We start from the raw sequence: 48206 nt of genomic DNA, 5'->3' as shown, positions 1-48206 counted from the left end.
CGATTGAGAACAACAACTCAAGTACAGGCACCTTTGATGCAGTAGTTCGTAATGTAGTATCACCGACTGGCTTGAAAGAAGTTTTAATTCCATCATGGAGTGTAGCAGGAGGTCAGGATGATTTAATCTGGCATAAGGCCACTCGTCAAGCTGATGGTTCCTATCGAGCAACGATCAAGGCAAGTGACCACAAGAACTCAGTTGGACAGTACCAAGTTCACGTTCATTATATTGATCAAGAAAATAAGCGCCGTTATGTTACAGAGACTGTTGTAGAAGTTCGTCAATCTAAGCCGCAAGGGATGCTTTCGATTGAGAACAACAACTCAAGTACAGGCACCTTTGATGCAGTAGTTCGTAATGTAGTATCACCGACTGGCTTGAAAGAAGTTTTAATTCCATCATGGAGTGTAGCAGGAGGTCAGGATGATTTAATCTGGCATAAGGCCACTCGTCAAGCTGATGGTTCCTATCGAGCAACGATCAAGGCAAGTGACCACAAGAACTCAGTTGGACAGTACCAAGTTCACGTTCATTATATTGATCAAGAAAACAAGCGCCGTTATGTTACAGAGACTGTTGTAGAAGTTCAGAAATCAACTCCGACTGCTACGATTACGATTCAAAATAATAACAAGGATAATGGCACTTTCGATGTCATTATCAGTAATGTCTATAGTCCTAAAGGTGTACGTACTGTTCAAGTACCAACTTGGTCTGAGGTAAATGGTCAGGATGATTTGACTTGGTATGAAGCGACTCGTCAATCCGATGGGACTTACAAGGTAAGCGTGAAGGCTTCTGACCATAAGTTTTCGACAGGTACTTACCATGTCCATTTGTACTATATCCAGGGTGATGGTAGTCAGGTTGGTGTTGGTGGCACGACGGTGCAGGTAGAGAACCGGAACTTTGTAACTAGAAATCAGCTCTATCTGAAGCATATTTCTGCAAAAGATGCAGATGGTCAGTTAGGTCGAGTTCTAAAGGCGGCATCAAGCTTGATTGGCGTTGAGACTGGATCTCCAGAGCACCTTAAATTGGTCAGAGATTACAATAGTGTTCATCCGTTGCCAGTAGGTTATCCTGTGAAAAATACAGATGATTGGTGCGATGTGTTTGTCACAACTGTCTTCCAACGCGAAGGGCTTAGTCATTTGATTGGTCGTGAGTGTGGGGTGGAACGCCATATCCAAATCTTTAAACATCTAGGTATTTGGAATGAGAATGGGGCTTCTACACCGAAGTCAGGTGATATCATTACCTTTAACTGGGACCAAGACTCTCAACCGAATAATGGATTTGCGGATCATATTGGAATTGTTGAATACGTTGAAAATGGACTGATTCATACAATTGAAGGAAATTCCGGTTATGTTGGAACCGTAAAACGCAATGTTTACCGTATCGGACACGGGAATATCCGAGGCTTTGCTACACCACGTTATAGATAACAAGCAAGTATCTCGGCATTTTTGCCTAAGTACTTTTCTATAATAGAAAGATAACCAGCTCTGAAAGAGGGCTGGTTTTTTGTATTCTTTGCGGACTTGACAAGAGTGCTAAGTACTGGTATCCCCATCTCCTTGATTAGCTTGGTATTAGCCTTTGTACTACAAGCGGTGGAGCTTATCTCCTTAAAAAGAAGAAAAAATAAGCGCAAGGCTTGATTAATCTTGTCTAACTAATCGAGAGTATAGAAGAGGCACCTAGGGGCCTCTTTTTTGTGTGATAAAAAATACAAAAAATCCTTGACAAACTAAAAAATTAGCGTTATCATTAACTAGTTAATTAACTGTTTAATAAACCAATTAAGAAAAAGAAAGGATTTATACATGTTGGGGAGGAAACTAAGAGCCTTAGGAATTGGATTCATCTGTCTCTTGTTGCTAGTAGCTTGTGGAAGCCAGAGAAGTTCGGGAGCTGGCTCAACTAAAAAGGGTCTCAAAATTGTGACGAGTTTTTATCCTGTCTATTCTCTAGTTAAGGAAATTTCAGGCGATCGCAACGAGGTCTGGATGGTTCAGTCTGGCGCTGGGATTCATGATTACGAACCTTCGGCCAAGGAGACAGCCCAGATATATGATGCGGATGTCTTCGTCTACCATTCTCAAACACTCGAATCTTGGGCTGGACGTCTAGATCCTAGCTTGCAAGACTCGAAACTGCGGGTCATCGAAGCCAGCAAAGGAATGGAATTGGATAAGGTCGCTGGCTTAGAAGACATCGAGGATACGGAAGGGAAGGATGCTAAACACTTGTATGACCCTCATACCTGGATGGATCCACTGAAAATTGCCGAAGAAGGGAAGATCATCGCCAAAGAGTTGGGAGACATCGATCCAGAAAATAGAAGTTATTATGAGGCCAATGCCCAAAAGCTTGAAAAACGCTGTGAGGCTTTGGTGGCTAAATACCAGCCTCTCTTTGAAAAAGCGACACAAAAGACCTTCGTAACCCAGCATACAGCCTTCTCTTATCTAGCCAAGCGCTTTGGCTTGAAACAATTAGGAATCGCAGGGATCTCGCCTGAGCAGGAACCAACAGCCCGTCAATTGGCTGAGATTCAGCAGTTTGTCAAGGACTATCAAGTTCAAACCATCTTTGTTGAGAAGCATACCTCGTCCAAGGTGGCCGATAGCATTGCCAAGGCGACAGGAGCAAAAGTGAAGGTTTTGGATCCTCTCGAAGCAGATCCAGAAAATAACAAAGATTTCTTGGAGAACCTAGAAGAAAATATGGCTAGTCTAGCGAAAGAATTACAGGAGTAAGTAGAAAGAATGAAGAAAAAAGGAACAATTGGATTAGTAGCAACATTAGGTCTGGGTTTATGTGCCTATGCCTTAAGTCAGCAAGCACCAGTCAAGGAAGACAAAAAGAGTCAGAATCAGGTGCAGTATTTACAAGGAGACAAGAAAAAGTCAGCTAGCAAATCAAACAAACAGGAAGAGAGCATTGAATCCGTCAACTCGAAGGAAAAGACCCAGGCAGAGCAGATTGTGGTTAAGATTACTGACGAGGGCTTTGTGACTTCCCATGGAGATCATTTCCATTACTACAATGGCAAGGTCCCTTACGATGCGATATTTAGTGAGGAGTTGATTTTACGGGACCCCACTTACCAACTGAAACAATCAGACATTGTCACACAGGTACGAGATGGCTATATTATCAAGAAGGATGGGACCTACTACCTTTATCTAACTGATCCGCAACATACGCTGAATGTCCGTTCAGTGGAGGAAATTGCTCAACAGAAAAAAGGAGAGCTGGTTTCAGCTTCGAAAGAGAATGCCCAAAAATCTGGGCAAACTCGTGATTTCAGTCAGCCGAGTCAGGCCTTACGTGAAGGGAAAACAGTAGCCAGTCTAACAGCAGGTGCCAAGCCAAGTCAAGGTGGCTACCGGACAGATGATGGCTATGTCTTCCATCCTGGGGATGTTATTTCTGATACCGGGGATGGCTTCATCGTGCCTCATGGTGGCCATTACCACTTTATTCCGAAGAGCGCCTTATCAGCTGGAGAATTAGCTGCTGCCTTATCTATCTTAAATGGTAGAGGGGGGAAAAATGAGGTAAAACCTGTATTGCCCCCTTCTATCCAGTTGACTGCACCGGTTAATCCGAATCAACCGATTCCAGCGCCTGTCACTCCAGCGCTCTCCACTCCTCTTCCCCATCCAACAGTGACGACAGAAGGGCGAAGTCTGGAAAGCCTACAGAAAGAGCTGCAGCATACCCCGCTTTCAGAGCGCCATGTTGAGTCGGATGGTTCTGTCTTTGATCCAAGCAAAATTACCAAATGGACAGAGCAAGGAGTGGTGTATCCGCATGGGGATCACTTCCATTTTATCCCTTATAGTGTGCTTTCGCCTTTAGAGCGGGAATTGGCACGCCAGTATCAAGTCCTCCGGTCTCAAACTGGGACTGTAGCGACAGAAGAAAAGCCAACTCAACCTTCAAGCCCAGACACAAAACCAGTCGATCAGGACCACGAGAAGGAGGATCCTCATCATAAGCATGACCATGAGGAACATGAAGCCGATCATGATCATCATCATGAAGGCGAACATGATCATGGTTTCCATGCAGATCAGGTCATCAGCAAGGATGACGAGGGCTATATGGTCGCTCACGGGGACCATGCCCATTACTTCTACAAGAAGGATCTCTCACCTCAAGAAATCGCAGCTGCAGAGGCAGTATTAGCTGGTAAGAAGGAAGAGGACAAGGGGCAGCCACTGACAGATGATGTGGCGACCTATTCGCGCGATGCTTCGGATGAAGAAAAAATCCAATACATTAGCCAGACCTACGGCGTCCCTCGGGAAGCTATCAAGATTTCCAATGGTTTCTTTGTCTTTAACAATCCAGACCAAGAATACGATCCAACCCATATCCACCCTTATGCAGTTCGGAAGGAACATGTCCGGATTCCACTTGAAACAGGAAATCCTGAGCTAGACTTTATCAATGAGCTCTATGCAACAGCACTTCGCTCTGGTATTTCCCCTTATACGATGCAAATCGAGAATGGTCAGTTTGTCATTCCGCATGGGGACCATAACCACTATATTAAGGTGCGCTCAGCAGGCTTGGCGGACTACTTGGCTCACCGTCTGCCGACCATCCAAGCAGCTTACCAGAAAGGTGACTTGGATCAGAAAGCTGTAGAGGCCAAGGTCAACCAACTCCTAGCAGAAAGTCGGACTTTGTACGCTTCAGACCCTCTGCAACAAAGACGGATTGAGTTGAACTTGGGTCAATTCTTAGAAACTGTTAAAAACTTCCCAAGCAATTCGACAGCAGGCTACTTGGCTAGTCTTGACCAAGTTGACAAGGAATATATCCATGCGACCCAGGAAGTCAAACCGAAAGAAGAAACCGCCTTGGATCGTCGCTACCAGGAATTGTTGGAGCAGGTTCGCTTGCTAGATACCGAAGCCTTCCAACTCAAGAAAGAAAGCCTCGTTTCTCAGTTGCAGGAAGCCTATACGGCCAAGGATAGCCAACGATTGGAGAAAGAAGGAAAATTGTTGCAGGCCATTCAAGAGATGCAAGATCGGACCGGTGTGACTTCGGTGGACTACCTTAAGTATTTCTACCAAAGTTTAAGTGATGCACGCTTGACACCAGAATTGCGGGCGACAGCAGCGGACCTTGCTTTGAAGCTTTACCGGGCTCAGGCCTTTGAAGAAGCTTGGGATTCAAAAGCCCATTTCATGGAACTCTACCAAGCCAAGCAAGCCATTGACCAACTAGTGTCTCAGGAAAATGCTCCAACCTATCCAATTGAAAAAACAGTTCTGGATCAAAAGGGAGCAGATGCTCCATCCTATAATCTAGCTGTTTACGACTTCCTCAAGGGGGTCTATGGTGACCTGGATGAAAAGACAGAGTCTCGTCAACGCTCCAGTCTCTTGACAGCACTTGTAGAACAAATCACCTCTCTTTTGCCACAAGTAGAAGAAAGCAAACGTCCTGACTTTGAAGAACGTTTGGAACAGGTGCGCCAAGAGCCAGATGCTGACACGGCTTTGACAACTGGGAAAACTCTTTTGCGTGAAGTTGGTGAAACGATTGAACAACAAAAGCAAAAGAAAACAGAAGAACCTCAACTTGGAGACGTAGCCCTCTATCAAGAGATTTATAACCAGTTGATCGCTCTCCACCAACAATTGGTCGAAAAAGGAGCCAGTGATGCTCAGTTTGAACGCTTAGAAGCCCTCTTTGATCAACTAGCTGATCCGAAGAGCGACAAGAAAGCCTTGTTACAGGCGATCCAAGCCCTTCGAGATGATTTGCTAGCGGCGCCATCGACAGCAGTGACAGTGGAATCAGACAAAGCAACCCCAGCCCCTCAAAGTCCTGCCACAAGCGATCCTAACCTGAATAAGGAAGAAGCTTCAGATCCTGCTCAGACTGCATCTCCAGAGTCAGAAAAAGCAGAAGCCAGCCCAGTCGCAAGTGAAGAAACGACGGACTAGGACCTATGTAGAAATAACAGAAAAGAGAGTGGGACAGAAATCGGTAATTCGTTAGAATTCGATTTCGTCGTCCCACCTCCGCACAGTTGAGTAGGGTTGTAAAAGCTGATGAAATCAGCGCAGTAGAGCCCACTCAACCACTGCGTCTTGATCGATAATCCAAAGACAATTGAGAGGCTAGGACTTTTGTCCCAGCCTCTTTTAGATGTAGACAATCTTTATTTTTACATAGAATAGCTAGATGATTTTCTAAAATGACTTTGTCTTCACACTGAAAGCTTCTTCTAGTCCACTAGATTAGAAACATCAGTCGCTTGGCTTTATGGAGATGTCTGCTCTTTTAATCCCTTTTCAAAACTTGCAGAAGGAGCCTCGACTTGAATTTTCTCTAAGGTGAAGGGATGGGTGAGCCGCAAGCGGTGGGCATGGAGCATGAGGCGAGGAGCTCTTTCGGGGTTGTAGAGCGGATCTCCCACAATCGGATGGTCATGGTGAGAGAGGTGGACGCGGATCTGGTGGGTGCGACCTGTCTGGAGCTGGCAGTTGACCAAGCTGGTGCGTTTGAAAGTCTTTAAGCTGGTCACATGGGTTTCTGCATAGAGGCCCTTTCGAGGATCAACAATGCGTTTGCGTCGATCGTGGCGATCTCGTCCCAATTTGTCCTTATAAACCAGCTTCTTTTTGGGTAAGCTGCCTAGGATTAAGGCCCAATAGTCTCGTTGGATTTTCTTGTCTTCTAGCAGTCGATTCAGGACGGGTAAAACAAAAGGATTCTTGGCAAAGACAAGAGCCCCGCTAGTCTCCTTGTCTAAGCGATGGACTACATAACAGGTCTTCCCGACATAAGTGGAGACATGATTAAGAAGGGCGATTTCATCTGGTTGATTGGCGTGCGTTTTTATGCCTTCGGGTTTGTTTACGATGATGAGATGCTCATCTTCATAGAGGGATTGGACCAGGCTAGCATCTCCTGCTAGAATCTCCTTTTCTTCATAATCTTCCGGATCAAAGGTGAGGGTCAGCTGGTCTCCAGCCTCAAGCATCGATTGCCAATGAACAGTCTCCCCATTGACTTGGACATGTTTTTTGGTTCGCAAAAAATGACGAATCTTTCGTGGGATGAGAAAATAATCTTCAAGGGCCTCTTTAACCGTCATAGCGGGCAAGGCGCTTGGTATCGTTATCGTATAATGCATAGTGTTATTGTATCAGAAAGCAAGAGGAAAGAAAAGGCGAGAAGGAGGAAGAGGAAGGTAGGAACAAGACGCTGAAGCCCTGTATAGAGTGGACTTGACGGGAACCTTAAAGAAAGCTAAAAGCATCCTTTCTTGCGAAGGTCTTTCTTGTCTAGACGTTAGGAAGGTGATAAAATAGGGACTATGAACAAATTAAAAGAATTAATGGAGGAAATGATTCGTCATTTCCAACGAGAAAAAAAACCAAGAAAGATTGCGGAAGAGGTTGAGTTATCAACGGACGGGGAGGAGCAAGCTCCAACCTATAGCCGCTCGGACAAGTCACGGAGAAAATCTCACTCCCAACATCCGATCAGACGCTTTTGGCGCAAGTATCACTTGACCAAGATCTTCCTACTGATTGGCTTGACCTTTAGTCTCGTCGTCGGAGGTTATCTTTTCTACATAGCCAAGACGACCAATGTAGCAGATCTGCAAAATGCCCTCAAGGCGACCACGATCATCTACGATAAAGATGGGAACCAAGCAGGAAGCCTAACGGGGCAAAAAGGAACCTACGTTGAGTTAGATGCCATTAGTGAAAACTTGCAAAATGCAGTTGTTGCGACAGAAGACCGGAGTTTCTACAAAAATAGTGGGATTAACTACGGTCGTTTCTTCCTGGCGATTTTGACTGCCGGTCGCTCAGGTGGGGGATCGACGATCACCCAACAGTTGGCAAAAAATGCCTATCTTTCTCAGGACCAGACAGTTGAGCGGAAGGCCAAGGAGTTTTTCCTAGCCCTCGAGATTAACAAAAAGTATAGTAAGAAAGAAATCTTGACCATGTACCTCAACAATGCCTATTTTGGCAATGGGGTTTGGGGGATTGAAGATGCTTCAAAGAAGTATTTCGGTGTCTCCGCTAGTGAGTTGACTCTGGATCAGTCGGCTGTCCTTGCCGGCATGCTCAAGGGACCAGAAATCTATAACCCCCTTTATTCAGTCGAGAACGCAACCAATCGTCGCAATACGGTCCTACAAAATATGGTCGCAGCTGGTTATATCGACCAAGCTACAGCAGATCAATCCGCCGCAGTCGACATTCATGGACAACTGGTGGATGCCTATGAAGGCAAGTCAGAAGATTATCGCTACCCGTCCTATTTCGATGCGGTTATCAACGAGGCTGTCAATGAATATGGTCTAACAGAAGAAGATATCATCAAGAATGGCTACCGGATCTATACAGAGATGGACCAAAATTACCAAGCCAGCATGCAGGTCATCTATGACAATGTGGATCTCTTCCCTGTTGCTGAAGATGGTACACGGGCAGAATCTGGTAGCGTGGCCTTGGATCCTAAGACCGGAGGAGTGCGGGCGATCGTCGGGCGCGTGGCTAGTAACCAAGATGCTGGCTTCCGAAGCTACAACTATGCGACTCAATCTGCGAGAAGTCCTGGTTCTACCATTAAACCCCTGGTCGTTTATAGTCCAGCTGTAGCCAACGGCTGGTCAACCAATAAAGAATTGGACAATGCGACCAAGGTCTACGGTGGTTATACAGTTGATAACTATGGTGGTATCCAAGGTAGTCCGACCGTTCCCATGTACCAAGCCTTGGCAGAATCTCTCAACCTTCCAGCTGTAGCGACAGCCAATGAGTTAGGACTCAATACTGTCTTTGATTATGGGAAAAAATTTGGTCTCAACATGGACAATGTGGACAAATCTCTCGGAGTAGCCCTGGGATCTGGTGTGACGACCAACCCTCTTCAAATGGCTCAGGCCTATGGAACCTTTGCTAACGATGGAGTGATGAACGATGCCCATCTGATTACGAAGATTGAAAATGCCAGCGGTCAGGTCGTGAAAAGCCACAGTCAAAAATCGAAACGAGTGCTCAGTAGCTCAGCCAATAAGAAGATGACCAATATGATGTTGGGAACCTTTACCAACGGAACGGGTGTCAACGCAGCACCGTATGGTTATACCATGGCTGGTAAAACAGGAACAACTGAAACGGACTTCAACCCGGATCTTTCCGGAGACCAGTGGGTCATCGGCTACACGCCAGATGTGGTTATTAGTCAGTGGCTAGGATTCCCTAAGACGGATGAAACCCACTATTTGACAGGGACCAGTGCAGAGACTGCCTCTGTGATCTTCCGAAATGTAGCCAATAGCGTCCTTCCTTATACAGAAGGAACTAGCTTTGACAATGAGGAAAATTCTTACCAGGAAAATGGCATTGCCCCTGTCGGTCAAGAAACAGAAACTGAGAGTCCAGAAGAGGACAAGGGTTTCTTTGATACAGTCAAAGAACGTGCTGCAGGTATTGTAGACGATGCCAAAAAAGCCATCGATGAAGCAGATATTCCTGGAAAAGCACAAAATGCCTGGGATACTTTCAAAGGTTGGTTTGGATTCTAAAAATAGACGTTTAAAAGATGGTAAGGTTCTTTCCATTCACAGTCTTCTTAGAAACTTTCCTTAGGTGAGTACGGACGTCAGCGAACTTCGAAGAAGTTCCATGACTAATTATTGAGCCTAAGGTCTCAATAATTCCGAGTGCTTGAAACGTAATGTTTCAAGCACTTTTCTCACGGCGGAAAGTTTCAAGATAGAGTTGAACAACTCCATAAAAAAGAAAACATATTTATTGAATACCCCCAGCCATTATAATGCTCAGACAGCTGTCGATAGGGTAACAAAAAAGCCTTCAGATGATAATCTGAAAGGCTTTTGTTTTTAGTTTCATTACAAGTCTTCATCGGAGACGCTGAAGGTATCTCCGTGTTCAAAGTCGCCGTATTGGTAGCCCCGTTTGAACCAGCGCATGCGTTGTTCAGATGTCCCGTGGGTGAAGCTATCAGGGACGGAATAACCATAGGCTTGTTCTTGAAGGGTATCATCTCCTACGGCGTGTGCAGCATTGAGCGCTTCTTCAATATCGCCTGTATCCATGAGCCCTTGCTCTTCAATATAGCGCGCCCACATACCCGCATAATAGTCAGCTTGAAGTTCCAAACGGACATTGAGGGCATTTTTTTCTGTCTCGCTTTTTCCTCGGATGGCTTGCTGGTAGCTTTGAAGAGTCCCCAGTTCGTTTTGAATGTGGTGACCGACTTCGTGAGCGATGACATAAGCCATGGCAAAATCTCCGCTAGCCTTATATTTGGTGGTCAACTCTTTGTAGAAGCTGATATCCAAATAGATCTTTTGGTCTGTCGGACAATAGAAGGGACCTGCAGATGCTTGACCTACACCACAGCCAGTACGAGTTTGGCCGGTATAAAAAACCAGGGTGGGCTTGTGATAGGTCCGCCCGTCTTTTTGGAAGGTTTGCCCCCAGAAATCCTCAGTGGTTCCAAGGACTTGACTGACGAATTTGCTATCTCCGTCACTCACCTGGGTATTACTTTGGCGCGTGACTTGTCCTGAGTTGTAGTTCTGTGTGGTCTGCCCCTGGTCAAAGAGCCCGCTTAATCCAGCGCCCCCGCTCAAAAAGATGAGAACGAGGATCAAGATCAGTTTGCTCTTAAAGCTTCCAGGCGAGAGGAGGATCTGTAAAATACCACCCCCTAAATTCCCACCAGACCGGCCAGATGAGTAGCTCTCGCCACTTTGCCCGCGACGGTCTTCAATGTTTTTACTTTCTTTCAGATGATCGCTTTTCATAATTTCTCCTTTATCCTCTATATTGTATCAAATCATAGAGAAAAGCCAAATAAAATGCGCTCCCTTAGAGTAGAAGAGCTTGTCAAATAGTGGAAAACTTGCTATAATAGTGTGAATGGAGGCGTTATGGCATTAAAAAAAGCAAGTCTAGCGTGTACGGTTTGTGGGTCACGCAACTACTCAATCAAGTTGAGTGCGACGCCAAAACCAAAACGTCTAGAAGTTAATAAGTTTTGTAAACATTGTAGTAAATATACAATTCATAAAGAAACCAGATAGGAGAATGTTGTGAAATTTTTTAAAGATATTTTTGTCTTGCTTAAAAACACGACTTGGCCAAATCGCAAGGAAAGATGGAAAAATTTTATCTCAGTGATAGAGTACACCGCTTTTTTTGTAGCTTTGATTTATTTGTTTGACCAAGTAGTGGCTAAAGGTATTTTAAAGCTAATCGATATGTTCTAAAAAAGAAACAAATCTGCGTCCCTCGAGGATGCTTTTTTCTTGGCTTGGTGAAGAAAAACAAGAGAAACTTCTTTGCTTTCTCTGGTTTTATGTTATAATGGAGCTAGGAAAACAAGAGCCAGAAGGCTTTTTTTAGTATCGTGATGAAACGATCACCTTTTGGTATATAAGAAAGGAAATAAAAATGGATAGTTTTGACAAAGGCTGGTTTGTCCTACAGACCTACTCAGGATATGAAAACAAAGTGAAGGAAAACCTTCTTCAACGCGCACAAACATATAACATGTTGGAAAACATCTTGCGTGTGGAAATCCCTACTCAAACTGTGCAAATCGAGAAGAACGGGAAGACAAAAGAAATTGAAGAAAATCGCTTCCCAGGTTATGTCTTGGTCGAAATGGTCATGACCGATGAAGCTTGGTTTGTCGTTCGGAACACACCAAACGTTACTGGATTTGTTGGATCGCACGGGAACCGTTCAAAACCAACTCCACTTTTGGAAGACGAAATCCGTAACATCTTGATTTCGATGGGACAAACAGTTCAAGATTTCAATATTGATGTGAAGGTGGGAGATACTGTACGCATTATCGATGGGGCTTTTGCAGATTACACTGGTAAGATCACAGAAATCGATAACAACAAGGTGAAAATGATCATCACCATGTTTGGAAATGACACTGTGGCAGAAGTCAACCTCAATCAAATCGCAGAATTGTAATAGAGGAAAAAAGGGGCCTTCCCCTTGATAGAAAGAAATCCTCCAAGACGCTGGTCTTGGAGGATTTGTGTTTGTTGAAAAGAGGTTTTTATGCAGGTTCAGAGACTTGGAAGACTGTTTCTTTGTCAAAACCGACAGAGTAGTCTTTCCCGTCTTCACCTTTCCAAGTAAAGATAGTCGCGTAGCCAAAGACGAAAACAGTTTCTGGACGGCCGTGTTTTTCAATAACTTCTTTAGCCGTCATTCCAGGTTGAATATCCTTGAGATTCGTAACCTTTTTAGAGTTAGGCAAGGTGGCAATTTTGTTAGTGGCTTGACCTTTTTCATTAAAATCAATCAAGATAGCAGAGCCATCTCCATGCCAGTAACCATCATTACCAGAAGAGGAATCAGTAGGACCTAACTTGCTGATCGCTTCAGCTTTTGTAGTAGGCGCAAGGGCTTCATTACCAACGAGGATTTCAACTTTAATTTCTTTGAAGGCAGCCCATTTTGGCATTTCAGGGATATCCCCGATAGCTTCCAGTGACTCTCCTTGGTCCATCAAGCTCATTGTATAGTTAGGATCCTCGCGCGTGTTAGAGTCTGAAGAGCTATAAGAATCATCCTTATTGAAGCCTGATGAAAAATCCTTTTTGCTGGTTGACTTTTTAGAATATGAACTTCTAGAGCTCTTAGAGCTTTTAGAGGTTTTTTTAGAACTGCTCACAAGCGGTTTTCTTTGGTCAGTCTCTGGAGCAGCAGGTTGGCAAGCAGTCAGCATGGCCAAAGAGAGGATGCTGAGAGCATATAGGGTAACTTTTTTCATAATCATCTTTTCCTTTCATGAGTGGAGAATAGAATCACTCGCAAAGGAGCGATGGTGCAGTCCAATCAAGTGATGGTATTAAAAAAAGCCCATTGCTGGGCTCATTGATAGTTGTTTGTGAAGGCGGTAGACGGATTTGAACCGACGATCAAGCTTTTGCAGAGCCGTGCCTTACCACTTGGCTATACCGCCACAACATATTCTATTTTATCTTAAAAATCAGATAAGGTCAAGAAAAAATTTCGGACAAAAGGCTTATGAAAGGGAAAGAATGAGAATCGTGCAGAAAAAAAGAGAAGAAGGAGGGAGAGCCCTGAAGAAAAGCAGGAAAGTCTAGGAATTTCTATCAAATGACTTGCAAAAAGCTTCTAAATCTGCTATACTAATAAAGTTGCGTAAAGCAATAAATACTCATCCCGGAACCATTGTGGCACCGTTGCCCTTGTGGTCGTGTTGCAAGCTGACGTCTGGGAGAGGAGAAAAAAACAAAAAGGAGAATTTACTCATGGCAGTAATTTCAATGAAACAACTTCTTGAGGCTGGTGTACACTTTGGTCACCAAACTCGTCGCTGGAACCCTAAGATGGCTAAGTACATCTTCACTGAGCGTAACGGAATCCACGTTATCGACTTGCAACAAACTGTAAAATACGCTGACCAAGCATATGACTTTATGCGTGATGCTGCTGCAAACGACGCAGTTGTATTGTTTGTTGGTACTAAGAAACAAGCTGCTGAAGCTGTTGCTGAAGAAGCTGTTCGTTCAGGTCAATACTACATCAACCACCGTTGGTTGGGTGGAACCCTTACTAACTGGGGAACAATCCAAAAACGTATCGCTCGTTTGAAAGAAATCAAACGCATGGAAGAAGAAGGAATCTTCGACGTTCTTCCTAAGAAAGAAGTTGCACTTCTTAACAAACAACGCGCTCGTCTTGAAAAATTCTTGGGTGGTATCGAAGATATGCCTCGTATCCCAGATGTAATGTACGTTGTTGACCCACACAAAGAGCAAATCGCTGTTAAAGAAGCTAAGAAATTGGGTATCCCAGTTGTAGCGATGGTCGACACAAACACTGACCCAGACGATATCGATGTAATCATCCCAGCTAACGATGATGCTATCCGCGCTGTTAAATTGATCACTGCGAAAATGGCTGATGCTGTTATCGAAGGACGTCAAGGTGAAGATGCAGTTGCATCAGTTGAAGCTGAATTGGCAGCAACTGAAACTCAAGCAGATTCAATCGAAGAAATCGTTGAAGTTGTAGAAGGCGACAACGCTTAATTCATAATCGTAATTACCTAGGAGGGCGGGGCTTAGCCCGGCTCTCCTATTTTTAAAAAAATATAGGAGAATCAAAATGGCAGAAATTACAGCTAAACTTGTTAAAGAGTTGCGTGAAAAATCTGGTGCAGGTGTCATGGACGCTAAGAAAGCCTTGGTTGAGGTTGAAGGTGACATCGAAAAAGCAATCGAATTGCTTCGCGAAAAAGGTATGGCTAAGGCAGCTAAGAAAGCTGACCGTGTTGCCGCTGAAGGTTTGACTGGTGTTTATGTGAACGGTAACGTTGCAGCAGTAGTTGAAGTAAATGCTGAAACTGACTTCGTTGCGAAAAACGCTCAATTCGTTGAATTGGTAAACGCAACAGCGAAAGTCATCGCTGAAGGTAAACCAGCTAACAACGAAGAAGCTCTTGCTTTGACAATGCCTTCAGGTGAAACTCTTGAAGCAGCATACGTATCTGCAACTGCTACAATCGGAGAAAAAATCTCATTCCGTCGTTTTGCTTTGCTTGAAAAAACAGATGCACAACACTTCGGTGCTTACCAACACAACGGTGGACGTATCGGTGTTATCTCTGTTGTCGAAGGTGGAGACGAAGCACTTGCTAAACAAGTCTCAATGCACATCGCTGCAATGAAACCAACTGTTCTTTCATACAAAGAATTGGATGAGCAATTCGTGAAAGACGAATTGGCACAATTGAACCACGTCATTGACCAAGACAACGAAAGCCGTGCAATGGTTGGTAAACCAGCTCTTCCACACTTGAAGTATGGTTCTAAAGCTCAATTGACTGACGAAGTGGTTGCTCAAGCTGAAGAAGATATCAAAGCAGAATTGGCAGCAGAAGGTAAACCAGAAAAAATCTGGGATAAAATCATTCCAGGTAAAATGGATCGCTTCTTCTTGGACAACACAAAAGTTGACCAAGCCTACACTCTTCTTGCACAAGTTTACATCATGGATGACAGCAAGACAGTGGAAGCTTACCTTGAATCAGTAAATGCTTCAGTTGTTGAATTCGTTCGCTTTGAAGTTGGTGAAGGTATTGAGAAAGCTTCAAATGACTTTGAAGCAGAAGTTGCAGCTACAATGGCAGCAGCTCTTAACAACTAAGAATAAAAAATAAGAGGTTTCGATGGAAACCTCTTTTTTGCAAGATAAAGTCATCTAGCTATTTTTTATAAAAAATAGTTTGTCTATATTCTAAAAGGACTGAAACAGCTGTTTCAGTCCTTTTTGTGATTAATGCGCAAAGGTATCTAGTCCAAAGAGGAGCGAGAGAGAGCCCATGATGAGACCTGCTAGGACAACTCCCAGCATAACAGCAAGGACGCTCCGTTTGAAGTCCCAGTCTAGAATAGAGGCGGCGAGGGTTCCAGTCCAGGCTCCAGTTCCTGGTAAGGGAATACCGACGAATAGGAGTAGGGCCCAAAAGATTCCCTTATCCCCTGCAGCTTCTTCTAATTTTTGTCCTCCACGATGGCCTTTGTTGAGACACCAAGTGAAAAAGTTCCCGATAACAGGCTTATCTTTCCCCCATTCCAGGATATGGCGAGCGAAAAAGAAGATAATAGGGACAGGAAGCATGTTGCCAATGACCCCAATCAGGAGAGCTTGCCAAAGAGGAATTCCACTAGATATGGCGTAGGGAACGGCTCCACGAAGTTCTACCAGAGGAATCATGGAGATCAAAAAAGTAATAATGTAGTTCATGTGTTATCCTTTCAATTCATCCTTTCCATTCTACCTTATCTTATATAAATTCACAACTATTCAAGTTGAAAATCTAGTATTTCAGAATTAAAAAACGAAGAATATTATCTATTCTCTACAAATTATAGTTCTTTTTGATCAAACTAAAGACTGTCCATTACATCCCTTGTTTAACCTTTATTATTTGGTATAGTTATAATGTGAGATTCGGTACAATTTTCAAAAGCATTGAAAGCGCTTACTATATTAATTGTTTAAATGGAGGTTAAATATGGGAAAGTCTTTTTTTGAAAAGCGCAGTGTATTTAGTATTCGCAAGCTCGCGGTTGGAGCTTGTTCTGTATTAATCGGTGTATCTTTTTTGGGAGCTCCATCTGTCTTAGCTGAAGAAGAAGGAAGAGCTGTAACAGAAGAGGAGATGACAGCCACAAGGGAGGCGTCAGAGGTGACGAATGGAGAAGTTGGGACAAGTGATAAAGCTTCAACAACCGTAGAGGCACCTGCTGTGATTACTCCTGAAAGAAATGAGAGCGAAATCGAAAAGCCACAGGTGGAACCTCAAACAAGTGAACGTTCTGCTGGGGCTATTGAAGAGGCTGCGAAGGATCAAAAACAAGTAGCGGAGGACATGGTGCAAGATCGCGAACGAGATTTTAACAAGGACTGGTATTTCAAGTTAAATGCAGCTCCTGGTGCAGAAGGTCGCCAGGTGGATGTCAAAAACTGGAAAAAATTAGATTTGCCACATGATTGGTCAATCTTCTTTGACTTCGATCACAATTCTCCGGCTCAAAATGAAGGGGGACAATTAAACGGTGGGGATGCTTGGTATCGCAAGACCTTCCGTTTGGATGATAAAGATCTAGATAAGAAAGTTCGCTTGGAATTTGGTGGAGTTTACATGGATTCCAAAGTCTATGTAAACGGACAATTCGTGGGTCATTATCCAAATGGCTACAATGCCTTTTCTTATGATATTACCCCTTATTTGAATTCGGATGGAAGTGAAAACACCATCGCGGTTCATGTGGTCAACCAACAGCCAAGTAGTCGTTGGTATTCTGGAAGTGGGATTTATCGTGATGTCAAACTCAGTGTGACGGATAAGGTCCATGTAGCTAAGTATGGGACCACCATCACTAGTCCAAAATTAGAAGAACAACAGAATGGGGCAGTTGATACTCTTGTGAAGAGTCGTATTGTCAACCAAGATGATCAAGCCCACAGTGTGTATGCGGAATACGAAATCGTCGATCAAAATGGTCAAGTGGTCAGTGAAAAGGTGCGCAGTGAAGTGCAATCCGTTTTGGCTGGTCAAGAGATCAACCTGTCTCATACCCTTCATGTTGAAAAACCAACCCTCTGGGATGTCAAAACCAATAACCCAGCCCTTTATACTCTGTATACACGGGTCTATCGGGATTCGCAATTGGTCGATGTGCAAAAGGAACGCTTTGGTTATCGCTATCTCAACTGGACACCGGAAGGTGGCTTCTTCCTTAACGGAGTGGCTACGAAATTCCACGGTGTTTCCCTTCACCATGACCATGGGGCCCTCGGAGCTGAGGAAAATTACAAGGCTGAATACCGCCGTCTCAAACAGATGAAGGACATGGGGGTCAATGCCATCCGGACGACCCACAACCCAGCGAGTGAACAAACCCTGCAAATTGCGGCTGAGTTGGGCTTGATGGTCCAAGAAGAAGCCTTTGATACCTGGTATGGTGGCAAGAAACAATACGATTACGGTCGATTCTTTGAAAAGGATGCAACGCATCCAGAAGCTCGAAAAGGGGATAAGTGGTCTGACTATGACCTTCGGACCATGGTAGAGCGAGGCAAGAACAATCCTTCTATTGTGATGTGGTCAATCGGTAACGAAGTCGGTGAAGCAGATGGATCTGATAAGTCTGTCGCAACCGTTCGTCGTCTGGTCAAGACCATCAAGGAAGTGGATGCAACTCGCTATGTCACCATGGGAGCTGATAAATTCCGCTTTGGTGATGGATCAGGAGGACATGAAAAGGTAGCGGCAGAGCTCGATGCGGTTGGATTTAACTACTCAGAGGCCAACTATGAAAGCCTACGCGCTAAACATCCAAACTGGCTCATTTATGGTTCTGAAACCTCTTCTGCAACGCGGACGCGGGGCTCTTACTACCATCCTGAAAGAGAGTGGGTCGGAAGCAACCAAGAAGACCGCCATTATGAACAATCAGACTATGGCAATGACCGGGTTGGTTGGGGTCGGACAGCGACAGCCTCTTGGACCTTTGACCGCGATTATGCCGGCTATGCAGGACAATTTATCTGGACAGGTACGGACTATATCGGCGAGCCAACACCATGGCACAACCAAAATGACACACCTGTGAAAAGTTCTTATTTCGGTATTGTCGATACTGCCGGCCTTCCAAAGAATGATTTTTACCTTTACCAAAGTCAATGGGTATCGGCTGAGAAACATCCAATGGTTCATCTCTTACCACATTGGAACTGGGACAATCCAGAATTAGCCAATCGTGTCATGGATGAAGAAGGTCGGATTCCTGTTCGGACCTTCTCCAATGCCCACAGTGTGGAATTGATTGTCAATGGGGAATCACAAGGAGTCAAGACCTTTACCAAGAAGACCACAGCAGATGGCCGGACCTACCAAGAAGGGGCAAATCCGGATGAACTCTATCTAGAATGGTTGGTTCCTTATGTGCCAGGTAAGGTGGAAGCTATTGCCCGCAACGAAGCAGGAGAAGTGATTGCCCGCGATCAGATCGAAACAGCTGGGAAGCCAGCCGGTGTTCGTCTATTGAAAGAAGAACACGCCATTGCGGCAGACGGCAAGGATCTGACCTATATTACCTATGAAATCGTCGATGAAGCAGGCCGTGTGGTCCCAACTGCCAATAACTTGGTGCATTTCCATCTGCATGGACAGGGCCAAATTGTCGGTGTCGACAACGGGGAACAAGCTAGCCGTGAACGCTACAAGGCGCAGGAAGATGGCTCATGGCAACGTCGGGCCTTTAACGGCAAAGGAGTGGTCATTGTCAAATCAACTGAGCAGGCGGGTGCCTTTACTCTGTATGCAGACTCAGACCGCTTGCAGTCAGACCAAGTAAGCCTCTTTACAGGTAAGAAGGACCAGGAAGAACGCTCTGTCTTGGGGGTCGAACCGGTTCGAACTCAAGTGTACTTGGGACAAAATCCTGAACTTCCAAGTCACGTATCTGTTGTTTATAGTGATGGCAAGGCCCAAGAAGAAGCCGTCGAATGGGATGCAGCAGACTACAGTCGTGCTGGCCAAGTCCGGGTGACAGGTCATGTTCAAGGACGGACGGTCGAAGCTCTGGTCGATGTGATCGGTGTGGAGCAAGTCCTTCCGGTTATCAAACAAATCCCACAGGGAGCAAATCTAGCGACAGTGGATAAGACTGTGCAATTGGTCTTCACAGATGGCCGGACAGTTAGCTATGAAGTTGATCAATGGACCTTGGAAGCTGGTCAAGAAGATCAGTTGTCCACACCAGGTGCTCGCTTGAAGGCGACAGGTCTCCTAGGCAATGGGGAAACCGTCCAAGCGACGCTAGTGGTTGCAGGAGGAGATGTAGCCAAGGCTAAGAAACCAACGGTTCAGCTAGATGGAGTAGCTCTTCCAAAATTTGGTAGTGGCAACCATACCATTTTCCGTTCCCTCGCTTATGGGCAAGAGCCAGGTCAAGTCACAGCAAGTGCAGAAAATGCTCAAGTGACGGTCCTCCAAGCTAGCCGTGAAAATGGTTTGAAGGCTCAAATCTATGTTACCGCTAAGGATACGGGAGCTGTACAGACCTATGCTATCCAATTCCAAGAAGAAAGTCCACAGATCCAGCGCCTAGAATTGCGTCTGCCAGAAGGACAGGAACTCAAGGAAGACCAAACGGTACCACTTGAAGTCATTGCCCATTACCAAGATGGTAGCCAGGCAAGTCTCAAAGCAGATCAAATCGATGTGAAGACAAGAGCTGGTAGCCAAGGAAAAGCGGTCGCAAGCAAGAAAGGTTTGGAACTACGGGAAGCAGGATTGGTTCATTTACAAGCTAGCTTCCAAGGACAAACAGGGGAATTAACCTTTACCATCACGCCAAATCCTGAAGAAAAGACAGTTGTCAAGGTGCGTCCTGTACGAATCAGTACCGATCGAAACGTGTTGCCAGCTCTTCCAGAAACCGTCTTGGTTGAGTATGACAAGGGATTCCCTAAAGAAAAACGCGTGACCTGGGATGCTGTGACCGCAGATCAAGTCAAGGATTACCATAGCTTTACAGTCACCGGTCATGTAGAGGGTGTGGAAAAAGAAGCCCAAGCTCAAGTCACGGTTGAAGGCATTATCGCTGTAGAAGAAGTCAGCACCACCACTCCAGTCGGAGAAAAACCAGCACTTCCAGAAAGCGTGCGGACTTATCATTCCAATGGCAAGACCTATGCTGCTAAGGTAGCCTGGGATGCGGTCGATCCGCAACTCTTGGCCAAAGAAGGAGAAGTTGTCCTCTCTGGTCGTGTAGAAGGAACGGATCTTCCAACCCGTCTTCATATTCGTGTTTCCGCAAATACAGTCAAGGGGGCCAACGTAGCAGAGCAATGGACAGGATCTGTCTTGCCACTCGCTTTTGCAAGTGACTCTAACGATGCGGATCCAGTTGCTAAGGTCAATGATAAGGTCATCTCCTTTACCGATGCTCCAGCTAACCGTTGGACCAACTGGGGCCGTGACAATGCGGAAGATTCGGTTGGAATCTTGTTTGGGGACTCTGGTATCTTGACCAAGCGTGCAGTGGACAACCTCCATGTTGGTTTCCATGAAGACCACGGCGTTGGGGTTCCAAGTGAATACGTGATTGAGTACTATACAGGGGAGCAAATCCCAACAGTTCCAAGCAATCCAAATCGTGTCAAAGACGAAACAGACCATCCATTTAACAATCCAGCTAACTGGAAAGAAGTCAGCAACCTAACCGTTGAAGAACCGGTAGCAGCTGGCAAGATGAATCATTTCAGTTTTGATAAAGTCGACACCTATGCCGTTCGGATCCGCATGAAGACACCAGAAGGCAAACGTGGAAGCTCTATTTCAGAGATTCAGATCTTTGCCAATAAGGTGGCGGCAGAAGAAAAGAGCCAGGTGACCATTCGTGTCAACGGTGAGGTTTTACCAGGAGTTAACCCAAGTGTGACCGATTACTATATCGATGCGCGTGATCGGGCTTATCCACAAGTGGAAGCGACAGCCAGCCATCACGGTCTTGCAACGGTTGTGCCAAGCGTCCATGAAGGTGAGCCAATCCGTGTCATCCATAAAGCAGAAGATGGTACTATCTTACAAGAATACCGCCTCCATCTCACAAGTGATGCGGAAAAACTGAAACAAGCTGCTCCAGTAGCAGTAGAAGCAGGCAGCCGTTTTGTGAAAGTCGGTCAAGATCTAGCTCTACCATCTACAGTAGGTGTCTACTTCAAAGGGGATACAGGCTATGAACGCAAGGAACTGACGGTGGACTGGCAGGCTGTACCAGCTGATGCACTTTCTCATGAAGGCAGCTTCACGTTAGAAGGAAAGGTCCTCGGTTATGATCTGACAGCTCAGCTGACAGTCCGGGTGTCAGAAAAGACAGGAGAAAACCTCTCTGTGAACCGTGACTACAATGCAGAAGATACCAGGGCATTTGCTAGTGAAACCAATGATCTCGATCCAAATCAAATCGATTATATCGATTACATCAATGATGGTGGCTACAACGAGTACTATCGCTGGACCAACTGGAAGAGAGAGCCGGATCAAACAGAAGCCTTTGCTGGTCTCATCTTCAAGAAAAATGGTCAAGTAACCGAGCGCTTAGTCAATAAAGTAGCAGTCGACTTCTTTGCAGACCAGGAAACAGGTCTGCCAACGAAAACGGTTCTTGAACGCTATATTGGTCCAGACTTTGATGTCCCAGATGATTACGGCAATTTGAAAAATCTTCCAGAACATCCATTTAACCAGTCCTCTAACTGGGAAGAAATTCCTTACAGCTTGGATTATGCCTTTGAACCTGGTTATATCTCTAATCTCAGCTTCAACGAAACCAGAACGAAAGCCATCCGTTTAAGAATGGTCCGTGATGAAAGTCTTAAAGGAATCGGAATCATTGAATTGAGCGCCTATGCTCCAACAGAAGAGGCCCAGACAACAACAGACGTCACCATCCAAGTGAATGGCAAAGACCTAGAAGGTTTTAAACCAGATGTGACAGATTATCATCTAGAGTATGAGGGAGAACGTCCAATCGTTTCGGCACAAGGCAAGAATGGAACAGCCGTTACGGTCATCGATGCTAAAAGTGCCAATACTCCGGTTCTTGTCAAGGTTGTCTCAGAAGATGGCAAGCTCGAAAAAGTATATCAACTTTCTCTATCCGCAAAAGCACCTATAGGCTCAGCCATTCCTGAAGAAGGGGTTAAGAATCTGGTTCATACCAAACCAGAGTTGGTGATTGAGCCAGAAGAGATGGACTTTGAACGCCTAGAACGTCCAAATGCGGATCTTCCAAAAGGTGAGAAACGTGTGGTTCAAGAAGGACAAAAAGGCCGCAAATTACGCTTGGTGGAAGTCTCTCAAGAAAATGCTGTGGAAAGTCGGAAGGAACTGGATGCCTTTGTAGAACTAGAGCCAGTAGCAGAAATTACAGAGGTGGGCACGAAAGAAGCTCTTCCAGACACTCCACAACCAGAGCCACAGCCAGAACCGCTACCGAACCCAGAACGTCCTCATGGCTCAGAAGGACCAGTAGCTGCCACAACTCCTCAAGCATCTCTTGAGGTCAAAGCAGTGCGTCAGGAAGGGACAGATGCAGCAGGGAAGGAAGTCGAGAAAGAAACTCAAGCGCCAGCAGTTTCAGCTGCTCCAGTTTCCGAAGGTAGATTACCAAATACAGGAACGGAAGAAAGCGTCGCAAGCCTTGTGGCAGGTCTCTTAGCAGCAGGTTTTGCCGGTGCTGTGCTGGATGATCAGAAAAAAAGAGCCGATAAGGCCAAGTAAAAAGCTGGATAAGCCAGCAACTATACGGTGAAAAGTTCACAGGTAACAGAAAGAGGATGGGGAAAGTCTCCACCCTCTTTACCTGATGACATAAAGGAATGGAATATGGGAAAAAGATTAGTTGATAAGAGAAATCGATTTGGCATTCGTAAACTCTCAGTAGGCGTCTGCTCGGTAGTCGTAGTGACTTGTTTTTTAGGAGTGACTACCAGTTACGCAGAGGAGCAAGCTGAGAATAGTGAACCGCGTGAAGAACGGGTTGAAACGAGCAATGCAGGGGATCAAGGAAAGGAGGAGAAAACTGTGAACGAGCACCAAGAAGAATCTGAACAGTCCTCATCAGCTATTAGTGAGAAAGAAAATCGTGCAGTTAGCCAAGGGACAGAAGCAAGCCAACCAGCCACTTCTCTAGATGAGGAGCCTGAGATTGCTAATTATGGACCACTTCCAAGCAAGGCTCAGATGCAATACCACCGCGAAGAACTAGCAGCTTTCATCCACTTTGGGATGAATACTTACTACGATCGTGAGTGGGGAGATGGGCAAGAAGACCCTTATTATTTCTATCCAGAGAATCTGGATACCGATCAGTGGATCAAAACCCTGAAAGACGCGGGCTTCAAACGAACCATCATGGTCGTCAAGCACCACGATGGCTTCCTCTTGTACCCATCCAAATACACCGACCATACCATTGCTAAAAGCGGTTGGAAGGAAGGGAAAGGCGATATCCTAGCCGAGGTTTCTGCTTCTGCCAGCAAGTATGACATGGATATGGGGGTCTACCTCTCGCCTTGGGATGCTCACAGCCCACTCTACCATGTGGATACAGAGGACCAATACAACGAATACTATCTCAACCAGCTCAAAGAAATCCTTGAAGATCCAAAATATGGAAACAAGGGCAAGTTCGTAGAAGTCTGGATGGATGGAGCGCGTGGCGATGGGGCTCAAAAAGTCACCTATACCTTCGACAAGTGGTTTGATGCTATTCGTAAGGCCCAAGGGGATATTGCCATCTTCTCAGCTGAGCCGACCAATGTTCGTTGGATTGGAAATGAAAAGGGAATTGCTGGAGATCCAGTTTGGCATAAGGTCAATCCAGATAAGATCCGCAACAATCCATCCAATAGCTATCTCAATCACGGGGATCCGGAAGGGAAGCAATACTCAGTGGGAGAAGCGGATGTTTCTATTCGCTCCGGCTGGTTCTACCATGACAAGCAAGAGCCTAAGTCCTTGCGCGAATTGATGGACATTTACTTCAAATCGGTCGGCCGTGGAACCCCGCTTTTGCTCAATATTCCACCCAATCAAGATGGGAAATTTGCGGATGCCGATGTAGCCCGCTTGAAAGAATTCCGCCAGACTTTGGACCAACTCTACAGTGTGGACTATGCGGCAGGAGCTTTGGTCGAAGCTGACTCGACACGGCGCAATGCTCATTATTCAGCCAGCCATTTGACAGATGGGGATGAAAAGACCAGTTGGGCACCTGCAGATGATGCCAAGACCGGCTCTTTTGTCCTCGATCTTGGAAAAGAGCAACACTTTGATGTGGTCGAGCTCAAGGAAACCATCGAGAAAGGCCAACGGATTTCTGGCTTCACCATCGATGTGGCTGTGAATGGCCAATGGCTTCCTTTTGGAGCTGGTTCAACCGTAGGATACCGCCGTTTGATCAAGGGACAACCAGTTGATAGTCGCTATATCCGGGTGTCCATCACCGATGCCCAAGCCACTCCAATCTTGAACGGAGTATCTGTCTATAAGACGCCAGCCAGCATTGAAGAAACCGATGGCTATCCGCTTGGTTTGACTTATCATTCTGACCGGACAGCTGAGCGGGCCAATGGCCAATGGAATGAAGAGGGAGAAGGCGTCCGAGGCACTTCTATGTGGACCAAGGAAAAAGGAGCTTCGGTGACCTATCAGTTTGAAGGCACCAAGGCCTATGTCGTCGCAACCGTGGATCCTGGTCATGGGGAAATGGATGTCTATGTCGATGGCCAAAAGCTAGCGACGGTCAATACCCAAAGCCCAAACCGCAAACGCAGCCAAAAGGTCTATGAAACACCGGACTTGGCAGCAGGATCCCACACCTTGACCTTGGTCAATAGCAAGGGAGATGCGATCGCAACGGAAGGGATTTATGCCCTCAATAACCAAGAAAAGGGTCTCTTTGAATTTGCTCAGCCAACCCTAGCTGTTAAGAAAGGCGACCCAGCGCAAGTCGTCGTCAAGAGAAAAGGTGGCTCTAAAGGAAGTGCCAGTCTTAAATTGATCACAGAACCAGGAACAGGGGTTCATGGCAAGGTCTACAAAGATACTAACGTCACCCTTGAGTTCGCAGATGGAGAGACAGAAAAAACAGTCCAAGTTCCAACCCTTGATTTTGCAGGAAAAGCGACCGATGTCTATGACTTTAAGGTCAAATTGTTGCATCCGGATCAAGGAAGTCTGGTTGGTTTTATTCCAGAACTGACAGTCCAAGTGATGAACGAGGACCAGTTGCCAGAAAATCGCAAGGAAGTGGATGACCAAGATCCAAAACTGCATTACAGTGAGGGTTGGCACCACGAGACAGACAATCCAAACTTCTCAAATGGCACAGAATCTTGGTCCAGTTTTAACCAAGTGACCGATGAGGAAGGCAAGAAACACATTGACATGACCATTACCTTTAAGGGCACCGGTGTGGAGGTTCGAGGAGTGGTCGACCCAAGTCATGGTCTCTACAGCGTCACTCTGGATGGAAAAGAAATAGCCTTTGAAGAAGGTCGGGGCCATGATTATGAGATCGAAGGCGATCATTATTTCAGTGGCTACGGAGATCAACGCAAGCTCGACCAGAGTTTGGTCAATCTACAAGGTCTAGCAAAAGGCTACCACCAGCTACGCCTGCATCTGGATCCAGCCCTCAATGATCCTCAGTCGTCCAGAGCTATCCAGGTGGACCGATTTGTCCTCTCAGGGAAAGATAGTCAGCTGCTCAGTCAAGAAGAGTTGCAACAGATCATCAGAGAAGGAGTAGAAAAGATCAAGGCTACTTCTCTCGATCGTTTGAAAGCAGACCTCAAACCGACGGTTCAAGGACAATTGACGGACTTGACTCAGTTGTTGGATCAAGAGCAACCAGATTTGGTTGCTGCTGCTAATCAAGTCGAAGCCCTTGAAACTATCTTAGAAGATGCTCACAATTATGAACCCCTGACGCAGACACGCCCAGATCAAGGTGTTCGGGATTTGATTCTTGAAAAGCCAGAACTTCTCATCGAAGCTGAGGAGATTCCATTTGAGAGTCAAACGCGTGAGAACAAGGACTTGGCCAAGGGCGAAAGCCGAATCCTTCAAGCAGGGAAGGTCGGACGCCGGTTGAAATTGATCGAGGTTCGACAAGAAGGAGGCAAAGAAATTCGGACAGAAGTCGATGCCTTTGTCGAAGTGGAAGCCCAGGACCAGATTACGGAAGTCGGGACGAAGGAAGTGGAAGAAGATCCTGTTATTCCCGAAGTGCCGCTACCAACAAAACCAAGTGAAGACTCACAAGAAACGAAACCGCTCCTTCCTCCAGAAGACAAAAAAGAAAGTGGAATTGCTCCAATTCTGAAACCGACGGCTTCGAAAGAGACTCCTCCTTCTCCTGTGGTAGAAGCAGTAACTCCGGACCCTGTGCAGTCCCAAGAAAAACTGCCACAGACAGGATCAGAGAAGGCAAGTTTCTTAGCTTGGATCGGACTACTCGGCTTAGGCTTCCTAGGCGGAAGAGTGAAATACGCTCGTCGGAAATCCTAAAGTCCCTTCTACAAGAGGTTAGCAATAGCTACCCTCTTTTTTGGCCTCCTTCTGGCTACCAACAAGGGGTCTTCAGATTCTATCACGACGTAGTCTTTGCTTTATTTACAGGCGTAAAAATTGTATAATAGTCAGATAAGGTCAATAATGACATCATGGATGGTGAGACCATTTTTGATCCTCTGAAAAGCAGAGAGCTTATCTAGAATGAAAAGGTTAGAAAGGAGCATCATGGCAAGTAAAAATACATCAGATAGCATTGAGGCCTATATCAAGTCGCTACTGGCTCAAGCAGGCATCGCAGAGCTCAAGAGAAGCGAATTAGCGGATGTCTTCCAAGTTGTTCCTAGTCAAATCAATTATGTGATCAAGACCCGCTTCACCGAAAGTCGAGGCTATATCGTAGAGAGCAAGCGTGGAGGTGGCGGTTATATCCGGATTGGCAAGGTCCAATTTTCAGACCAACACCAGATGCTAAAAGAGCTTGGCGCAAGCATCGGAGAACAAATCAGTCAGACTGTTTTTGGCGATATCCTTCAAATGCTATTTGAAGAAAAACTCCTTACAAAGAGAGAGGCAGAGCTTTTGTCAGTGATGACGACAGACGAGGTTCTGGGCAGTGAAGCCCATCGCTTACGAGCCAATATCCTACGAAAAATTATCCAACAAGTCGATAGAAAGGGAATGTAATCTCCTTATGAACTATTCAAAAGCCCTATTAGAAACGATTGAAGCCGCTCAAATCTTAGCGGGTCATTTTGAGTCTCAAACGCTAGATACCTGGCATATCCTAGTAGCCCTAGCCAATAATCCTTATAGTGTAGCTGGTTCCGTCTTAAGTGACTATCCTATGCAGATTGATGATTTTCAAGATGCGGCGGAGCACATTACGGGTCAAGTCTACCAACGGGATGGCCGCTATGAGGTATTTCCTTTTTCTTTCCGTGTCGAAGAAATCATGAAACGTTCCCAAGAGATTGCCCAGGCAGTCCATGCCAAAAGTCTTGGAACAGAGCATGTCCTATTGGCACTTCTATTAGAACGGGGAACCTTGGCTTCTCAAGTATTGGAGTATGTCGGCTTCCGCTATGATGATCAGGAAGAGGGCATTAAAATCGTCGAGCTTCGCAAGAGCTTGGAACAACGAGCAGGTTGGGACAAGGAAGCTGTGAAAGCTATCCGTTCGCTCTATCGGGCCCAGCAACCCAATCGTCAAACCATGGGAAATATGATGGGCATGCCAGCCTCTACCAGCGGTGGTTTGGAAGACTACACCCGAGATCTGACAGAAATGGCTCGCAATGGCAGTTTGGAACCGGTGATTGGCCGGGGTCAAGAAATCTCGCGGATGATTCAGATTTTGAGCCGCAAAACGAAAAATAACCCAGTCCTTGTCGGGGATGCCGGTGTCGGAAAGACCGCTCTAGCCTTGGGCTTGGCTCAACGGATTGCCAGCGGAGATGTCCCGACGGAGCTGGCTAAGATGCGGGTCTTAGAGTTGGACTTGATGAATGTTGTCGCAGGGACGCGGTTCCGTGGAGATTTTGAAGAGCGGATGAACAACATCATCAATGATATCGAAGAAGATGGCCATGTCATCCTCTTCATTGATGAGCTCCATACCATTATGGGCTCTGGCTCTGGGATTGACTCCACCTTGGATGCGGCCAATATCTTGAAGCCAGCCTTGGCTCGCGGGACCCTACGGACCGTAGGAGCCACTACGCAAGAAGAATACCAAAAACACATTGAAAAAGACGCCGCTCTGTCACGCCGCTTTGCTAAAGTCTTGATTGAGCAACCCTCTGTTGCAGATAGCATTGCGATTTTGCAAGGGCTCAAGAAGACCTATGAACGTCACCACCGTGTCCATATTACGGATGCGGCTATTGAGACAGCTGTTGTCTATGCCAATCGTTATTTGACCAGCCGCCTCTTGCCTGACTCCGCCATTGACCTCTTGGATGAGGCGGCAGCGACCGTGCAAAACAAGGGGCCTCAAGCCGGTCTTCAGTCCGACTTGACAGCTGCCGATCAAGCCTTGCTCAAGGGGCAGTGGAAAAAAGTTGCTCAGTTGCTAAAAGAAGATGCTAGTCCAAAAGGCTACCAGCTAGAAGTTAAGGAAGAGGATATCCTGAAGACGCTTAGTCAATTGTCAGGCATTCCTGTGGAGAAACTAACCCAAACAGCAGCTAAGAAATACCTTGAATTGGAAGCAGAACTTCATAAGCGCGTGATCGGTCAGGATCAGGCTGTCTCAAGTATCAGCCGAGCGATTCGTCGCAATCAGTCGGGAATTCGTTCTCACAAACGGCCAATTGGCTCCTTCCTCTTCCTCGGTCCCACTGGGGTCGGGAAGACTGAGCTGGCGAAGGCGCTGGCTGAAGTCCTCTTTGATGACGAGTCCGCTTTGATCCGCTTTGATATGAGTGAATACATGGAGAAATTTGCGGCCAGTCGTCTCAACGGTGCCCCTCCAGGTTATGTTGGTTATGAAGAAGGGGGCGAGTTGACGGAAAAAGTCCGCAACAAATCTTATTCAGTCCTCTTGTTTGATGAGGTGGAAAAAGCCCATCCAGATATCTTTAACGTTCTCTTGCAAGTCTTGGATGACGGTGTCTTGACCGACAGCAAGGGACGCAAGGTAGATTTCTCCAATACCATTATTATCATGACCTCAAACTTGGGAGCTACCGCTTTACGAGATGATAAGACAGTTGGTTTTGGCGCTAAGGATATTCGCTTTGACCAAGCCAATATGGAGAAACGCATCTTTGAAGAGTTGAAGAAGACCTATCGACCAGAGTTTATCAACCGGATTGATGAGAAGGTAGTCTTCCATAGCTTGACCAGTGACCAAATGCATGAGATTGTTAAGATTATGGTGAAACCGCTAGTTCAATCTCTAGCAGAGAAAGGCATTACTCTGAAATTCCAAGCGTCTGCTCTTAAATGGCTGGCGACTCACGGATATGATCCAGAGATGGGAGCACGTCCTTTGCGCCGGACCATCCAGACCCAGGTGGAAGACTACTTGGCAGAGATCCTCTTGAGAGGAGAAGTGGCTGAAGGGCAAACCCTCAAGGTAGGTGTTAAGTCTGGTCAGCTTAACTTCACGATTGACTAGGAGGATATGCAGTGCCTCTCAAACGCTTGACCCGAATCACCCTCTTAGCAGCCCTCTGTGTGGTGCTGAGACAAGCCTTTGCCTTCTTGCCCAATGTCCAACCCATTAGTGCCATTTTCTTTTTACTGGTGCTATTTGAAGACTGGCAATTTGCCTGTTTGGTGATGGCGGTCACCATGTTTACCTCGGCTTTTCTCTTGGGGATGAGCCCAGTGGTGCTCGCTCAGATACTGGCCTTTGGCCTCCTCTTGACTCTTTGGCGGGGGCTTTACCGCCACTTGTCTTTGCAAGTTCAGACTCTAGTGGTCGGCATCTTATCCTTTCTCTACGGGATAGTGATTGACAGTCTTTATGCGGTCCTTTACCACATGCCTTGGTGGACCTATGCTCTGGTGAATGGCTTTAGCTTTAACCTGGCCCACGCCCTTTCCACCGCCTGTTTTTACCCTCTACTTTATGTAGTATTTAGGAGATTGTATCATGAAAAAAACACTTTATAGTTTCTTTGCTGTCCTAGCAGCTCTTGTATTGGTCAGTTGCGGACAAAGCACACCATCGACTACGGAAAGCTCAGCTTCTAGCTCACAAGTAGCGAAAGAAAAACAAATTACCATTACGGTCAGTATCGCCCCTGAAGGGAAAGAAGCTCATAGCAAGACCTTGAAGGTTGCTGAAAAAGCCAACCTGATGGAAGTCCTGAAAGCTAACTACAAGATTGAGGAAAAGAGTGGCCTCATCACCTCGATCGATGGCGTAGCCCAGGACGAAAGTAAGGGACTTTATTGGATGTACAAGATCAATGGAGAGATGGCACCAAAAGGGGCAGCAGAAACGACTGTCCAAGATGGAGATACCATCGAATTTTATCAAGAAGTTTATCAATAAGAAAAAGAGTGAATGCTTGGAGTAGGGCTCCATTTGTTCACTCTTTTTTGAAACTAGTTTCTATTTTTTATAAGACTTGCAAATCCTCTTGACTTCCCTATAGATTAATGTTACAATTATATTACAAAATGTAACAAATGTTACAAAAGAGAGGTATTGCCATGAAAATGAAAGGAACCTTCTTTAGTCTATTTAGCCTTGCTCTAACAGCTGCTCTTCTCTTAAGCGGATGTGGATCAGAAAAGAAAAAGGAAACCAGTCCATCTTCAACTAGTAAAATTGTGCAAGTGAAACAAAGCTCTACAAGTAAAAAAGAAGAGAAAAAGACCACAAGCAAAACCACACAAGGCACAGAAGTTGCACAATCTCCTTCCATCGCTTCGAGCGAAACACAAGCGAGCCAAGAAAATCCATCAACTTCAGTGACACCAAGAGTTCCAGAAGTCAGTCAAGGCCTGGTTCCAACTCCTTCAAAAGAAACAAAACCAGCAGTGAACCCAGCACCAGAAAAACAAAAACGTCCTAGCTTGGAAGAAGGTCGCACGACTGCCAAAGAACAAGCCTCTAAGACAGAGAACCCACGCTATAAAGGTGTCTTGAGCTATGCCTCAGGGGATTATTCAGGAGCAGCAGGTAGTTGGACCGACGGTCGCGATACAGGCGTAACGATCGGTCAAGGAGGACAAGTAACCATTCAAACTCCTGGTGGCAATGCAGTGGGATATACGATTGGAAGCTATGAATACAACTTGGACCAAGGTCATTACCATGCTGGCTTGATTTCCACCCAAGATGGATCTGTAGCTAGCCTGGATATAGTTGTCGGTCAAAATGGTCAAGTGGCAAGTGTTCAAGTGATAGAAAATGGCCATGTGCATGCCCTTGTTCGGGAATAATGGCTCGCTACTGAGAAAATTAAAAAAAGATTGAAATCAGAGATTCAATTCTGTATAATAACATACAGAGTTGAATCTTTTTTAATTTTTGTTTTATAAAAATATATTTTTTTATAAAAAAGTATTGACAGATTGAAATTATAGTTTATAATAAAATCATAAGCAAAACATGTTTTGACATTATGATAAAGGAGCCAGTTAGATGAAAGAAAAAGTGGCAGTAGTATTTGGAACGTTTGCCCCCCTTCATCAAGGTCATATTGATTTAATTCAACGGGCAAAACGCCAATGCGACCGCGTTTGTGTGATTGTCTCTGGTTACAAAGGTGACCGAGGAGAAGAAGTTGGCCTTCCTTTGCAAAAACGTTTTCGCTATATTCGAGAAGGTTTTTCAAATGATGAACTCACCCAAATTTATAAATTAGACGAGACAGAACTTCCTCGCTATCCCTTAGGATGGGAGCCTTGGTTGAAAACAGCCTTAGAAACCATTCAATATGATGCTGAGAGAGAAGAACTCATCTTCTATGTTGGGGAAAAAACGTATCAAGAGGAACTTGAAGCGAGAGGCTTTCAAGCGCATTTACAGGAGCGTCAGTTTGGCATCTCAGGAACCCTTATCCGGGAAAATCCCAGCAAGTATTGGAAATACATTGCGCAACCTTTCCGTCGTCAGTTTACCAAAAAGGTCCTCATTATGGGGAGTGCTAGTAACGGGAAGACGACCTTGGCAAAAGATTTGGCCCGCTTCTATGATGCGCCAGTGAGTTTGGAGTATGCTCGCGAGTACCAGATCAGAAATAATGTACGGGATGATGAGCTGACCCCCAAGGACTATTATTATCTCCTACTCGGACAATACGATCAAACCTCAAAATTAATCGATAGTAGTGCCAATCGTGGACTGGTCATTGCGGATACCAACTCTCTGGTGACCAAGGGCTATTACGACTACTACATGGAAGTAGAAGGCCCAGAAACCAGTATGACGGATACCTTTGACAATCTCTTTGTCAGTATCCTCGCTAAGGAAAAATGGGATCTAATCTTATTTGTCCAACCCATTGGATCCTATGTCGATGATGGCTTCCGTGATATGACCATGGCTGATGAAGAAATTCGCAACAGTTTTTCAAATCACCTGGATCACCTCCGCCGCCAATACCTCTCAGATATCCCTACAGCCTACCTCGGGCAAGACTACTTGGGGAATTACGAAGAAGCGAAACGTGTCATCGATACGATTTATCAAGCTGATTAAAGGAGAAGCAACATGAAACGACTACAAGAAAAAATTCAAACATTTGGGGAGCATTTAAAAAATGTCCATCGAGAAGCTGGCAAACTTGGCTTCGTAGGGATTATGAAACTCCTTTGGAAAGACCTATTTGCTGGTCGCACTTTGACACAATGGCTCTATTTGCTTGCTTTATCTAGCGTACCCTTTATCCTAGAGTTTACCAATCAGGAAGCAAGTCACGATTGGTTAGGGCTCTTTGCCTCCTGGACAGGAATCGTTTGTGTGATACTAGTAGCAGAGGGTCGGGCTAGTAACTATCTCTTTGGAGCAGTGAACTCAGCGATTTATCTCATCCTAGCCTTGAACAAAAACTTCTATGGAGAAGTTCTGACGACTCTGTACTTCTTCGTGATGCAACCAATTGGTCTCTATGTCTGGTTGTCGAATCGGATCAATGACCAAGGAGGAGCAGAAGAGTCTCACTTTGAGGCCAAGAAATTAACCTTAATGGAATGGATCAAGTATTTGGTCCTAACAGCTCTGATTTGGATCGGGATGGGCTATGCTTATAAAAGCATCCACAGCGCACGACCTTTCCGTGATAGTGTGACAGATGCGACCAATGGAGTCGGCCAACTTCTCATGACCGGTCTCTATCGCGAACAGTGGATTTTCTGGATTGCGACCAACCTCTTCAGTATCTACCTCTGGTGGGGAGAAAGCATCCATATTCAGGGAATGTATTGGGTCTATACTCTTAATAGTTTGGTTGGTTGGTACCAATGGAGCAAAGCTGTGAAAAAGGAGGTTGCTTAAATGATAGCAACAAGCATTCCGGAAGGAATGAACGAAAAGGAATACTACGAAACGATCGTCAGCGAGGAAGAATTTCTCCGCTGGTACAAGGAGCAGGATCACCCTACCTATGAAAATCCAAGTGTGACAGCAGATATGGTGGCCTACTGCTTTGTGGAGGGGCGTTTGAAGCTCTTGGTGATTCGCCGGAAAACCCACCCTTGTCAGCATCGGGTCGCCTTGGTTGGAGGATTCTTGCAAAAGCACGAAGATGCTATCCAGGCTTGTATCCGTGAAGTCCAGGAAGAAGTTGGACTAGAATTGACCCCTCAAAAGGTCGAGCAACTAATGACAGTTTCTACTCCTGGTCGGGACCCTCGGGGTTGGGTCATTACCATTGCTCACTTGGTTTATTTGCCAGCTGAAGCAGTAGATATGGTCCGAGCTGGAGATGATGCCAAAGAAGTTCTCTTTCTCGATGTGGACTTCAAACATGGGGAATGTTCCCTAGATGGACGTGTCTTGACGGCTGAAGATTTTGCCTTTGACCACTATGAGATTGTCCAAGAATCTATCAAGCGGATCCAAGGGCGCTTGGCCTGGAATCCAACCTTCCTCCATCTCCTAGAAGAGCCTTTCACCGTATACGAAGCAACCGAGTTGGTGAATTTGATCCATCCAGATAAAGAAATTTTGACCAATAATTTCCTTGTAACCTATGGCTCTTACGTTGAAGAAGTGGGTGTCAAGCGGGTACCTAAGAAAAAACCACGCAAGACCTATCGCTGGAAAGAAAGCGAGTCTCAAGCGGATCAATAAGATACAAAAGAGGCTGGGACAAAAGTCCTAGCCTCTCAATTGTTTTTGGATTGTCGAGCAAGACGCAGTGGTTGAGTGGGCTCTACTACGCTGATTTCATCAGCTTTTACAGCCCTACTCAACTGTGCGGAGGTGGGACGACGAAATCGAATTCTAACGAATGACCGATTTCTGTCCCACTCTCTTTTTTGTTTTAGAAAGAAAAATTAAAAATAATGTCAAAAATAGTTGACATTTTATTTTTAAAATAATATACTATGGTCAAATATATACGACATAAATTAAAAGGAAGAAGCATGAATCGTGTAAAAGAATTCCGAAAGGAACTGGGAAAGTCCCAACTCGAACTTGCCAAGGATATCGGCGTCTCGAGGCAAACCATCAACATGATTGAAAACGACAAGTACAATCCTACCCTGGAACTCTGTCTCAATCTTGCTAGAAGCCTACAGACTGACCTCAACAGTCTCTTTTGGGAAGAAGAGTTTTAAAAAGGAGAAAAAATGAAAAAAGAAACATTCACTGAAAAACTTATCAAACGTACATATGGTATTTCTGGACCTCTTGACGAACACAAACGACGTGAAGCTGATCGTATCGGTAATCAGGTCTTTATCGTCCTCTTTTACCTGATGATATTTGGCAATTTAATCCCACTCGTTCTTGCCAATAAATATCCAGAAATAGTTGCTATCGGTTATCCTCTGGTGATATTTGGTATTTCTATGATAGCCGCTTTCTATGTGCTTTCTCAAACCAAGAAAACGGGTATCACAGCTATCGATCCTGATATGTTGAGTCAAAAAGAAAAGAAACAGTTACGTTTTCCTGGTCTGAAAGCAGGTCTAATATATGGACTAGGTATGTTCTTTGGAATCCCATTTCTTAATGTCTTGACGGATGATAATAAGAGTTATCTAAGTTCTCTTTTAAATACAGGACATTTTGTGACAACTATCATAGCAACTTTATTCTTCGGATTGACCATGCAGAGCGTTTTCTCCCATCGTATTCAAAAAGCTAAAAAAAATCAGGACGACGATTAGGAGGTGCCCTATGAAATCATTACTAACTTTACTGACCTATCATCTTTTGTTTGCTTCACTGCTCATCTTCATCATAGTTTCAGGGAACTTGCCCCTCTACGATGTAGTTCTCCTTCTAGTCTTTGTTCCAGCATTCAACAAAGGACTGACTTATCTAAAGATAGATTCCCAAAAAACGCGCATACTCAACTTAGCACTATGCTTTATGATTCTATCTCTGCCACAACTGATGGTCATCTCAAGCAATTGGAAATATTATTTACTATTAACTATCGCTAGCCTTTCTTCTATCACTTATCTTTATTATCTCTATCAATTCGTAAAAGAAACAAAGTAACATCGTTCATTTAGGAGAATTCATCCATGAAAAAAGAAGACTTAACAACTCGCTTACTTCGAAATCTCTTTCATATACAAGGGCCTTTTGACGAATGCCGTCAAGAGGTTATCTACAAGGCTTGCGCCCGTTCCATGGTTCAAATCTTTTACTCTTCCTTCTTTCTCTTCCTGTTCTATATTTTATTCGGACGCTTTATAGAAATTGTTCGAAATGTTATGCCCTTCATCTATTTTGGACTCATTCTTTCTATGACTATAAAAGCCCAAAGAGCCGTCCAAGAGCTTCATCTTGAAAAGGACGACAAATCAGAAATCATCTATAGAACCTACAGCAAACACCAAATTAAAGTTCGTAGTTGGTTGGTATTTATAAGTATTGAGATTGGCTTATTTGCCCTGCTGGTCTTTCATAAACTCTTCGTTCAGCAGATGCCCCTTTCAACTTTCTTGGAAAAAATCATCCAAACAGAGATAATGATCCCCTTACTGGTCTTTGGTCTTAGTATTGGAGCAATCTTTGGGACTATGGTCTATGGCTTTCTATCGTTGCACGAGGAGAAGTAAGAAACCGCTTGGATTTTGGTTATAATAACTATCAACCTAACAGAAACAACACCCCCCTAACACTTCTACGTGCTAGGGGGTTCTTTTATCTTTTTAAATAGTGGTTATAGCCAATCAATACATAGATCAGGATTGTCAAACAGATGAAAGTTTCTGCCCAAACGAGAAGGTTGAGGGCCGGAAACTGCAGAATGCCTTGGGTCATTTTCAATGAAGTTGCTGTGATGATCGTTGGAAGCTTTGTCCTTGTTTTCTGAGTGCATAGATCAGAACGATATCCTCATCTGTCAATTTCATAATAAAACCCCCAAAAAAGTTAGATTTTTTCTGTCTAACTTTTTGGGGGAGCAGTTCACATAAGGTCCTATTTTTATGTTTCTTATGCGTTTAATTGAAGAAGTTCTTCAATCTCAGCTAGGCTATTGGCTTGAGAAATCGCTCCACGAAGTTTAGCTGCGCCAGAAGTCCCACGAAGGTAATGAGGAGCTAAGCCACGGAATTCACGAACGGCAATGTGTTCGCCCTTGAGATCGATCAAGCGTTTCAGATGCTCGTAGGCAATCTTCATCTTGTCTTCGAAGGTCAAATCAGGTAGGATCTCTCCTGTTTCAAAGTAATGATTGATTTGGTTAAAGAGGTAAGGGTTCCCCATAGCAGCTCGTCCAATCATGACAGCGTCAGCACCAACTTCTTCGATGCGTTGTTTGGCTTCTTGAACCGTCCGGATATCCCCGTTGGCGATAAATGGGATTTTTGTCAGAGCTTGTGCAACCTTATGAAGGGTCTCAAGGTCTGCATGACCAGTGTACATTTGCTCCCGGGTCCGTCCGTGCATAGCAAGGGCAGAAACACCTGCAGCTTCTGCAGCAAGGGCATTCTCGACTGCTAGGGATGGGTCAGACCAGCCTGTACGCATTTTGACAGTGAGAGGGATATCAAGGACAGATTGAACCTTGTTGATAATAGAGTAAATCTTATCAGGGTCCCTGAGCCACATGGCACCAGCCTCGTTTTTGACGATCTTATTAACTGGGCAGCCCATATTGATATCAACGATATCAGTTTTGGTATTTTCTTGGATAAATTCTGCTGCGCGTGCTAAGCTATCTTCGTCGCTCCCAAAGAGCTGGATCGATACAGGATTTTCTCCCTCATCGATATGGAGCATATGCAGGGTCTTTTCGTTGTTGTATTGGATCCCTTTATCAGAGACCATTTCCATGACCACAAGGCCAGCTCCGAGTTCTTTCGCAATGGTCCGGAAAGCTGAGTTGGTCACACCGGCCATGGGGGCTAGGACCGTCCGGTTTGGGATCTCGACGTTCCCAATCATAAAAGGTGTATTAAGATTTGTCACGAATGAGTTCCTCCAAGTCGTTTTCATCAAAGTGGTAAGTTGTCTGACAGAATTGGCAAGCGATTTCCGCGCCATGGTCTTCGTCCTTCATTTCTTGAAGGTCTTTGGCTGGTAAGCTTGCCAAGGCATTCATGAAGCGTTCCTTGCTACAGTCACACTGGAAGCGGATCTCTTCTTCTGAGAGACGCTTGTATGGTTCGTCACCATAGATGGCAGTAAGAAGGGCTTCAATATGGTCGTCAGAGGCTAAAAGGGTAGAAATGGCCGGCATTTCTTGGATCCGTTTTTCAAAGCTGGCAATTTCTTCTTCCTTGGCATTTGGCAAGACCTGCACCAAGAAACCACCGGCAACCTTGACCTTGTCTTCTTCATCAAGGAGGACATTGAGCCCAACCGCAGATGGCGTTTGTTGGCTTTCAGTCAAGTAATAAGCTAGGTCTTCACCGATTTCTCCAGTGACGAGAGGTGTCATGGAATGATAAGGATTGCCTGTGCCGTAGTCGGTAATCACTAGGAATTCCCCGTTTCCGACAAATGGTCCGACCACGACTTCACCGGTCGCTGTTTTCTTGATATCCACACCAGGATTTTGCACGTAGCCTTTGACGTTTCCTTGAGTATCTGCCACAGTGATGATAGCACCAAGTGAGCTAGTGCCCAGGATTTTCACTGTTATCTTGGTGTTTCCTTTTTCATTGGCTGCGAGAATTTGACTAGCGATCAGGGTGCGCCCAAGGGCCACTGTTGAACTTGCTTGTGTCTGATGGTATTCTTGGGCTGCTCGCACGGTCTCTGTACTGTCTAGTACAAAGGCACGGAAAGAGCCACTTTCTGAGATAGTTTTGATAATTTTGTCCATACCTTTTATTTTAACACAAAATAGAAAAACAGGCGCAGGCCTGCGCTTGTTTTTTGGGGTTAGGAAGAATTTTAAGACCAAAAATAGTATAATAAAACAAAGGAGGCTAGCATGAACCAATCTTTGAAAGCGGCAGTCTATGGTTTGGCGGTAGCTGATGCATTAGGGGTTCCGTATGAATTTTTAACCCGAGGCAGTTTTAAAGCGATTGAGATGGTGGGCTATGGAAGCCAACAGTAACTGGCTGGAACTTGTTCAGATGATACTAGCCTTGTATTCGTGGCCTATGATTCTTTTTGGGAAAAAGGGAAGATTTCCTCTGCTATATGCAGGAGAGATTTGAAATTTGCTTGTTAGAGGATGATTTTACAGCAAATGACTTGCTATTTTAAACTTGTAGGAGGACCATGCTTAATCTTTTTAGGTTATCATCTAAAACTCTACCTCGGTTACAAAACAAAAACGCAGAGACATCTTCTGCGTTTTCTTACTTTATAGGTCCATTTCTGGGAAAAGTTTAGCTAGTATTTTCGGAGTAATGCTTTGTCCCGGCCCCTCAGCACAATAGGTGTGCATATACATAGAAGGATTGAAGTTGAGCTCGATGCAGGTACAGTTGGGATTTTCCTTTGTGGAAATAGCAGAGCTGTCAGGGATGATGAGATCAACGCCACAGGCCCAGGCTCCCATAGCCTTTGCCATGTCCGCAGCGAGTTCCTTATAAGATGGGTGCATGCTGTCTGTGACATCAATCGAGTCTCCGCCAGTAGAAATGTTGGAATTGCGCCGCAAGTCAACCTTGACTCCAGCAGGCAGGATATCATCTGGTCCATAGCCTTGCTGGTCCAGCATGAGCAGTTCAATGTCCCCCAGTTCAATGATTTCAAGCGGTGAACGATGATCTCGGCCCCGCAGAGGATTGTCATTTTTGATGGCAATCAATTCTCTCACGGTATGCTGACCGTCTCCGACGACATTGGCCGCCACTCGCAAGAGGACTGCTTGGCATTGTCCGTCTAAGACAAAGAAGCGGTACTCCGTTCCAGCGATAAATTCCTCCACTAAGACGGCGACATCTTCTGAAAAAGCAATCTCCAGAGCCTTGTGATAAGCTTCCAGGCTAGCTGGCTCTTGGAAGATAGAGATGCCCAGTCCGAAGTTGGTTGACTTGGGTTTGACAACAATTTCTCGGTTCTTAATCAAAGGGTAGTAGGCCAGTCCCTCTTCTAGAGAAGAAAATTCTGCTCCAGCCGGAACGGGAAAGTCAGCTGCTGCCAAAATCTTTTTGGTGACTGTTTTATTGGCCATGGCCAAAGGGATGACATAGTTATCCTTGGAGGTCATATTGCCGTTCTTGACATATTCTACATGACTACCATGCCAAAGCTTGAGAAATTGGTCCTTTTCATCTAAAATTTCGACATTTAGCCCCTTTTGAATAGCATCAAAGAGTAGCATCTGGGTGGACAGTTCCATATTTTCGTAGCCTTTGAGGGCATAAGGAGCAGTCCAGGCATAGCGGTGGTATTCTTCTGCTTTTTCTAGACCAAAAGCTGTTAAGGAATCTTGCTGGATATGGGGCAGGAGCTGTCCTGACAGTGTCAGCTGAGGATGTAAGAGAGCCTCTCTCATCTGGTCCAGCAAAGTTTGATAGTAAGTTGGCAGTTCAAAATGCTGGATGAGCTCTTCCATGGCTTGGAGAAGGGCTGAGCTGTCTGCCTCATCTGGCAGGGCAGTCAGCGGGTGGCTACAAGCAATTTTCTGGTTCAAATCATGGGCAGCTTTTAATACTGCATCAACATTTTCTACATCATCTAGCCAGAGCAGGCCCAGTAAAAAGAGATGGACAGTATCTAAGGTCTCTTGGCTAATGCCCAAATGGTCAAAAGGATTGAGATCGAAGCAGCGGAATTCCAGATAGGTGATACCCTGCTCCAGATAGGCGCGATTGTGCTTCTGTCCACGGAAGCGAACGGCTGAGTAAAATTCTTTTTCAGCACTGAGCTCGCCAGACTGAACGTAGTTGTCAATATCGGTTACATATTGCTCCAAAGAAGTGTAGGACACCTGAATATTCTCGTCATTGACATAGCCATAGTTGCTGTTGCGAAAAGAGCGGATAGGCTGCGGGTATTCCTGACTGTAGAAGCCGGCTTCTGCCAGAGGAGCAGCACCGTAGAGATAGGTTAAGAGCCATCGGAAACGCAGAAAGTTTCGAGCCAGTTTGAGATAGAGGTCATTTTTAAAGTCCTTGAGTAAATGATAGGAGCTGACTTGAAAGAGAGCAGCGACCAGATCTTTCCCTAGCTCCATGTTGTAGTGGATACCAGAGATGGCCTGTAGTTTTTTGCCATATTTTTTCGCTAAACCTTCTCGGTAGTGGCGTTCGTATTCGTTTTCCAGACGGGCGATGATAATATCTTCTTCAGTCAGCTGCGGTGGCATGGACAGAGGCCACAGGCATTCACTCTGGTCAATTGAGCGGCCTGCCACATCGCTGATAGCTCCCAGTAAGCGCCGCGCTTCCTTAGTAGAGTGAGCAATAGGTGTAATTAGTTCCAGTTGTTGTTCGCTGAAGTCTGTTTGGATGGTCGGGTGGAAATTGCGGGAACCAAGCTGACTCGGATGAGCAGTTTGAGCTAAGTGTCCATCAGTTGTCACTCGCAGATTTTCCCTCTCCAGACCAAAGGTCGCTTGGAGAATAGGGCTTGATGTATCCAGTTTCTGCAGTAATTGATTAATCGTCATCGTTTCACCGTCCTATGGTAGTTATTTTAGTCTATTACAAACGGAAAAAGAAAGCAAATTTCCGCTACGATTTTACAAAAATTCCGAACTTTTATTTTAAATTAAGTACTAAAATTCAGAAAATACATATTTTGTAAAAATGTAATTCGTCTACATAAGAGAAAAAACAAATGAAATGATGAACCCTCCTTGAAAAATTGTCAAATTTTTCATATAATGAGGTATAAAACATAATCGCAGGTGAGATTCCTGCCTGCTTTTCAAGAAAGGACGAGCTATATAGCTCAGACAAAGATATGACATCAGTAGTTGTTGTAGGAACCCAGTGGGGAGATGAAGGAAAAGGGAAGATTACAGACTTCCTATCAGCCAATGCAGAAGTCATTGCTCGCTACCAAGGTGGGGACAATGCCGGTCACACCATCGTGATTGACGGCAAAAAGTTCAAGTTGCACTTGATTCCTTCTGGTATCTTCTTCCCTGAAAAGATCTCTGTGATTGGAAATGGGGTGGTGGTCAACCCGAAATCATTGGTCAAAGAGTTGGCTTATCTCCATGAAGAAGGGGTATCAACAGACAGCCTTCGCATTTCTGACCGTGCCCATGTCATCCTTCCTTACCACATCGAATTGGACCGTCTCCAAGAAGAGTCTAAAGGGGACAACAAAATCGGAACGACCATCAAAGGGATTGGACCAGCCTATATGGACAAGGCTGCACGTGTAGGAATTCGGATTGCGGATCTTTTGGACCGTGACGTCTTTGCGGAACGCCTTCGCATCAATTTGGAAGAAAAGAACCGTCAATTTACCAAACTCTATGATGCAGAGGCTTTGTCATTTGACGATATCTTCGAAGAATACTATGAATATGGTCAACAAATCAAACAATATGTAACCGATACTTCTGTTATCTTGAACGATGCTTTGGATAACGGCAAGCGCGTGCTCTTTGAAGGAGCCCAAGGGGTTATGTTGGATATCGACCAAGGAACCTATCCATTTGTAACTTCCTCAAACCCTGTTGCAGGTGGGGTGACCATCGGATCAGGTGTCGGCCCAAGCAAGATCGACAAGGTTGTCGGTGTATGTAAAGCCTATACTAGCCGTGTTGGTGATGGCCCATTCCCTACGGAACTCTTCGATGAAGTGGGTGATCGGATCCGTGAAGTCGGCCATGAGTATGGGACAACAACCGGTCGTCCACGTCGTGTCGGTTGGTTTGACTCAGTTGTCATGCGCCATAGCCGTCGTGTGTCAGGAATTACCAACCTCAGCTTGAACTCCATCGACGTTCTGTCAGGTTTGGATACAGTGAAGATCTGTGTGGCTTACGACTTGGATGGAGAACGCATTGACCACTACCCAGCAAGCTTGGAGCAACTCAAACGTTGCAAACCAATCTATGAAGAATTACCAGGTTGGTCAGAAGACATCACCGGTGTCCGTCACTTGGATGAGCTTCCAGAAAATGCCCGCAATTATGTTCGCCGGATCGGTGAGTTGGTTGGTGTGCGCATTTCAACCTTCTCAGTCGGACCAGATCGTGACCAAACCAATATCCTGGAAAGTGTCTGGTCAAGTAAATAATTCAATAAAAGTTGGGAGTCTCTCTCAACTTTTTTGAGTCTTAAGAATACTTTAAGCCCTGTGGTCTATACTAAGACCATAAACAAAGACCTCCCAACTTTGTTTAGAATCCAAACTTTTTTTCATAATATCTCCCTATAAGAAGTCACCCATTGGTGGCTTTTTTTCTGGCTTCATCATATAATAGAACAAGAACATAAAAAGTAAGTGAGTGTACAAGTGAGAGACTATACCCTAGAAGAGAAAGAAGCTTTTATGCGAGAGGCTTTAAAAGAGGCAGAGATCGCCTTGGCCCATGAGGAAATTCCTATTGGCTGTGTCATTGTCAAAGACGGCGAGATCATTGGACGTGGGCACAACGCGCGAGAAGAATTGCAGCGAGCGGTCATGCATGCGGAGGTAATGGCGATCGAAGAAGCCAATCAGCACGAAGAGAGCTGGCGTTTGCTGGATACGACGCTTTTTGTCACGATTGAGCCCTGTGTCATGTGCAGTGGCGCCATCGGTCTGGCTCGCATTCCCAAGGTAATCTATGGGGCGAAAAACCAGAAATTCGGTGCTGGGGGCAGTCTCTACGATATCCTGACGGATGAGCGGTTGAATCATCGCGTAGAGGTTGAAAGCGGCCTTTTAGAAGAAGAATGTGCGGCGATTATGCAGAACTTTTTCAGAAATCGCAGGAAAAAGTAAAGAAAATTAGCCAAAAAAGAAAGTTTGTGTTATACTAATTAGTGGAGCAACAGTTCTGCGTGAAGCGGGTCAGGGGAGGAATCCAGCAGCCCTAAGCGAAGTGAACTGTGTGCTCTTTTTCTATGTACCTTAGTGAATCAAGTCCAAGGGACGAAGATGAACTTAGGTGCATTGACGCAGTTCGAGCAAAGCGAGAACTACGTTCCGAAATATATAGAGTCAACTCCAAGGCGTAGATGAATCCTAGAGCAATGGATGCAGTTTTTCCCGTTAGGGAAAAAGCTGTAAACCGATGAAGTTTTTAGTGAATCAAGTCCAAGGGACGCAGATGAATTCTAGAGCAATGGATGGGAGTGGAACAGAACGTTTGTTCGTAGTTCCACCCCCGCAAAGCTGATTATGTTTTCTTCTGAGCTTAAAAAGCGAAAGAAGAAAACATAATCAGCTACTGCGTTAAATTTCTTAACTAAAATTTATTTGGGGATGAGCGATTAGTCGCCGATAAAGTACCTTAACGAAACAAGACTGCAAGTCTTATCCGCTACCTCAAAGAAATGCTTTGAGCAAACAGCTACTGTTTTAAACTGCTTAACTAAAATTCATTAGCGGATTCAAAGAATAATTGCGTGAAAATGGAGCTTCATCAGTAGCTTCTTTTTTTGTATATTCTGATCAAAATAAGGCGCCATATGCAAACGATTGCTATTGCGTCGTTGCTTGATTTGTGAAAATAAAAAAATTAGCAAATGAAAACGTTTTACAGGGTGGTTTCCCTTGATTAAATCCCGGTAAAGCGATATCATAGAGAAGAAGAAATTTTGGAGGAATACTATGTCACATATTAAATTTGATTATTCAAAAGTATTAGACAAATTTGTTGCACCACATGAAGTGGAATACATGCAAGCACAAGTTACAGCAGCAGACGAATTAATCCGCAAAGGAACTGGTGCTGGTAGCGACTTCTTGGGTTGGTTGGACCTTCCTGAAAACTATGACCGCGAAGAATTTGACCGCATCTTGAAAGCTGCTGAACAAATCAAAGCAGACAGCGATGTTTTGGTCGTTATCGGTATCGGTGGATCTTACCTTGGTGCTAAAGCTGCCATTGACTTCTTGAACCACCACTTTGCAAACTTGCAAACAAAAGAAGAACGCAAGGCTCCACAAATCCTTTACGCTGGAAACTCTATCTCATCAACTTACCTTGCTGACTTGGTAGAGTATGTTGCAGATAAAGACTTCTCAGTAAACGTGATTTCTAAATCAGGTACAACAACTGAACCAGCCATCGCTTTCCGTGTCTTCAAAGAACTCTTGGTTAAGAAATACGGTCAAGAAGAAGCGAACAAACGTATCTACGCTACTACTGACCGCCAAAAAGGTGCTGTTAAGGTTGAAGCAGATGCTAATGGTTGGGAAACATTTGTAGTCCCAGATGACATCGGTGGACGCTTCTCAGTCTTGACTGCAGTTGGATTGCTTCCAATCGCTGCATCAGGTGCAGATATTAAAGCCCTTATGGAAGGTGCGAACGCAGCTCGTAAAGACTACACTTCAGATAAGATTGCTGAAAATGAAGCTTACCAATATGCTGCAGTTCGTAACATCCTTTACCGTAAAGGCTATGCAACTGAAATCTTGGTAAACTATGAGCCATCACTTCAATACTTCTCAGAATGGTGGAAACAATTGGCTGGTGAGTCAGAAGGGAAAGACCAGAAAGGTATTTACCCAACTTCAGCTAACTTCTCAACAGACTTGCACTCATTGGGTCAATTTATCCAAGAAGGAACTCGTATCATGTTTGAAACAGTTGTCCGTGTTGACAAACCACGTAAGAACGTGATCATCCCTACTTTGGAAGAAGACCTTGATGGACTTGGATACCTCCAAGGAAAAGATGTTGACTTCGTGAACAAAAAAGCGACTGACGGTGTTCTTCTTGCCCACACTGACGGTGACGTGCCAAACATGTACGTGACTCTTCCTGAGCAAGATGCCTTCACTCTTGGATACACTATCTACTTCTTCGAATTGGCCATCGCCCTTTCAGGTTACTTGAACGCTATCAACCCATTTGACCAACCAGGTGTTGAAGCTTACAAACGTAACATGTTTGCCCTTCTTGGTAAACCAGGATTTGAAGAATTGAGCAAAGAACTCAACGCTCGTCTATAATAGACAGACAAAACGATCTCGAAAGAGGTCGTTTTTTAATCGCTTTCCATATATCAGAATGAGGTGGAAAAATAGACTGTTTTATGATATAGTAGAACTACTATATTTATACTTTGCACGTCAAACTATGATCACAAAAAAAGTAGAAAGATCGATGAGCGAAGGTTGTTAGTAAAGGAGAGATTATGACAACAGAAGACAAGACACCTTTTGGAACACAAGAGGGACAAACTGTTCAAGAGCCTTTTGGAACACAAGAGGGACAAACTGTTCAAGAGCCTTTTGGAGCACAAGAGGGACAAACTGTTCAAGAACCTTTTGGAGCACAAAACGAACAAACTGTTCAACCACCTCTTGAAGCCCAAACGGGTCAAACCGTCCAAGAGCCTTTTGGAGCACAAGGGGGGCAGGCTGCTCAAGAACCTCTTGAAGATTCAATGGGCCAAAACTTCCAAGACCCTTTTGGAGTACAAAATGGCCAAACAGCTTATGAGCCATTTGGTGCACCAGGAGCGCAAGGCTTCCAACAGTCTTCTCCAGTAGAAGGACCACAAACTGGAGGACAGGAACAATTTTTCCAAAATCAAGCGCCACAGGTAGAAAATAATCCTTTCTACCAACAAGGGAACCCTCAAGCCTTTCAATCACAATGGAATGTTCAACCAAAACCGAAGAGTGGATGGACTAACTTTATCGTCTTTTCTATTCTTGCCCTCTTTCTTGGTGGCTTGATCGGTGGCGGAGCTGGCTATTTCTGGGGGCATTCATCTAAGCCTCAAGCAGATGCCAAACGTACCAAACGGTTAGACCGTGCTAGTGAAGAAGCTAAGAAAACAAAGACAGGCTTTATTACAGAAAAGGATGAGGTAATCTATACTTGGACCCTAAAAGACCTTGCTGCATTAAGTTATAGCAACAAGGACGGTTATGGCTTGACTGCTGATCAGATTGTTGAAACTTATGGATTGGCTACCAGTGTCGAATATGAAAAGAAAGGCATGATTCTTACTTGGGATCGTGCAAAGAACGCCTCTCACCAAAATATTTATTTCAGATTTGAAAAAGTGGATGGCAACTATTATTTGAAATCTGTAGAAGCCTTTAACTTGGAAGAAGTCTATGCGAGTGAAGACGATGAAGATGAAGATACTTCTACAGATCGTGAGATGAGCACGAAAGAATTCAAAGATCTGAAAAAAGGAGATAAGAAAACTGGTAAAGGTGGAACCTCCTTATTGGAAGTTTTGAAGAAACATAAACAAAATGTTCAAATAGGTACAGAGACAAAAATCACTGCTGATGGAGAAGAGTATGACTCTACTCGAGTGGTTGCAAAGATCAACCTTAAAGTGGGAGACGATTATAAGACATTACGCTTCTTAGCACAACCAGATGGGGACTTCTTATACATTGGTCCAGAACGTTTTTAATATAGAGGAGATAGATGAAAGATGAATACGAATCAATCACAGGCACCATTTGGTGTGCCAGAAACTGGTGATCAAAAGAAGCCAGGGAAAGGTCTGTTAATTGCTTGTATTAGTGGCTTTGCGGTCTTAGGAGTCATTATCGGTCTCTTCGTCGGCCATTCTATGGGTGCAGCAAATAGTGCTAAAAGTTCCTATCCTGCCCTTCATCCGAAAGCTGATGCAGGGGAATCAAAACGCGATCAGTCTGGAAAGTATATTGATCCAGAAGATACTGATTTTACATGGAACATTACTGATTTGGCTGACCTCGAGCTTGGTACTTACTCAACTTCAAATTTGGGAACATCCATTGAAGATGTTGTGGATAAGCACGGAAAAGCTTTACAAGGTTCATTTAGAAGAGATCTCATTGATTTAGAGTGGGGCGAGTTAAAAGAAGATCAGGATGATACCTATTCTCAATACCATACCGTTCGTGATATGAGATTGACCTTTAAGAAAGAGGGGGATACCTATTATTTACAGGACCTCTATTATTCAGGGGATTATAACGAAGCTGAGGACAATTTCATGACCTCTTCTTACTATGACAAGCTTAAAGTCGGGGATTCCAAAACTGGTAAGGATGGCGTTTCTTACAAGGAAGTGTTGAAAGATAATACCATTTATTCTCTCTCCTTGTCTGCAGATGAAGACTACAAAACTAATGATATTGTGACTACCATGACAATCCGTTTTAAATCTTCAACTTCAGACCAATATAAGTTAACGTTTGTGAAACAATCAGACGGCGATTTCCTTCTTGCTAAAAAAGGTGACGACTAAGATTGGTCACTTTCCTGCCTCACAATGGTAGGGAAAAGAAAGGAAGAAACTCAACTTTCCTAAAGCTAGAAAAAGAGGCTGGGACAAAAGTCCTAGCCTCTCAATTATTTTTGGATTGTCGA

At 44.8% G+C, this 48206-nt stretch carries 36 protein-coding genes, 1 tRNA gene, 1 other RNA gene and 1 pseudogene; 30 read left to right on the top strand and 9 right to left on the bottom strand.

The features are described 5' to 3' along the window. The 3 genes from RCH62_RS00195 to RCH62_RS00185 form a co-directional block, all read left to right on the top strand. Positions 1-1454: GBS Bsp-like repeat-containing protein (locus tag RCH62_RS00195; RefSeq protein WP_306474347.1), on the top strand; the 1454-nt coding region annotated here is incomplete at its 5' end. Between the two features lie 381 nt (positions 1455-1835). Further along, positions 1836-2771: a metal ABC transporter solute-binding protein, Zn/Mn family gene (locus tag RCH62_RS00190; protein WP_048689092.1), complete on the top strand. Its 936-nt coding sequence runs from the start codon at positions 1836-1838 to the stop codon at positions 2769-2771. Between the two features lie 9 nt (positions 2772-2780). Then, a complete protein-coding gene (locus tag RCH62_RS00185; protein WP_306474346.1) occupies positions 2781-5987 on the top strand; it encodes a pneumococcal-type histidine triad protein in 3207 nt (1068 codons plus the stop codon). Between the two features lie 320 nt (positions 5988-6307). Here RCH62_RS00185 and RCH62_RS00180 read toward each other — a convergent pair whose 3' ends face one another. Next, on the bottom strand, positions 6308-7183 hold the full coding sequence (locus RCH62_RS00180; protein WP_306474345.1) for an RluA family pseudouridine synthase: 876 nt from the start codon (positions 7181-7183) through the stop codon (positions 6308-6310). Positions 7184-7366: 183 nt separating this feature from the next. On the opposite strand from RCH62_RS00180, the gene pbp2a reads away from it, so the two are divergent. Beyond that, on the top strand, positions 7367-9598 hold the full coding sequence (gene pbp2a / locus RCH62_RS00175; RefSeq protein ID WP_306474344.1) for a penicillin-binding protein PBP2A: 2232 nt from the start codon (positions 7367-7369) through the stop codon (positions 9596-9598). 327 nt (positions 9599-9925) lie between these two features. Here the strand turns inward: pbp2a and RCH62_RS00170 are convergent, their stop codons facing one another. After that, complete coding sequence (locus RCH62_RS00170) at positions 9926-10846, bottom strand: neutral zinc metallopeptidase (RefSeq protein WP_306474343.1); 921 nt, start codon at positions 10844-10846, stop codon at positions 9926-9928. 126 nt (positions 10847-10972) lie between these two features. On the opposite strand from RCH62_RS00170, the gene rpmG reads away from it, so the two are divergent. The 3 genes from rpmG (at position 10973) to nusG (ending at position 12032) form a co-directional block, all read left to right on the top strand. Then, positions 10973-11125, top strand: coding sequence for a 50S ribosomal protein L33 (gene rpmG, locus RCH62_RS00165; protein ID WP_006595433.1), 153 nt, complete (start codon positions 10973-10975; stop codon positions 11123-11125). 9 nt (positions 11126-11134) lie between these two features. Beyond that, positions 11135-11311: a preprotein translocase subunit SecE gene (gene secE, locus RCH62_RS00160; RefSeq protein ID WP_006595434.1), complete on the top strand. Its 177-nt coding sequence runs from the start codon at positions 11135-11137 to the stop codon at positions 11309-11311. 184 nt (positions 11312-11495) lie between these two features. Further along, positions 11496-12032: a transcription termination/antitermination protein NusG gene (gene nusG / locus RCH62_RS00155; RefSeq protein WP_006595435.1), complete on the top strand. Its 537-nt coding sequence runs from the start codon at positions 11496-11498 to the stop codon at positions 12030-12032. A gap of 88 nt (positions 12033-12120) precedes the next feature. On the opposite strand, the gene RCH62_RS00150 is transcribed toward nusG, so the two are convergent. Together RCH62_RS00150 and RCH62_RS00145 are read right to left on the bottom strand one after the other, a co-directional pair. Next, positions 12121-12840 (bottom strand): hypothetical protein, encoded by a 720-nt coding sequence (locus RCH62_RS00150; protein ID WP_306474342.1) that lies wholly within the window; start codon positions 12838-12840, stop codon positions 12121-12123. A gap of 121 nt (positions 12841-12961) precedes the next feature. Continuing rightward, positions 12962-13032, bottom strand: a tRNA-Cys gene (locus RCH62_RS00145). A gap of 313 nt (positions 13033-13345) precedes the next feature. Here RCH62_RS00145 and rpsB point away from each other — a divergent pair. Further along, the gene (gene rpsB / locus RCH62_RS00140; protein WP_042507486.1) at positions 13346-14128 is read left to right on the top strand and encodes a 30S ribosomal protein S2; all 783 of its coding nucleotides are present in this window, start codon (positions 13346-13348) and stop codon (positions 14126-14128) included. Between the two features lie 76 nt (positions 14129-14204). Beyond that, entirely contained in the window at positions 14205-15245 is a 1041-nt protein-coding gene (tsf, locus tag RCH62_RS00135; protein WP_061564469.1) for a translation elongation factor Ts, read from the top strand. A gap of 129 nt (positions 15246-15374) precedes the next feature. On the opposite strand, the gene RCH62_RS00130 is transcribed toward tsf, so the two are convergent. After that, positions 15375-15845, bottom strand: coding sequence for a small multi-drug export protein (locus tag RCH62_RS00130; protein ID WP_048690761.1), 471 nt, complete (start codon positions 15843-15845; stop codon positions 15375-15377). A gap of 271 nt (positions 15846-16116) precedes the next feature. Between RCH62_RS00130 and RCH62_RS00125 the strand changes: the two genes are divergently transcribed. From RCH62_RS00125 to RCH62_RS00060, 14 genes are all read left to right on the top strand, one after another. Then, complete coding sequence (locus RCH62_RS00125; RefSeq protein WP_306474341.1) at positions 16117-22899, top strand: Ig-like domain-containing protein; 6783 nt, start codon at positions 16117-16119, stop codon at positions 22897-22899. 105 nt (positions 22900-23004) lie between these two features. Further along, positions 23005-26694: an alpha-L-fucosidase gene (locus RCH62_RS00120; RefSeq protein WP_306474340.1), complete on the top strand. Its 3690-nt coding sequence runs from the start codon at positions 23005-23007 to the stop codon at positions 26692-26694. A gap of 231 nt (positions 26695-26925) precedes the next feature. Next, on the top strand, positions 26926-27384 hold the full coding sequence (locus RCH62_RS00115) for a CtsR family transcriptional regulator (RefSeq protein WP_048690753.1): 459 nt from the start codon (positions 26926-26928) through the stop codon (positions 27382-27384). Positions 27385-27391: 7 nt separating this feature from the next. Further along, the gene (locus tag RCH62_RS00110; RefSeq protein WP_048690751.1) at positions 27392-29821 is read left to right on the top strand and encodes an ATP-dependent Clp protease ATP-binding subunit; all 2430 of its coding nucleotides are present in this window, start codon (positions 27392-27394) and stop codon (positions 29819-29821) included. Positions 29822-29832: 11 nt separating this feature from the next. After that, positions 29833-30321 (top strand): ECF transporter S component, encoded by a 489-nt coding sequence (locus RCH62_RS00105; RefSeq protein ID WP_306474339.1) that lies wholly within the window; start codon positions 29833-29835, stop codon positions 30319-30321. Next, the gene (locus tag RCH62_RS00100) at positions 30302-30706 is read left to right on the top strand and encodes a DUF4430 domain-containing protein (RefSeq protein ID WP_048716674.1); all 405 of its coding nucleotides are present in this window, start codon (positions 30302-30304) and stop codon (positions 30704-30706) included. The genes RCH62_RS00105 and RCH62_RS00100 overlap by 20 nt, the downstream gene beginning before the upstream one ends. A 161-nt stretch (positions 30707-30867) precedes the next feature. Next, entirely contained in the window at positions 30868-31602 is a 735-nt protein-coding gene (locus tag RCH62_RS00095) for a hypothetical protein (protein ID WP_306474338.1), read from the top strand. 202 nt (positions 31603-31804) lie between these two features. Next, positions 31805-32863 (top strand): AAA family ATPase, encoded by a 1059-nt coding sequence (locus RCH62_RS00090; RefSeq protein WP_306474337.1) that lies wholly within the window; start codon positions 31805-31807, stop codon positions 32861-32863. Between the two features lie 12 nt (positions 32864-32875). After that, positions 32876-33658, top strand: coding sequence for a nicotinamide riboside transporter PnuC (gene pnuC / locus RCH62_RS00085; protein WP_306474336.1), 783 nt, complete (start codon positions 32876-32878; stop codon positions 33656-33658). Further along, positions 33659-34456, top strand: coding sequence for an NUDIX domain-containing protein (locus tag RCH62_RS00080; RefSeq protein ID WP_306474335.1), 798 nt, complete (start codon positions 33659-33661; stop codon positions 34454-34456). It begins immediately after the preceding gene. A gap of 296 nt (positions 34457-34752) precedes the next feature. Further along, positions 34753-34947, top strand: a complete 195-nt coding sequence (locus RCH62_RS00075) for a helix-turn-helix transcriptional regulator (RefSeq protein WP_306474334.1) — start codon at positions 34753-34755, stop codon at positions 34945-34947. Between the two features lie 12 nt (positions 34948-34959). Continuing rightward, the gene (locus tag RCH62_RS00070) at positions 34960-35502 is read left to right on the top strand and encodes a DUF3278 domain-containing protein (protein ID WP_306474333.1); all 543 of its coding nucleotides are present in this window, start codon (positions 34960-34962) and stop codon (positions 35500-35502) included. 10 nt (positions 35503-35512) lie between these two features. Further along, positions 35513-35839, top strand: a complete 327-nt coding sequence (locus RCH62_RS00065; RefSeq protein ID WP_306474332.1) for a hypothetical protein — start codon at positions 35513-35515, stop codon at positions 35837-35839. A gap of 26 nt (positions 35840-35865) precedes the next feature. Next, entirely contained in the window at positions 35866-36405 is a 540-nt protein-coding gene (locus RCH62_RS00060) for a DUF3278 domain-containing protein (protein WP_306474331.1), read from the top strand. 85 nt (positions 36406-36490) lie between these two features. Here the strand turns inward: RCH62_RS00060 and RCH62_RS00055 are convergent. The 3 genes and pseudogenes from RCH62_RS00055 to hslO all read right to left on the bottom strand — a co-directional run. Next, positions 36491-36640 (bottom strand): annotated as a pseudogene (locus RCH62_RS00055) (C4-dicarboxylate ABC transporter); the annotation flags it as partial. A 144-nt stretch (positions 36641-36784) separates the two neighbouring features. Further along, the gene (dusB, locus tag RCH62_RS00050) at positions 36785-37762 is read right to left on the bottom strand and encodes a tRNA dihydrouridine synthase DusB (protein ID WP_306474330.1); all 978 of its coding nucleotides are present in this window, start codon (positions 37760-37762) and stop codon (positions 36785-36787) included. Next, positions 37749-38621 (bottom strand): Hsp33 family molecular chaperone HslO, encoded by an 873-nt coding sequence (gene hslO, locus RCH62_RS00045; RefSeq protein WP_037608143.1) that lies wholly within the window; start codon positions 38619-38621, stop codon positions 37749-37751. The genes dusB and hslO overlap by 14 nt, the downstream gene beginning before the upstream one ends. A gap of 111 nt (positions 38622-38732) precedes the next feature. Here hslO and RCH62_RS08445 point away from each other — a divergent pair, with 111 nt between their 5' ends. Then, entirely contained in the window at positions 38733-38861 is a 129-nt protein-coding gene (locus RCH62_RS08445; protein ID WP_003002006.1) for a hypothetical protein, read from the top strand. Between the two features lie 252 nt (positions 38862-39113). Here RCH62_RS08445 and gshAB read toward each other — a convergent pair whose 3' ends face one another. Beyond that, on the bottom strand, positions 39114-41369 hold the full coding sequence (gene gshAB, locus RCH62_RS00035; protein ID WP_070506135.1) for a bifunctional glutamate--cysteine ligase GshA/glutathione synthetase GshB: 2256 nt from the start codon (positions 41367-41369) through the stop codon (positions 39114-39116). A gap of 296 nt (positions 41370-41665) precedes the next feature. On the opposite strand from gshAB, the gene RCH62_RS00030 reads away from it, so the two are divergent. The 6 genes from RCH62_RS00030 to RCH62_RS00005 all read left to right on the top strand — a co-directional run bounded on the left by RCH62_RS00030 (position 41666) and on the right by RCH62_RS00005 (position 48084). Then, positions 41666-42958, top strand: coding sequence for an adenylosuccinate synthase (locus RCH62_RS00030; RefSeq protein WP_070665062.1), 1293 nt, complete (start codon positions 41666-41668; stop codon positions 42956-42958). 219 nt (positions 42959-43177) lie between these two features. After that, entirely contained in the window at positions 43178-43648 is a 471-nt protein-coding gene (gene tadA / locus RCH62_RS00025) for a tRNA adenosine(34) deaminase TadA (RefSeq protein ID WP_306474329.1), read from the top strand. A 36-nt stretch (positions 43649-43684) separates the two neighbouring features. After that, an RNA gene (gene ffs, locus RCH62_RS00020) (signal recognition particle sRNA small type) lies at positions 43685-43777 on the top strand. 702 nt (positions 43778-44479) lie between these two features. Further along, positions 44480-45829 carry a glucose-6-phosphate isomerase gene (locus tag RCH62_RS00015; RefSeq protein ID WP_000018241.1) on the top strand — a complete coding sequence of 450 codons (1350 nt, stop codon included), beginning with the start codon at positions 44480-44482 and terminating at the stop codon, positions 45827-45829. Positions 45830-46014: 185 nt separating this feature from the next. After that, the gene (locus tag RCH62_RS00010) at positions 46015-47259 is read left to right on the top strand and encodes a hypothetical protein (RefSeq protein WP_306474328.1); all 1245 of its coding nucleotides are present in this window, start codon (positions 46015-46017) and stop codon (positions 47257-47259) included. Positions 47260-47280: 21 nt separating this feature from the next. Next, positions 47281-48084, top strand: a complete 804-nt coding sequence (locus RCH62_RS00005; protein ID WP_125335039.1) for a hypothetical protein — start codon at positions 47281-47283, stop codon at positions 48082-48084. Positions 48085-48206: the final 122 nt, after the last annotated feature.

Source organism: Streptococcus sp., assembly GCF_030825805.1.
In the GTDB taxonomy this organism is placed as follows: Bacteria; Bacillota; Bacilli; order Lactobacillales; family Streptococcaceae; genus Streptococcus.
This window is presented reverse-complemented; position numbering and strand designations above follow the sequence as displayed.

Bases quoted from the DNA above. Each gene is read 5' to 3' on its own strand.
- RCH62_RS00125 (WP_306474341.1), top strand. From the start codon at position 16,117: ATGGGAAAGTCTTTTTTTGAAAAGCGCAGTGTATTTAGTATTCGCAAG.
- gshAB (WP_070506135.1), bottom strand. From the start codon at position 41,369: ATGACGATTAATCAATTACTGCAGAAACTGGATACATCAAGCCCTATT.
- rpmG (WP_006595433.1), top strand. From the start codon at position 10,973: ATGGCATTAAAAAAAGCAAGTCTAGCGTGTACGGTTTGTGGGTCACGC.
- RCH62_RS00030 (WP_070665062.1), top strand. From the start codon at position 41,666: ATGACATCAGTAGTTGTTGTAGGAACCCAGTGGGGAGATGAAGGAAAA.
- tsf (WP_061564469.1), top strand. From the start codon at position 14,205: ATGGCAGAAATTACAGCTAAACTTGTTAAAGAGTTGCGTGAAAAATCT.
- RCH62_RS00150 (WP_306474342.1), bottom strand. From the start codon at position 12,840: ATGAAAAAAGTTACCCTATATGCTCTCAGCATCCTCTCTTTGGCCATG.
- RCH62_RS00190 (WP_048689092.1), top strand. From the start codon at position 1,836: ATGTTGGGGAGGAAACTAAGAGCCTTAGGAATTGGATTCATCTGTCTC.
- RCH62_RS00060 (WP_306474331.1), top strand. From the start codon at position 35,866: ATGAAAAAAGAAGACTTAACAACTCGCTTACTTCGAAATCTCTTTCAT.
- RCH62_RS00075 (WP_306474334.1), top strand. From the start codon at position 34,753: ATGAATCGTGTAAAAGAATTCCGAAAGGAACTGGGAAAGTCCCAACTC.
- RCH62_RS00110 (WP_048690751.1), top strand. From the start codon at position 27,392: ATGAACTATTCAAAAGCCCTATTAGAAACGATTGAAGCCGCTCAAATC.
- nusG (WP_006595435.1), top strand. From the start codon at position 11,496: ATGGATAGTTTTGACAAAGGCTGGTTTGTCCTACAGACCTACTCAGGA.
- RCH62_RS00100 (WP_048716674.1), top strand. From the start codon at position 30,302: ATGAAAAAAACACTTTATAGTTTCTTTGCTGTCCTAGCAGCTCTTGTA.
- RCH62_RS00130 (WP_048690761.1), bottom strand. From the start codon at position 15,845: ATGAACTACATTATTACTTTTTTGATCTCCATGATTCCTCTGGTAGAA.
- pnuC (WP_306474336.1), top strand. From the start codon at position 32,876: ATGAAACGACTACAAGAAAAAATTCAAACATTTGGGGAGCATTTAAAA.
- RCH62_RS00185 (WP_306474346.1), top strand. From the start codon at position 2,781: ATGAAGAAAAAAGGAACAATTGGATTAGTAGCAACATTAGGTCTGGGT.
- RCH62_RS00170 (WP_306474343.1), bottom strand. From the start codon at position 10,846: ATGAAAAGCGATCATCTGAAAGAAAGTAAAAACATTGAAGACCGTCGC.
- hslO (WP_037608143.1), bottom strand. From the start codon at position 38,621: ATGGACAAAATTATCAAAACTATCTCAGAAAGTGGCTCTTTCCGTGCC.
- RCH62_RS00090 (WP_306474337.1), top strand. From the start codon at position 31,805: ATGAAAGAAAAAGTGGCAGTAGTATTTGGAACGTTTGCCCCCCTTCAT.
- RCH62_RS00015 (WP_000018241.1), top strand. From the start codon at position 44,480: ATGTCACATATTAAATTTGATTATTCAAAAGTATTAGACAAATTTGTT.
- RCH62_RS00180 (WP_306474345.1), bottom strand. From the start codon at position 7,183: ATGCATTATACGATAACGATACCAAGCGCCTTGCCCGCTATGACGGTT.
- RCH62_RS00005 (WP_125335039.1), top strand. From the start codon at position 47,281: ATGAATACGAATCAATCACAGGCACCATTTGGTGTGCCAGAAACTGGT.
- rpsB (WP_042507486.1), top strand. From the start codon at position 13,346: ATGGCAGTAATTTCAATGAAACAACTTCTTGAGGCTGGTGTACACTTT.
- RCH62_RS00120 (WP_306474340.1), top strand. From the start codon at position 23,005: ATGGGAAAAAGATTAGTTGATAAGAGAAATCGATTTGGCATTCGTAAA.
- RCH62_RS00115 (WP_048690753.1), top strand. From the start codon at position 26,926: ATGGCAAGTAAAAATACATCAGATAGCATTGAGGCCTATATCAAGTCG.
- RCH62_RS00080 (WP_306474335.1), top strand. From the start codon at position 33,659: ATGATAGCAACAAGCATTCCGGAAGGAATGAACGAAAAGGAATACTAC.
- RCH62_RS00095 (WP_306474338.1), top strand. From the start codon at position 30,868: ATGAAAATGAAAGGAACCTTCTTTAGTCTATTTAGCCTTGCTCTAACA.
- pbp2a (WP_306474344.1), top strand. From the start codon at position 7,367: ATGAACAAATTAAAAGAATTAATGGAGGAAATGATTCGTCATTTCCAA.
- RCH62_RS00070 (WP_306474333.1), top strand. From the start codon at position 34,960: ATGAAAAAAGAAACATTCACTGAAAAACTTATCAAACGTACATATGGT.
- RCH62_RS08445 (WP_003002006.1), top strand. From the start codon at position 38,733: ATGAACCAATCTTTGAAAGCGGCAGTCTATGGTTTGGCGGTAGCTGAT.
- RCH62_RS00065 (WP_306474332.1), top strand. From the start codon at position 35,513: ATGAAATCATTACTAACTTTACTGACCTATCATCTTTTGTTTGCTTCA.
- RCH62_RS00010 (WP_306474328.1), top strand. From the start codon at position 46,015: ATGACAACAGAAGACAAGACACCTTTTGGAACACAAGAGGGACAAACT.